This is a genomic window from Stenotrophomonas sp. S39 (genome assembly GCF_016624665.1).
Taxonomy (GTDB): Bacteria; Pseudomonadota; Gammaproteobacteria; order Xanthomonadales; family Xanthomonadaceae; genus Stenotrophomonas.
Genome location: NZ_JACVTT010000006.1, coordinates 1 through 56585, shown reverse-complemented (window position 1 = coordinate 56585; position 56585 = coordinate 1). Strand labels below are relative to the sequence as shown.

At 66.9% G+C, this 56585-nt stretch carries 54 protein-coding genes and 1 tRNA gene (1 of these 55 running past the window's edge); 24 read left to right on the top strand and 31 right to left on the bottom strand.

Translation table 11 applies throughout. The features are described 5' to 3' along the window. Together IAE41_RS03645 and coaE are read left to right on the top strand one after the other, a co-directional pair. A protein-coding gene (locus tag IAE41_RS03645) for an A24 family peptidase (protein WP_200732131.1) crosses the window boundary here: on the top strand, window positions 1-535 show its 3' portion. 329 nt of this gene lie to the left of the window's left edge; 535 of the gene's 864 nt are visible here — the last part of the coding sequence; the start codon falls outside the window, past its left edge; its stop codon occupies window positions 533-535. 10 nt (window positions 536-545) lie between these two features. Next, on the top strand, window positions 546-1157 hold the full coding sequence (gene coaE, locus IAE41_RS03640) for a dephospho-CoA kinase (protein WP_200732130.1): 612 nt from the start codon (window positions 546-548) through the stop codon (window positions 1155-1157). Between the two features lie 401 nt (window positions 1158-1558). On the opposite strand, the gene IAE41_RS22700 is transcribed toward coaE, so the two are convergent. Continuing rightward, the gene (locus IAE41_RS22700) at window positions 1559-6070 is read right to left on the bottom strand and encodes an RHS repeat protein (protein ID WP_200732129.1); all 4512 of its coding nucleotides are present in this window, start codon (window positions 6068-6070) and stop codon (window positions 1559-1561) included. A gap of 358 nt (window positions 6071-6428) precedes the next feature. Here IAE41_RS22700 and IAE41_RS03630 point away from each other — a divergent pair, with 358 nt between their 5' ends. Beyond that, window positions 6429-7481, top strand: a complete 1053-nt coding sequence (locus IAE41_RS03630; RefSeq protein ID WP_325166975.1) for an AI-2E family transporter — start codon at window positions 6429-6431, stop codon at window positions 7479-7481. 180 nt (window positions 7482-7661) lie between these two features. Here the strand turns inward: IAE41_RS03630 and IAE41_RS03625 are convergent, their stop codons facing one another. From IAE41_RS03625 to IAE41_RS03580, 10 genes are all read right to left on the bottom strand, one after another. After that, complete coding sequence (locus tag IAE41_RS03625) at window positions 7662-8078, bottom strand: hypothetical protein (protein ID WP_200732127.1); 417 nt, start codon at window positions 8076-8078, stop codon at window positions 7662-7664. 306 nt (window positions 8079-8384) lie between these two features. Further along, window positions 8385-9710 carry a HAMP domain-containing sensor histidine kinase gene (locus IAE41_RS03620; protein WP_200732126.1) on the bottom strand — a complete coding sequence of 442 codons (1326 nt, stop codon included), beginning with the start codon at window positions 9708-9710 and terminating at the stop codon, window positions 8385-8387. Between the two features lie 4 nt (window positions 9711-9714). After that, the gene (locus IAE41_RS03615; RefSeq protein WP_005410804.1) at window positions 9715-10392 is read right to left on the bottom strand and encodes a response regulator transcription factor; all 678 of its coding nucleotides are present in this window, start codon (window positions 10390-10392) and stop codon (window positions 9715-9717) included. An 8-nt stretch (window positions 10393-10400) separates the two neighbouring features. Beyond that, window positions 10401-10874 (bottom strand): hypothetical protein, encoded by a 474-nt coding sequence (locus IAE41_RS03610; RefSeq protein WP_200732125.1) that lies wholly within the window; start codon window positions 10872-10874, stop codon window positions 10401-10403. An 89-nt stretch (window positions 10875-10963) separates the two neighbouring features. Next, window positions 10964-11440, bottom strand: coding sequence for a hypothetical protein (locus IAE41_RS03605; RefSeq protein ID WP_200732124.1), 477 nt, complete (start codon window positions 11438-11440; stop codon window positions 10964-10966). Window positions 11441-11697: 257 nt separating this feature from the next. Further along, the gene (gene rimK, locus IAE41_RS03600) at window positions 11698-12576 is read right to left on the bottom strand and encodes a 30S ribosomal protein S6--L-glutamate ligase (protein ID WP_079222961.1); all 879 of its coding nucleotides are present in this window, start codon (window positions 12574-12576) and stop codon (window positions 11698-11700) included. Between the two features lie 82 nt (window positions 12577-12658). Next, on the bottom strand, window positions 12659-13807 hold the full coding sequence (locus tag IAE41_RS03595; protein ID WP_200732123.1) for a hypothetical protein: 1149 nt from the start codon (window positions 13805-13807) through the stop codon (window positions 12659-12661). Window positions 13808-13933: 126 nt separating this feature from the next. Further along, window positions 13934-14344, bottom strand: coding sequence for a hypothetical protein (locus tag IAE41_RS03590; RefSeq protein WP_200732122.1), 411 nt, complete (start codon window positions 14342-14344; stop codon window positions 13934-13936). Between the two features lie 537 nt (window positions 14345-14881). After that, window positions 14882-14955, bottom strand: a tRNA-Gly gene (locus tag IAE41_RS03585). Window positions 14956-15111: 156 nt separating this feature from the next. Continuing rightward, window positions 15112-16944: an autotransporter domain-containing protein gene (locus IAE41_RS03580; protein ID WP_200732121.1), complete on the bottom strand. Its 1833-nt coding sequence runs from the start codon at window positions 16942-16944 to the stop codon at window positions 15112-15114. 207 nt (window positions 16945-17151) lie between these two features. On the opposite strand from IAE41_RS03580, the gene thiS reads away from it, so the two are divergent. The 4 genes from thiS (at window position 17152) to IAE41_RS03560 (ending at window position 20889) form a co-directional block, all read left to right on the top strand. Then, window positions 17152-17352, top strand: a complete 201-nt coding sequence (gene thiS / locus IAE41_RS03575; RefSeq protein WP_108747263.1) for a sulfur carrier protein ThiS — start codon at window positions 17152-17154, stop codon at window positions 17350-17352. A gap of 133 nt (window positions 17353-17485) precedes the next feature. Beyond that, window positions 17486-18280, top strand: coding sequence for a thiazole synthase (locus IAE41_RS03570; protein ID WP_200732120.1), 795 nt, complete (start codon window positions 17486-17488; stop codon window positions 18278-18280). After that, window positions 18280-19014, top strand: a complete 735-nt coding sequence (gene trmB / locus IAE41_RS03565; protein WP_200732119.1) for a tRNA (guanosine(46)-N7)-methyltransferase TrmB — start codon at window positions 18280-18282, stop codon at window positions 19012-19014. The genes IAE41_RS03570 and trmB overlap by 1 nt, the downstream gene beginning before the upstream one ends. Window positions 19015-19041: 27 nt before the next feature. After that, a complete protein-coding gene (locus tag IAE41_RS03560) occupies window positions 19042-20889 on the top strand; it encodes an SLC13 family permease (protein ID WP_079222967.1) in 1848 nt (615 codons plus the stop codon). A gap of 291 nt (window positions 20890-21180) precedes the next feature. On the opposite strand, the gene IAE41_RS03555 is transcribed toward IAE41_RS03560, so the two are convergent. Together IAE41_RS03555 and rsgA are read right to left on the bottom strand one after the other, a co-directional pair. Continuing rightward, window positions 21181-22434, bottom strand: coding sequence for a flavohemoglobin expression-modulating QEGLA motif protein (locus IAE41_RS03555; RefSeq protein ID WP_079223250.1), 1254 nt, complete (start codon window positions 22432-22434; stop codon window positions 21181-21183). A gap of 90 nt (window positions 22435-22524) precedes the next feature. Continuing rightward, window positions 22525-23625, bottom strand: coding sequence for a ribosome small subunit-dependent GTPase A (gene rsgA, locus IAE41_RS03550; protein ID WP_234458277.1), 1101 nt, complete (start codon window positions 23623-23625; stop codon window positions 22525-22527). Between the two features lie 123 nt (window positions 23626-23748). Here rsgA and IAE41_RS03545 point away from each other — a divergent pair, with 123 nt between their 5' ends. The 3 genes from IAE41_RS03545 to IAE41_RS03535 are packed head-to-tail and all read left to right on the top strand — an operon-like array spanning window position 23749 to window position 26366. Continuing rightward, a complete protein-coding gene (locus tag IAE41_RS03545; protein ID WP_108760359.1) occupies window positions 23749-25023 on the top strand; it encodes a pyridoxal phosphate-dependent aminotransferase in 1275 nt (424 codons plus the stop codon). Window positions 25024-25025: 2 nt separating this feature from the next. After that, window positions 25026-25643, top strand: a complete 618-nt coding sequence (locus IAE41_RS03540) for an SGNH/GDSL hydrolase family protein (protein ID WP_200732118.1) — start codon at window positions 25026-25028, stop codon at window positions 25641-25643. A gap of 3 nt (window positions 25644-25646) precedes the next feature. Then, complete coding sequence (locus IAE41_RS03535; RefSeq protein ID WP_200732117.1) at window positions 25647-26366, top strand: class I SAM-dependent methyltransferase; 720 nt, start codon at window positions 25647-25649, stop codon at window positions 26364-26366. A gap of 128 nt (window positions 26367-26494) precedes the next feature. On the opposite strand, the gene IAE41_RS03530 is transcribed toward IAE41_RS03535, so the two are convergent. Continuing rightward, complete coding sequence (locus IAE41_RS03530; RefSeq protein WP_200732116.1) at window positions 26495-27274, bottom strand: polysaccharide deacetylase family protein; 780 nt, start codon at window positions 27272-27274, stop codon at window positions 26495-26497. A 60-nt stretch (window positions 27275-27334) separates the two neighbouring features. Here IAE41_RS03530 and grxD point away from each other — a divergent pair, with 60 nt between their 5' ends. After that, window positions 27335-28261 carry a Grx4 family monothiol glutaredoxin gene (grxD, locus tag IAE41_RS03525; protein WP_079223271.1) on the top strand — a complete coding sequence of 309 codons (927 nt, stop codon included), beginning with the start codon at window positions 27335-27337 and terminating at the stop codon, window positions 28259-28261. A gap of 71 nt (window positions 28262-28332) precedes the next feature. On the opposite strand, the gene IAE41_RS03520 is transcribed toward grxD, so the two are convergent. Continuing rightward, complete coding sequence (locus tag IAE41_RS03520) at window positions 28333-28872, bottom strand: DUF924 family protein (RefSeq protein ID WP_200732115.1); 540 nt, start codon at window positions 28870-28872, stop codon at window positions 28333-28335. A 43-nt stretch (window positions 28873-28915) separates the two neighbouring features. Beyond that, entirely contained in the window at window positions 28916-29692 is a 777-nt protein-coding gene (locus tag IAE41_RS03515; RefSeq protein WP_079223275.1) for an AMP nucleosidase, read from the bottom strand. 151 nt (window positions 29693-29843) lie between these two features. Between IAE41_RS03515 and IAE41_RS03510 the strand changes: the two genes are divergently transcribed. The 5 genes from IAE41_RS03510 (at window position 29844) to IAE41_RS03490 (ending at window position 34606) form a co-directional block, all read left to right on the top strand. After that, a complete protein-coding gene (locus tag IAE41_RS03510) occupies window positions 29844-31250 on the top strand; it encodes an amidohydrolase (RefSeq protein WP_200732114.1) in 1407 nt (468 codons plus the stop codon). Beyond that, window positions 31250-32512: an amidohydrolase family protein gene (locus IAE41_RS03505; RefSeq protein WP_200732113.1), complete on the top strand. Its 1263-nt coding sequence runs from the start codon at window positions 31250-31252 to the stop codon at window positions 32510-32512. The genes IAE41_RS03510 and IAE41_RS03505 overlap by 1 nt, the downstream gene beginning before the upstream one ends. A 19-nt stretch (window positions 32513-32531) precedes the next feature. Next, window positions 32532-33164, top strand: coding sequence for a DsbA family protein (locus IAE41_RS03500; protein ID WP_200732112.1), 633 nt, complete (start codon window positions 32532-32534; stop codon window positions 33162-33164). A gap of 92 nt (window positions 33165-33256) precedes the next feature. Next, complete coding sequence (locus IAE41_RS03495) at window positions 33257-34198, top strand: DegV family protein (protein WP_200732111.1); 942 nt, start codon at window positions 33257-33259, stop codon at window positions 34196-34198. A 69-nt stretch (window positions 34199-34267) separates the two neighbouring features. Then, the gene (locus IAE41_RS03490; protein WP_079223285.1) at window positions 34268-34606 is read left to right on the top strand and encodes a hypothetical protein; all 339 of its coding nucleotides are present in this window, start codon (window positions 34268-34270) and stop codon (window positions 34604-34606) included. A gap of 39 nt (window positions 34607-34645) precedes the next feature. Here the strand turns inward: IAE41_RS03490 and IAE41_RS03485 are convergent, their stop codons facing one another. From IAE41_RS03485 to IAE41_RS03470, 4 genes are all read right to left on the bottom strand, one after another. Further along, entirely contained in the window at window positions 34646-36061 is a 1416-nt protein-coding gene (locus tag IAE41_RS03485; protein ID WP_200732110.1) for an efflux transporter outer membrane subunit, read from the bottom strand. After that, a complete protein-coding gene (locus IAE41_RS03480; RefSeq protein ID WP_200732109.1) occupies window positions 36058-37095 on the bottom strand; it encodes an HlyD family secretion protein in 1038 nt (345 codons plus the stop codon). The genes IAE41_RS03485 and IAE41_RS03480 overlap by 4 nt, the downstream gene beginning before the upstream one ends. Before the next feature lie 22 nt (window positions 37096-37117). After that, window positions 37118-38632, bottom strand: a complete 1515-nt coding sequence (locus IAE41_RS03475; RefSeq protein WP_200732108.1) for an MFS transporter — start codon at window positions 38630-38632, stop codon at window positions 37118-37120. A 199-nt stretch (window positions 38633-38831) separates the two neighbouring features. Beyond that, on the bottom strand, window positions 38832-39740 hold the full coding sequence (locus IAE41_RS03470) for a LysR family transcriptional regulator (RefSeq protein WP_079223289.1): 909 nt from the start codon (window positions 39738-39740) through the stop codon (window positions 38832-38834). A 141-nt stretch (window positions 39741-39881) separates the two neighbouring features. Here IAE41_RS03470 and IAE41_RS03465 point away from each other — a divergent pair, with 141 nt between their 5' ends. Both IAE41_RS03465 and IAE41_RS03460 read left to right on the top strand, forming a co-directional pair. Continuing rightward, complete coding sequence (locus tag IAE41_RS03465; protein WP_200732107.1) at window positions 39882-40322, top strand: universal stress protein; 441 nt, start codon at window positions 39882-39884, stop codon at window positions 40320-40322. A gap of 69 nt (window positions 40323-40391) precedes the next feature. Continuing rightward, window positions 40392-40739: a hypothetical protein gene (locus IAE41_RS03460; protein WP_200732106.1), complete on the top strand. Its 348-nt coding sequence runs from the start codon at window positions 40392-40394 to the stop codon at window positions 40737-40739. A gap of 61 nt (window positions 40740-40800) precedes the next feature. Here IAE41_RS03460 and IAE41_RS03455 read toward each other — a convergent pair whose 3' ends face one another. After that, window positions 40801-42255 (bottom strand): GGDEF domain-containing protein, encoded by a 1455-nt coding sequence (locus tag IAE41_RS03455; RefSeq protein ID WP_200732105.1) that lies wholly within the window; start codon window positions 42253-42255, stop codon window positions 40801-40803. Between the two features lie 183 nt (window positions 42256-42438). On the opposite strand from IAE41_RS03455, the gene IAE41_RS03450 reads away from it, so the two are divergent. Continuing rightward, window positions 42439-43299, top strand: coding sequence for a PA4780 family RIO1-like protein kinase (locus tag IAE41_RS03450; RefSeq protein ID WP_200732104.1), 861 nt, complete (start codon window positions 42439-42441; stop codon window positions 43297-43299). Between the two features lie 120 nt (window positions 43300-43419). On the opposite strand, the gene fghA is transcribed toward IAE41_RS03450, so the two are convergent. From fghA to IAE41_RS03415, 6 genes are all read right to left on the bottom strand, one after another. Beyond that, entirely contained in the window at window positions 43420-44250 is an 831-nt protein-coding gene (gene fghA, locus IAE41_RS03445; RefSeq protein ID WP_200732103.1) for an S-formylglutathione hydrolase, read from the bottom strand. A gap of 21 nt (window positions 44251-44271) precedes the next feature. After that, the gene (locus IAE41_RS03440; protein ID WP_200732102.1) at window positions 44272-44616 is read right to left on the bottom strand and encodes a YqcC family protein; all 345 of its coding nucleotides are present in this window, start codon (window positions 44614-44616) and stop codon (window positions 44272-44274) included. An 8-nt stretch (window positions 44617-44624) separates the two neighbouring features. Beyond that, window positions 44625-45734: an S-(hydroxymethyl)glutathione dehydrogenase/class III alcohol dehydrogenase gene (locus tag IAE41_RS03435; RefSeq protein ID WP_079223296.1), complete on the bottom strand. Its 1110-nt coding sequence runs from the start codon at window positions 45732-45734 to the stop codon at window positions 44625-44627. A 58-nt stretch (window positions 45735-45792) separates the two neighbouring features. Continuing rightward, on the bottom strand, window positions 45793-46068 hold the full coding sequence (locus IAE41_RS03430; RefSeq protein WP_079223297.1) for a metal/formaldehyde-sensitive transcriptional repressor: 276 nt from the start codon (window positions 46066-46068) through the stop codon (window positions 45793-45795). Between the two features lie 203 nt (window positions 46069-46271). Continuing rightward, window positions 46272-46841 carry a hypothetical protein gene (locus IAE41_RS03425; RefSeq protein ID WP_200732101.1) on the bottom strand — a complete coding sequence of 190 codons (570 nt, stop codon included), beginning with the start codon at window positions 46839-46841 and terminating at the stop codon, window positions 46272-46274. Between the two features lie 458 nt (window positions 46842-47299). After that, window positions 47300-48208, bottom strand: coding sequence for a LysR family transcriptional regulator (locus tag IAE41_RS03415; RefSeq protein ID WP_200732100.1), 909 nt, complete (start codon window positions 48206-48208; stop codon window positions 47300-47302). A 128-nt stretch (window positions 48209-48336) separates the two neighbouring features. Here IAE41_RS03415 and IAE41_RS03410 point away from each other — a divergent pair, with 128 nt between their 5' ends. Beyond that, a complete protein-coding gene (locus IAE41_RS03410) occupies window positions 48337-49440 on the top strand; it encodes an alkene reductase (RefSeq protein WP_200732149.1) in 1104 nt (367 codons plus the stop codon). Window positions 49441-49489: 49 nt separating this feature from the next. Here IAE41_RS03410 and IAE41_RS03405 read toward each other — a convergent pair whose 3' ends face one another. Next, complete coding sequence (locus tag IAE41_RS03405; RefSeq protein ID WP_200732099.1) at window positions 49490-50167, bottom strand: SMI1/KNR4 family protein; 678 nt, start codon at window positions 50165-50167, stop codon at window positions 49490-49492. 115 nt (window positions 50168-50282) lie between these two features. On the opposite strand from IAE41_RS03405, the gene IAE41_RS03400 reads away from it, so the two are divergent. Then, window positions 50283-50699: a VOC family protein gene (locus tag IAE41_RS03400; protein WP_200732098.1), complete on the top strand. Its 417-nt coding sequence runs from the start codon at window positions 50283-50285 to the stop codon at window positions 50697-50699. Window positions 50700-50747: 48 nt separating this feature from the next. Here IAE41_RS03400 and IAE41_RS03395 read toward each other — a convergent pair whose 3' ends face one another. Beyond that, the gene (locus IAE41_RS03395; protein ID WP_200732097.1) at window positions 50748-51632 is read right to left on the bottom strand and encodes a LysR family transcriptional regulator; all 885 of its coding nucleotides are present in this window, start codon (window positions 51630-51632) and stop codon (window positions 50748-50750) included. A gap of 104 nt (window positions 51633-51736) precedes the next feature. Between IAE41_RS03395 and IAE41_RS03390 the strand changes: the two genes are divergently transcribed. Continuing rightward, window positions 51737-52789: an NAD(P)-dependent alcohol dehydrogenase gene (locus tag IAE41_RS03390; RefSeq protein ID WP_108769985.1), complete on the top strand. Its 1053-nt coding sequence runs from the start codon at window positions 51737-51739 to the stop codon at window positions 52787-52789. 87 nt (window positions 52790-52876) lie between these two features. Here the strand turns inward: IAE41_RS03390 and IAE41_RS03385 are convergent, their stop codons facing one another. Both IAE41_RS03385 and IAE41_RS03380 read right to left on the bottom strand, forming a co-directional pair. Further along, the gene (locus IAE41_RS03385; protein ID WP_200732096.1) at window positions 52877-53293 is read right to left on the bottom strand and encodes a hypothetical protein; all 417 of its coding nucleotides are present in this window, start codon (window positions 53291-53293) and stop codon (window positions 52877-52879) included. A 48-nt stretch (window positions 53294-53341) separates the two neighbouring features. Next, window positions 53342-54706: a glutamate--cysteine ligase gene (locus tag IAE41_RS03380; RefSeq protein WP_200732095.1), complete on the bottom strand. Its 1365-nt coding sequence runs from the start codon at window positions 54704-54706 to the stop codon at window positions 53342-53344. 151 nt (window positions 54707-54857) lie between these two features. Here IAE41_RS03380 and IAE41_RS03375 point away from each other — a divergent pair, with 151 nt between their 5' ends. Together IAE41_RS03375 and IAE41_RS03370 are read left to right on the top strand one after the other, a co-directional pair. After that, complete coding sequence (locus IAE41_RS03375; RefSeq protein ID WP_200732094.1) at window positions 54858-55562, top strand: VIT family protein; 705 nt, start codon at window positions 54858-54860, stop codon at window positions 55560-55562. Next, window positions 55559-56383, top strand: a complete 825-nt coding sequence (locus IAE41_RS03370) for a helix-turn-helix transcriptional regulator (protein WP_200732093.1) — start codon at window positions 55559-55561, stop codon at window positions 56381-56383. The genes IAE41_RS03375 and IAE41_RS03370 overlap by 4 nt, the downstream gene beginning before the upstream one ends. Window positions 56384-56585 lie beyond the last annotated feature (202 nt).

Genomic DNA, 56585 nt, shown 5'->3' with positions numbered 1-56585 from the left:
GCTGACCGCAGTGTTGGTGCTGGCCTGCGTCTGGCAGTTCGGCTTCGGCTGGCAGGGCTTCGGCGCCATCGTGCTGAGCTGCTTCCTGATCGCCCTGTCGGGCATCGACCTGCGCACGCAGTACCTGCCGGACCAGATAACCCTGCCATTGATGTGGCTGGGCCTGGTCGGGAGCATGGACAACCTGTACATGCCAGCCAAGCCCGCCCTGATCGGTGCCGCTGCCGGCTTCCTCGTGCTGTGGGTCGTGGCCAAGGCTTACAAGCTGGTGACCAACCGCGACGGCATGGGCGGTGGCGATGCCAAGCTGCTCGCGGCACTGGGCGCCTGGTGCGGGCTGAAGGGCATCCTGCCCATCATCCTGCTGTCGTCCGTGCTGGGCGCCATCATCGGCTCGATCTGGCTGTACACCCGCGGCCGCGACAAGGCCACGCCGATCCCCTTCGGCCCCTATCTGGCGTTGGCTGGCTGGGTGTACTTCATGTGGGGCGAGCCGGTAGTGAACCAGTATCTGGTCATGAGCGGGCTGCGCTGACGCTGCCGTCATGAGCCGCTACGTGGTCGGCCTGACCGGCGGCATCGCCGCCGGCAAGAGCGAGGTGACCCGGCGCTTCGAGGCGCTGGGGATCGTGGTTGCCGACGCGGATCTGGCCGCGCGTGCGGTGGTCGCTGCCGGCAGCCCCGCGCTGGCCATGATCGCCGAGCGCTTCGGCGCCACCATGCTGCTGCCCGATGGCAGCCTGGACCGGGCCCGCCTGCGGGCCCATGTGTTCGCCGACCCCGCCGAACGGGTGGCCCTTGAGGCAATCACCCACCCGGCAATTCGCCGCCTGATGCAGCAGCAGTGCGAACAGGCAGCCAGCCCCTATGCGCTGGCCGCCATTCCCTTGCTGACCGAGGTTGGCGGCCGCCAGGCCTACCCTTGGCTGGACCGCATCCTGCTGGTTGATGCGCCCGAGGCCGTGCAGCACGCGCGGTTGATGCAGCGCGACGGCATCGATGCTGCACTGGCGGACCGGATGATTGCCGCCCAGGCCAGCCGCGCACAGCGCCAGGCTCTGGCCGATGACGTGGTGGTCAATGATGGCCACCCGGAAGACCTGCAGGCACAGGTGGAAGCCCTGCATACGCGGTATCTCGAACTGGCATCGCAGTAACGGGCTGTACCGCCTGCTCCAAGAAGAACGGCTGGGATCAGCCCTCATTTCCTGGATTTCTTCTTTTTGACTCCACGCTGGTGCCCGTCAAGCAACCCACGACGCATTGCGATATGCGCCAGGATTGCAGCTGCAGCGAAACACGAGAATGAATGTTCTAAACGGGCGCCGCATCGTTCATAACCCCCAGAAACCATCCCAGATAATGCGCCACCAAGATCTAGCCGTTCTGACCGCATCTGCTGGCCTCCTTGCAAGAGCTACGATAAGCCATACAGTGCTTACGCCGATAATGACCAAGCCAATCAACGTTATCAGAACCGGATTTATGTACCTATATAACCACCAACCAAGAAAAACGAGAATCATAAGGGCAGCATATCGAAGGAGCAATCCAATCTTCATAGCCCAATAGTCCCAATTTCCTGCAAAAATTCGCCAGGCTTCTGGACCGCTCCCCTCACTCGCTCCTCCATCACGTCAATCCAGTAAGCTTCACCTGGATCATCCGTCTCAGTTCCCCAGGGCAGCAAACCAGAGTACGTTTTCAATACGTCCGCCCTGGAATATCTACTAGTGTCCTCACAGGCGGCCTCCGCCCATTGCTGCTCAGCGCGAGCCCACGCCTTTTGACCACTCGCTACGTTCCAGACTCCAAGCCCAACACTTGCGGATCCAGGCGCGGAAGTGACTATCGCCATTTCCATCCCAAGACCTCCCGCGATCCGAAGTGTACCGGATGCGTACAAGCGCCCAGCATTAATAGCGTTTCCGATTGCGACGACTGTCTTGTGCACGTTCCTAAGCCCCGAGGGGTCAATGACACTGAGTGAGTCTCCGCCAACATAGCCATAGGTACTAATGCCACCTCGCAGTCCTATCGGATCGCTTTGAGAGTACCGCCCCACCGCCGGGTCATACTCCCGCTGGTAGTTGTAGAACATCCCGCTTGCATCCGTCGCCTGCTGCCCCGGGAAACGTAGCGCCAGTTCGAACGGCACACCATCCCCATCGGGATCATTGGCCGGCGCCTGATCGCCGAACACCTCGCTCTTGCTACTCCACTCCCAGATCGCAACATCCCGCACTGGGTCGATTACCACGCGCGGCGTGCCCAGATGATCCGGCTGAATGTAGGCGAGCTCGGGCACATCATTGCTTGGCAAACTGATCAACGCGACAGGATAGTTATCCAGCCAGATCGCCTGCTGCTGTCGCTGGCCCGTGGCCGAGTATTCGCCCAGCCACTGACCTGCCTCGTCATACAAGGTAATTTGTGCCTCACCACCGGACGGACTACGCATTACGCGTTCACCGCGGTGGTTGTAGACATAGCCCTCCAGCACACCACTCCCCCGCCTCACAGAGCTTATGCGGTTTGCGTCATTGTAGGTAAAGCGCTTTTCACCGATACTGGTCGTATTACCAGCCAAATCGTATTCGCGCGCCTCTCCACCCACCGCAATCAGATGGTGACTGTCGGCAGGATAGGTGTAATCCATGGTGCCGGCCGACGTGGTCAGTGAAGTTCGATTGCCTGTAGCGTCATAGCCGTAGGTCTCGATTGGAGTTCCGGTCGCACCGTCCTGGGTCTGAGTCAGGCGACCAAGCGCGTCGTACGCATATCGAGCCAGCGCCACCGAACCGGTGCCGTTCTTCAGCGATGTGATCGAGCCAACCGGATCGTAGCCGAAGCTCAGCGACAATCCGCCAGGCGCAGGGTCATGCACCGCCAGCTGGCGATAGTTCAGATCCAGAGGGCGCTGCAACTGGCGACCGTTACCGTAATTCCAACCAGTCACCGCACCGAAGGGCGCGTACGTCACGCCACTCACTACGATCTCGCGCGCTTGACCCGGCAAAGTCAGGCCAATCTCCTGGATGCGCCCCAGCGTGTCACGCGTGTAATCCGCCACGCTGCCGTCAGGATACGTCAGTGAGACGAGGCGACCCGCCTTGTTATAGCTATAGCGCACCGTACTGGAAACGCCCTGAATACTCTGCGTCTTACGGACGACCTGCCCGAATCGATCGTAACAGTACGCCGTATGCCCGCCGTCGTGCAGCACCTCCGACAGCCGTCCCTTCGCGAAACTCTCATCGATTGCACACTCTGAAGGTGCCACATCGTAGCGGTACCCCACATCCATATTCGGATCAGGGTAAGCCACCCCAACCAGCCGATTGGCTGCGTCGTAACTGTAGGTGGCAGTAATTCCACGAGCGTCCGTACGAGTCTTGTAATTGCCCGCACCATCGACCGTGAAGCCGGCAGGACCAGCATCTGGACTTACCTGCGCGATCAGATCGCCACGCCCGTTGTGGGCATAGGTGGTTCCCAATCCCTTCGGATCGGTGACCTGAGTCAACTGATCCAGAGCGTCATAGGCAAACAATGAAGATGCCGTTTCGCCACTACCATTCCCCATCCCGAACCGCACCAGACGTCCAAGACCATCGTAGTTGAAGGTCGTCATTCCGCCGTTCGCGTCAACTTCCGATGCGACCTGCTGATCGGCGTTGTAGATGAACCTCTTCTCGTTCATTTCCGAATCGATCAACGCCGTATTGCGCCCCAGCGGATCGAATACGCTCGACGTCGAATATGTAACTGCACCCTGAGCATCAAACCTCTGCTCCTGCACTCGATTTCCTGCCGAGTCCAATGTATATCTGATAACACCACCGTCACCCCCGGTAACGCTGACCAGTCGATCCGAGTCGTCATAGCCGAACTTGAGGCGAGCGCCATCGGGCTCGATCAACTCCTCCAGCAACCCATTTGGTCGATGAACCATCGTTGTCTTGCGGGTACTACCAGGGTCTTCCGCAAGGGCAGAAACCGAAATCAGCCAGCCTCGATCACTGTACTCATAGGCGGTGAGGCCGCCATCTGCGCCACGTACCAACAACGGGCGTCCGTCGGCACTGTACTTGATGAATTCGGAGACGAGGCCGACAGGATTGGTAATCCGCGCAACGTCACCGGATCGGAAGTTACACGCTCCACCAGCATCACAACCCGCATCGTCTGTTGTGTAGTGTTCAATTCGGGTGACGTCCAGAACGTCGTCCCGAGGGCCATCGATTGCCCGCAGCAGCCCAACATAGGGGCACCCTAGCTCGGGCTTGACCAGGTCGGACTCTTCACAGTAGGTGTAGGACGTCGCGCGACCAATGCCGTCGGCGCCACTCACTTCATGGCCTGCCAACTGCCATCTGCTGTTGTACCTCCAAGCCTCCTTTCTCACCAACTGATGGCTTCCGTCCAAGGTCGTCACCGACAGACGGAATGGCCTGTCGGGCGCCCATACCGTCTTGATCGTCCGTTTTTCTGCAGCCGGCCCTGTCGCGTTCTCCTCTCGGGCGACTTCATTCCCTGCTTCGTCATATTGGTATGTCTCGACAATTCCATTCCGAGTGCGCGACGCCACCAACGCCAGATCGTTGTAAGCGTAGGTGGAGATGTCACTCGCGCACCCGGCACACGCATCTTCATTCCTTGCAGTAAGCAGCTTGCCACGCCGCACGATGTAGTCCGTCGTGCTGAGCGAGCCCAGGCTTCCCGTCACAACGGCGCGCCCGTGATACTTCGCGTTGCTCGACGGCGAGAACTGAGCAGACTGGGTGTCACGCCCATCCGCGAGGGCAGTTTTGTATGCCACGCCACCAGCGTCGTACCAGGTCGTGGAGCGCCGCACCCCGCGCTCATCGATTTCACCCGTCAGGAGTCCACTTCGGTTCACCGCAAGTGAATACTCCGGCTCATCGTAGAGATATTTGAAATCCGTCCCATCCGGGTACACGACCCGCTTCAGGTACCCGTTGCCAAGATACTCGAATTGGATGAAGCCACCCCCTGGGAGAGTCAACCTTTCCAAGAGCCTCTCGGCGTCATACACAAACCCCAACGAGCGCCCTTGGTCATCGAAGGCGAATGCAATCCGGCCCTCATCGTCATATTCGAGATGGACAGACTTCCCATCAGCGTCTCGAATTTTCTCCAAGCGACCGCCGACACCGAAGAACTCTGCAGTACCATCGGCGGCTTGATATTCCCAGGATTCTTCGCCATACCGGAACAGGCGACCACCATCAGGAAGGTCAGCGTTCCAGCCTCCCGCAAGATCGCTGAACCTGATAACCCGGCCACTCGGACGAGTGATATAGACCGTCGTCTCAGAGCGCGGCGCCCGAGCCGCCGCCGCGCCAATCGATACCAGCGAACGCGTCGAATGAGTCAGCACCGCCGAGAAGTTCGTAGAACGACCTCGACCAAGCATGTTTCCAGCAGTACTGAACCCGTAAATGCCGCGCGAATTGTAGGTCCAAGCGAGGCGAAGAAGAGGGGCCGCACCCTGATACTCGACCCGGGATTCGTACTTGTTGCCGTTCCCCGAGTGAATCGGATCACCAAAGCATTGATGTTCACAATCCGGCGGACCCAGATTTGACGAAACATCGGGCTCATCAGCAACAACGTGGCAAACCTCAGCCTCCGTAACCAGCGAGGGCTCGCGCCACTCTCCGTCTGCACACATCCAGTGTCGACTGGAAGACGACGAGTACGGATGGGGACCACTCTGACCCGATCCATCACACTCGACCAGGTAGTAGCGGGCTGCCGCGATGGAATTCTTATAAGGAAAGGTAGGGACGCTCTCCGTAAAGTGCCAATCAACATATTCCCAATTACGGACTGTACCCGCGGCACAGGGGCGACCTACCGGGTTTCGCGTCCAGGCAGCGATGAACGATTCCTCAGGATCCTTGAACATGCCGCTGTGCCAATCCTGGCCACTGTACAAATTCTCTACTGTCCAACGATAGAGTGGCGCATAGCTATCCTGACCGCGGGCAGTGAAACTGACCATCGCGCCCAGTACCAGACCCAAAAACATGAGAAAGCGCACTCGAATTCCTTTTCGAATTTAATGAAATCAAGAATCAACCTGCGAAACAGCACCGTCACCAGCTGCGCAGCAAGAACCGCGGCAGGCGCCCAGCGCCCAGGGCACGGATCCCGCACGGCGGCACGTCCAGCCTTGCGCGCTTCGGAGACTATGCTGATCGCGCACGGTCAACAATCGGTAAAACCCCAAAAGGCGCCCACGCTCACATAATCAGTCGCAGCAGGTTTCGTGCTGACAATCGCCTTCCCGGCAAAGGCGATGCATACGCGACAACTGTAACCGGACAGACACACACCGTCTTCTCACGCCTCCCGCTATGGTCCTGCGCCTGTCATTGCGCCTGCCTGTGAGATCACCCGTGCCCACCGCCTCTCTCCGTTCCTATACCGCCCGCGTGGTGGTGACGCTGGCGCTGGTCGCCCTCGGCCTGCTGCTGTGGCAACTGTCGCAACTGGTGCTGCTGATCTTCGGCGCCGTGGTCGTGGCCGCGCTGCTGCGGACGATCGTCGGCGCGGTGCTTCGTTACACGCCGCTGTCGGAAGGGTGGGCACTGGGCCTGACCGTGCTGCTGCTGATGGCGCTGTTTGCGCTGGCGATGTGGCTGTTCGGGTCGCAGCTGAGTGCGCAGATGGCCACCCTGCGGCAGACGCTGCCGGCCGCATGGGAGAACTTCCAGACGTGGCTGGCGGACAGCCCTATCGGGCCCACGGTCCATGAGCTGACCCAGAACGCACAATCGAGCGTATCCACGATGGCGGCCCGCGCCGGGTCACTGGCGATGTCGGCCACCGGCGGCGTGGCGGACCTGTTCCTGGTGCTGATCGGCGGCATCTATCTGGCCGCACAACCGGCGCTGTACCGCACGGGCCTGCTGAAGCTGCTGCCGACGCGGCAGCGTCCGGCCGTGGACGATGCACTCCACGCCAGCGGCAATGCACTGAAGGCCTGGCTGGGCGGCCAGCTCCTGGCCATGGCGGTCGTCGGCCTGCTGACCGGGCTGGGCCTGTGGGCACTGGGCGTGCCGGTCGCCTTCGGGCTGGGCATCATCACTGCGCTGCTGGATTTCGTACCGATCGTCGGCCCCATCCTCGCGGCGGTTCCGGCCATCCTGCTGGCCTTCACCGTCAGCCCGGAGATTGCCCTGGCCACGGTGGCACTGTTCGTGGTGGTGCAGCAGATGGAGGGACATCTGCTGCAGCCGCTTATCCAGCAGCGTGCGGTTGACCTTCCCCCTGCCCTGCTGCTGTTCTCCCTGTTCGGCATCGGCTCGCTGCTGGGCCCGGCCGGCGTGCTGCTGGCGGCGCCGCTGACCGTTGTGCTGTATGTGCTGGTCAAGCGGCTCTATGTCGTCGAAGCCCTCGGCACAGCAACGCCGATTCCAGGCGAGCCCACGGCCACGAAGGCCCGGTAGATCCACGCCATGCGTGGATGGCCCAGTAGATCCACGCCATGCGTGGATGGCCCAGTAGATCCACGCCATGCGTGGATGAGAGCATCGGCAGTGCGGACCAGCGGTCCGCACCCACCGTCCACCGGGCTCGATTTCCGGGCGGCGGCACCGCCGCCACGGCAGCCGGGCATGGACCCGGCCCTACTGCAGCGTCGCAGCGCCCCGCATGCGCTCGGCCTGCAGCTGCTGCTGCACGTGGCGGGTCAGCTCACGCGCGGCCACCATCAGGCCTTCCATCGTCTCTGCTGGCACAGCCTGCAGCGGGCCGCCACGCGTCCGCGCGATGTGCGCGGCGTGCATGAGCCGGGTCAGCGTGCTGATACCGGACACGGTACGCCTCAGGCCCGCCATCGTGCCGGTCTGCGGCTCGCTGAGCCCGGCGCGCTGGGCGGCCTGGCTGGTTGCAGCGTCGGCTTCCATCCTTTCCTGCAGGATGGGCATCAGGTCACCAGGTTCCTTGAGGACGGCTTCGACGCGTTCGGCGATCTCCGCGGACAGAAGGTCGATCGAATCACCGACCAGCTGGTGCAGGTTCGGGTAACGAGTGCGATGGGACATTGCCGGGCTCCGTGCAGGTGGTAGGCCATCTGGCCAGCTGCGCGGGGCGATGTCAGCAGGCAAATGCGTCAAAGCGCTCTGCGGCAAGGGAATGGATGGACGTCCACTGACAGAAGTAGGGCCCAAGCACGCCGGTTACGACAGTAAATCCACGCCATGCGTGGATGAGGACACCTGCAGTGCGGACCAACGGTCCGCACCCACCACTCACCGCACCCACCACTTGTCGGATTCATCCGCCGTGCGGACCGTTGGTCCGCACCCACCGCCAGCAGGGTTCAGTAGATCCACGCCGTGCGTGGATGATCAGAGCGGCTTCGGCGAGAACGTCAGGGTCGCGATCACGCCGCGGTCGCCACCGGGGCGCACGCTCACCTGCCAGCCGTACAGGTCGCACAGGCGGCTGACGATCGACAGGCCGATGCCGCCGCCCTGCGAGTGGCCGGCATGGGTACCGCGATAGCCACGCTGGAACAGCTTGGCCGCATCTTCTTCACTCAGACCAGGGCCACTGTCGGTCACCGAGACCGCATTGCTGCTGACGTGCACGCGCACGCTGCCATCCTGCGAATACTTCACGGCGTTGCCGATAAGATTGCCCAGCGCCACCGACAACGCGGCTTCGGGAGCATCGATCACCAGGTCGCGCTCGCCTTCCATCACCAGCTCCAGCGGCTTGCCGCCGAGCTGGGCGCGGTGGGCATCCAGCAGCTGATCGGCCACGCGCGCCACATTGCTGGTGCCCTGCCCGCGCTCGTTGCGCGACAGCAGCAGCAAGGCGCCGATCAGGTCGCTGCACTGCTGTTCGGCACGCTGGATGCGCTGCAGCCGCTGCAGCACCTTCTCATCCAGGCCGGGGCGGGTCAGCAGCAGCTCGGTCGCGCCACGGATGACCGCCAGCGGCGTACGCAGCTCGTGGCTGACGTCGGCATTGAATTCGCGATCGCGCTGCACGACCTCGGTGAGGCGCGAGGAATAGTCATCCAGCGCCTGCGCCAGCTGGCCCACCTCGTCATCCGGGAAGCGCGGCGCCAGCGGCTCGGGATCGCTGGTGCCACCGCGGTAGGCACGCAGCCGTGCGGCCAGGTCGGACACCGGCTTCATCACCTTCGATGCTGACCACCAGCCCAGCACCAGCGACAGCAGGCTGAACACCAGCACCGACAGGATCAGCGCGCGGTTGAGCTGCTGCCCGCCGCGCACGCTGTCGGTCATGTCATAGGCGAGGAAGAACCAGGCGTCAGGGGTCTTGCGCACGGCCAGCTTGTACGAATACTGCTCGCCATGCTCGTCACCGGTGACCGTGTGGATGCCATCGGGGAAGGCCGCCCACTGCGCGCGTTCTTCCCTGACCCGTTCGAACTTGTCCTTCGGGTAGGCATACGCCTTGATCTGCTGCACCGGAAGGTCGGGGCTGCGCAGGGGGTCTTCGTAGTAACGCCGCGCGTACTCGTTGATGTTGCGGTTCATCACGTCTTCGACCAGCTGGGTTTCCACGCGCATGCGGGCCCAGTTGGTGGCGAACGCGAACAGTGTCGTCAGGCAGAAGCCCAACAACACGAACGAGACGATGATGCGACTGCGCAGGCGCCGCCGATAAGGCGTGCGCCGACGCCCCCCCCTGGTTGCCACCGGATCAGGCTTCCGGGGTGGCGATGCGGTATCCGATGCCATGGCGGGTCTGGATCAGCGGCACTTCAAACGGCTTGTCGACCACCGCGCGCAGGCCGTGGATGTGCACACGCAGGGAATCCGAATCGGGCAGCTCCTCGCCCCAGACGCGGGTTTCCAGTTCCTGCCGGGTCACCACCGCCGGGGCGGCCTCCATCAGCGCCTGCAGGATCTTCAACGCGGTCGGGTTGAGCTGCAGCAGCTTGCCCTGGCGGCGCACTTCCAGCGTGTCCAGGTTGTATTCCAGATCGCCGGTTTCCAGCACGCGGGTCTGCACGCCCTTGCCGCGGCGCGACAGGGCGTTGAGGCGGACTTCCACTTCCTGCAGCGCAAACGGCTTGATGAGGTAGTCATCGGCGCCGGAATCGAAACCGGCCAGCTTGTTGTCCAGCGAATCACGCGCGGTCAGCATCAGCACCGGGGTCTGCTTGCGGGCTTCATTGCGAAGCTTGCGGCAGACTTCGATGCCGTCCATGCCCGGCAGGTTGAGATCCAGCACGATCGCGTCGAACTCGTGCACCACGGCAAGGTGCAGGCCGGTGACGCCGTCAGCCGCGAAGTCCACCGTGTGCCCGCGGTCTTCCAGGTAATCACCCAGATTGGCCGCAATGTCGCTGTTGTCTTCGATTACCAGAATTCTCACTGTCACCTCTAATTGACGAATTTGCCGGTGCGCTGGGCCTGGCTCATATCACGCTGTGCCCTTTCCTTCTGCCGGACTCGCTCGGCGACGGTGGAGCACTGCGTTGTAGCCCGGTTCGAACCCGTCGCCTTTTCACGTTGGCATATTAGACGACTATCCTCACGCGCCTGTGTCAAAACCGTGTTCACGAGCTGCTGGTCGTTGAAGACGTCGGTTCGCACCTGTTCAGGCATCGAATCGCGGTTCGGGTGCTGCTCTACGGCAGCGCGCATGCGCACCAGCGCCTCACGCACGCGACTGCGGTCGGCCAGCTTCAGCTCGCTGTAGGTTTCGCCATCGCTGAGTTCGATTTCAATGCGCTCGATCTGCTGCTGCAGCGGCTTGCCGGGGATGAAGACTTCGCCGGCCCCTTTGGAGGCGGAGGCGGCGATGGACAGGCTCAGCCCCGAGAACAGCACCACCGACATCAGGAGGGACTTCATGACAAACGAATCCTTGTTTGAATGGATCACTGACTGTATTCGCACCGCCTTCACGCCAGCAAGTGCCAAGCGCAGGGGCGGCGGACGGCCTAGCGGTTGCCGGGAGGCGAAAGGTCGGTGAAGGTGCGCTGGTCGTTGAGCAGCGCCTTGCCCTTCTCCTCGATCCGCCGGCGCTCGGCCACGGTCAGGCAGCGGCTCTTCGGCATGTTGCTGCCGGTGGTACGGGTGTGCTGGCAGACCTGCCGGCTGTCGGCGTGGGCGCGGGTGAGGATGGTGTTGATCCGCTCCTGGTCGTTGAAGACCTCGTTCTGCACCGTCGCGGGCAGCTCCTGCACCGTCTGGCGGTCACCCATCCGCTGGGTGATGCGGGCCAGCGACTGCCGCACCTGCGCACGGTCATCCGTTGAAATTTCGGCGTACTCGCCGTTGTCCAGCGCCTTTTCGACCTGGCGCACCTGGTCGGCTACCGGCGCCTGCCGGTCCATCTGCACGACGGGCTTTTCCGACCCGGCCTGTGCAGCTGCGGACAGCCCCAGCAACATTGCAAACACGGTGATGCGGTACATCGCCAGCCTCCCGATCCATCCCGGAACGAAGGCCCAACTCTACGAGCCGCCCTGCGCCACCACAAGGGACCTTTGGCAGGAACCGGACGGGCATAAAAAAGACCCAGGCGGTCTACCCGCCTGGGCCTGAAGTCGTATCCCGATTACCGATCCTGCTGAGAGGCAGAGCTGCGGTTCGCTGAAGCCTACGCCGGCCCCGATTAAAGCCTTGTTAAACCCGGCCGGCAATCTTCAGGAAAATTACAAGCCTCTGATAATCAAGGCTTTTTAATCTTCTCGACATGGGCAATGATGCGTGAGGCCACGTCCACCTGGCAGGCCGCTTCGATGCCTTCCAGGCCCGGTGTGGAGTTCACCTCCAGCACCAGCGGGCCGCGTTCGGAGCGGATCAGGTCGACCCCGCAGACCGACAGGCCCAAGGCCTTGGCCGAGCGCACCGCCACCTGCTGTTCAGCCCGGCTGGCCTTGGCCGCCACCGCCGTGCCACCGGCATGCAGGTTGGAACGGAAGTCGCCCTCCGGAGCCTGCCGCTGCATCGAGGCCACCACCTGGTCGCCGACGACGAAGCAGCGCAGGTCCGCGCCCTTCGCCTCGCCGATGAATTCCTGCATGAGGAAGTTGGCATACAGGCCGCGCAGGGCTTCGACGATGCCGCGCGAGGCGCTGGCCTTCTCGGTGAGGATGACGCCGCGGCCCTGCGTGCCCTCGTTGAGTTTCACCACATGCGGCGGCGGGCCGAGCATGGAGAGCAGGTCGACCGTATCGTCCGGGTTGTCGCCGAACACCGTGACCGGCATGTCGATGCCCTTGGCCGCCAGCAGCTGGTGCGCGCGCAGCTTGTCGCGCGAGCGCAGGATCGCGTCGGACGGATTGGGCGTCCGCGCGCCCATCAGCTCGAACTGGCGCAGCACCGCGGTGCCGTAGCGCGTGATCGAGGCGCCGATGCGCGGGATGACCATGTCCACGCCGGTCATCGGCCGGCCCTTGTAGTGCATGGAAAAGCCATCGGCGGCAATGCGCATGTAGCAGCGCAGCGGGTCGAGGATGCGGACGGTATGGCCGCGCGCGCGCGCAGCCTCGACCAGCCGGCGGGTGGAGTACAGCGAGCTGTTGCGGGACAGGATGGCGAGCTTCATCGCGGCGGCAGTGGACGGCAGGCGCGCAGCATAGCGCGAGCGTGTGGCGGCAGGATGATGCTCCGCGACGTGCTGCCGCAGATCAGGGAAGGCGCAGCGTGAAGCGTCCGTCGCGGACCCGCAGGGCCAGCCCGGTTTGCCGCCACTCCACGGGCAGTTCCAGTGCCGTGTGCGGCGTGGGGACCAGTTTGATGGCACCGGCCACCCAGTGATCTTCTTGGGCCTGGCCGTGGAGCGTGCCGTCATCGCTCACCTCGATCACGTTGATCCAGACCATGCTCGTGGCCTTGCCACGACCGCCCACGGCAAGGCCGGCGATGGCCTGCCAACGCCCCCGCCAGTAAATGAGCCACACGCTCTGACGGGGACGCAGATCCGCATCCATCACACTGCCCGCTACCACCACGCATCGTCCCGATGGGCTGGCAATCACCGTCTCCAGACCGCACACATGGCGGCCCGTGGCCTCACCGTCGAAGTGAAGCGAGTACGGACAGAGTCGCGTGAACAGGGCCGGATGCGCGGTCAGGCGCAGATCCTCGGGAAGCATGGGGATGGCCTGCAGGACCCGGCCGTCGGGCAGGACGTGGCGAAGCGCCTTCGGCACGCCTGCAGCCAGTGCCGCGTGCCCCTCCGCCAGCCATAGCCCTCGACAGGGATGCAGCTGGATCAGACGGCAAGGCAGGCTGCGCAGCCACAATGCCGCCGCCACATCGCCATCGGATTGCCGACGGGCACCCAGTTCCTGCGCGAGCACGCTTGGAGCGACGGCCAGCAGATGCACCACCTTGTGCTGCTCGTCGTAGACGATCACCCCCTCGCCCCGGTGGACAGAGCCGGTGGCCAGACGCAGCGCGCTGCCCGGCAGCGACGTCCATCCACAGCTGGCCTCGTTGCTGCCGAGGATGGCTACCCCTTCGACGATGGCGCCATCGCGCAGCATCTGGACGCTGTAAACAGGCCCGCCCATGCCCACTTCAGCCGATTCCAGCAGCACATCATGAGTGGGGGGACGCTCGGCCAGGCGCCCCGGCAACTGCGAACGCAGCCGTGCGCCGCCGACGGCATCATCGACCAGTTCAAGGCGCTGCAGCACGACGCCCAACGCAATGCACACGGCAAGGCCGACCACCACGCCCAACGGTGACCACCAGGCGACACAGATGGCCACCCATGCCAGCAACGGCAACCATTGGGCAAAGCGACGGAGCGTGCTTCGATCAGCAGTCATCCGGACATCGCATCGGCATCCGTGCACCATTCAAGCGTTGCAATGGAAAGAGACAATGAAGTGCGCCTTGAGCGGCGAATAAAATCGCCTGACAGCACGTTGAAGCAGGCGTAGCTCGGTAAGCGATCACCTCTTCATCAATCTCGCGTAATCCTCCAGCAATGAATCGGCCGCTGCGGTCAGGATCTCGTCGTTTGACGTGTCAGCAGCGAAATCAGAAAGGAGGCGAACATCTTTCTCGCTGCCTATCCGTCCGCGCGCCAAAACCTTCCTCACCTCGGCCAACTTCTTGTCAATGAAAAACTCGAAGCTGAACCCATAATTGGCGATCAAGTATTCCCTGACCACCCGCTGGGAGTCCGGCACGAGGTCGTTGAGATCCTCGGCAATATCGGCAGCCACCTCGTAGAGATGAGGACTGTGAGCAAATCCCCTGACAGTCTCCCTCCGCAGCTCGATAAGGCGGGGAATGTCGTCAGGGCCAGCGAGGATGGTGATCGCATCCTGGCACCACAACTCGAGTTTGGTCAGGCTCATGATCGATCGCCCCTTGCTGCTTCCGGGATAAGATTACCTGCTCGTGGGGCACCGTTGCGGCACTTATGGTCGACCCTCTGCTGCCCCCGACCACAGGAAGCCAGAGGTCTTCGCCGCAAGCGCAACCGTCTGCCGGACGCTTGACCTGCGGTATTCACGCGCCTGGTTCCGTTCTTCGGCCAATACTGGACGCCATCCCACAACGCCCTGACACAGTCAGTCGTCGCCCGATGCAGGGATATCCCCTACAGGCCCCAGCAGGGTGCGGAGTGTCTGGCAGCTCTCAATGAGATTGCTGGACCGCGCCTTTGCGCCCCGCAAATCATCCGAACGTATCGTGCGCGATCGCCGGAGGGCAAACCCGGCGCACGGACGATGAAGGGACAATCCAAGCGGGACCGAAGGTAAAGAGGACAAGGAAGCGGGCGTAAAGCCCATACGGGCGTGCAGGAAAAAGCAGCTCTGGCAAGGAGCGCACGCAGCCTTTTTGACTCGGCCCCTTCGCATTCATGCACTTAGGTGTGCAAATGGCCGAACTGGAGCGGGCGAAGGGAATCGAACCCTCGTCAGTAGCTTGGGAAGCTACAGCTCTACCATTGAGCTACGCCCGCATTGCAGGGTGAAAGTCTATGCGGACCGGCCGGTGTTGCGCAATGCTGGCGGCAACGGGGTCAGAGCCCTTTCCTGCGGAAAGGGATCCTACCCCGCCTTGGATCAATAACGTCAGAGCCCTTTCCGGGTGGAAAGGGATCCGACCCCGCCCTGGATCAGAAGCTGCCGCTGAAGTTGGCGAACAGCGTGGCGTCCTGCGCACGCTTCTGCAGGGTGGTGGCGCTCAGGCCGATGTTGCTCTGCAGGCCGAACAGCTCCATGCGCGCGCCGAAGATGGCGGTTGCATAGTTCTTGTCGAAGTCCATGCCCGGCACGCGGTACATGCCCACGTCCGGCAGGCTCTGCACCCATGCGCTGGCCTGCTTGGTGTCCTCGAACTCGTGGTCGTAGGTCACCTGCACGTACGGCTTGACGCTGCCGCCATCGAAGCGGGCCTGCCAGCCGATGCGGCCGACGGTGGAATCGACGTCCTGCTTGCCATAGCCCAGCGCGGTGGCCAGGGTGTTGGCATCGGCGGTTTCGGTGTAGCCGTCGATCTTCACCTTCTGCCAGATCACCGAGGCGATCGGACCGTGGCGGAAGCCGCCTTCGGTGCCGAACTCGTAACCGGCGTTCAGGGCGGCGGTCAGGTTGCTGCCGTCCGGCGAGCCGCCGTGTTCACGGGTGGCCGGGCCGAGCTGGACCTTGCGGTTCACGTCATACGACAGCCAGGTGTAGCTGACCTGGCCGTTGACCCAGATTCGGTCGCCGTACCAGCCCGCGAACAGGCCGGCGGTCGTGTCCTTCTGGGTGAAGTCGCCACGGCTGTTGCCGAAGTCGGCGTTCATGCGGCCGAAACCGCCGAAGCCGCCGACGACCATGCCGTCACGTGCCCAGTCGACACCGAACAGGCCGGCCGGGGCCACGCCGTCATACACGTCGGCGTGGTCGTAGCGCTGCATGTCGCCGCGCACGCCGCCCCACCAGGACATGCCATCGGCCGGACGGCCGGCCTGGTGCAGGCTGACCTGGTCGGCGCGCGAACGGCCGATGGTCTGCGCCGAGTGGGTCAGGATCTGCTGCAGGCGCGGGCCTTCCAGGATCGAGATGGCGTACTGGCCCAGCATCTGGTGCGCGGCCGTGGTCGGGTGTACGTCATCGGCGAACAGGTAGGTGCTGGCCGCATCCGGGCGCACATAGGCCAGCGGGCTGCAGGTCAGCGACGAGGCCACCAGGCAGGCGCGGCCGGTGACGTTGCTGAAGCCGTACATGCCCGGGTTGGCGATGATCTCGTGCAGCAGGGTGTAGGTATCGAGCGGGATGAACTCGATGCCGGCCTGCTTCAGGCCACCGTACAGCGCGTTGTTGTAGGCGTTGGACAGGGCGGTGCCCTGTGCGCGCGCCGCGGCGCCACGATCGATGAAGCCCGGGGTGGAACCAATATCAGGCAGGTTGGGCACCAGCACGTACTGCGCACCGGCCTGCTTCAGGCTGGACACGATGCCGATCTGGGTGGTGACCGCCGCGCCGATGACGGCCGGTGCCTGGGCCGGGGCGGTGATCGAGAACAGGTCGTTGGCGCCGCCCCACACGGTGTACAGGGCGTTCGGGTCGGCCTTGCCGCCGTTGGCGGCCAGATAGTTGGACATCTGCGTCTTCAGCGAGGGCACGGCGACGTTGCCGAGCGCCGGCTGGGTCAGGTCGACGCCCACGCGGGCGCCACCGACGGCGTAGTTGTCACCGGTCTGGCCATTGCCGTTGGGGCTGGCGTTGGTGCCGTAGTAATCGGCCACGAACTGCGCCCATTCCCAGCCCGGGTTGGTGGTGGACTGGCCGGTGACCGGGCGCACATCGGCCGGCAGCAGCGGGCGGAAGTAGCCGCTGTCGGTCAGGCTGTCGCCGAAGAACACGGTGCGGGTGAACGGGGATTCGCCTGCCATGGCCGGCAGCGCGGCGAGCGCGATCGCGGCCGCCATCAGGGAGCGGATCGGGCGTTTGCTGAGCAGCATGTAGAACTCCTGGGGGGAAATGTTGGGGATCCGGCGCACACGTACGCCGGCGCACGGTGAATGGTTTCACCGTGTCGCCGATTGCTCACGCTGCGCCGCCGCATGAATTGTCGCCTGAGACTGCGCTGGCGGGCTGTGCCGGTGATGGCGTGCGACGCACGGAGGCGACGGTTCCGATCATGGCGGGCCATAAGCGACAATGCGCGCATGAACATCCAGCTCAATGGCGAACCCCGCACCCTGCCCGCTTCGGCGACCCTCCTGGACCTGCTCGCCACCGAGCAGCTGCTGCAGCGCCGGGTGGCGGTGGAAGTGAATGGCGAGATCGTCAGCCGCAGCCGCCATGGCGAGCACGTGCTGGCCGAAGGTGACGTGGTGGAGATCGTGCACGCGCTCGGCGGTGGCTGAGGAAAACCCACGCTCCGCGCTCGCCGGGCTTGGCCCGGCGCTACCCTGCGCATCTCTTCCGGTAGCACCGGGCCATGCCCGGCGGCGTCGAAGTGACGACCCCATCTTCAGGCGGATAAGCGATAATCGCGTCATGAACCTCCCTGTCTCCCCCGATTCGCTGGTGATCGCCGGCAAGACCTATGGCTCGCGGCTGCTGACCGGCACCGGCAAGTTCAAGGACCTGGAAGAAACCCGCCTGGCCACCGAGGCCGCTGGCGCCCAGATCGTCACCGTGGCCATCCGCCGCACGAACATCGGCCAGAACCCTGGCGAACCGAACCTGCTGGACGTGCTGCCGCCGGACCGCTACACCATCCTGCCCAACACCGCCGGCTGCTACACCGCCGAAGACGCCGTGCGCACCTGCCGCCTGGCCCGCGAGCTGCTGGACGGCCACAACCTGACCAAGCTGGAAGTGCTGGGCGACCAGAAGTCGCTGTACCCGGACGTGGTGCAGACCCTCAAGGCTGCCGAGCAGCTGGTCAAGGACGGCTTCGACGTGATGGTCTACACCTCCGATGACCCGATCCTGGCCAAGCGCCTGGAAGAGATCGGCTGCGCTGCGGTGATGCCGCTGGCCGCGCCGATCGGCTCGGGCCTGGGCATCCAGAACAAGTACAACCTGCTGCAGATCATCGAAGACGCCAAGGTGCCGATCATCGTCGACGCCGGCGTGGGCACCGCCTCCGATGCCGCCATCGCGATGGAGCTGGGCTGCGACGGCGTGCTGATGAACACCGCCATCGCCGGTGCGCGCCACCCGGTGCTGATGGCCAGCGCCATGCGCAAGGCCGTGGAAGCCGGCCGCGAGGCCTTCCTGGCCGGGCGCATTCCGCGCAAGCGCTACGCCAGCGCCTCCTCCCCGGTGGATGGGCTGATCGGCTGATGACCAATCCTTTTGACAGCGCCGGCTCCAAGGCCCCGCCCAAGCCCTTCACCGTGAGCGAGGGCCGCCGCGAGGTGCGCAGCTTCGTGCTGCGCCAGGGCCGCTTCACGCCTGCCCAGCAGCGCGCGTTCGACGAACGCTGGCCGCGCTTCGGCATCGACTACAACGGCCAGCCGCGCGACCTGGATGCCACCTTCGGCCGTCCGGCGCACAAGGTGCTGGAAATCGGCTTCGGCAACGGCGCTGCCCTGCGTTTCGCCGCGCAGCACGATCCGTCGCGCGATTACATCGGCATCGAGGTGCACGCCCCGGGCGTGGGCCGCCTGCTGAATGCGCTGGCCGATGACAACGCCGACCACGTGCGCCTGTACCACCACGATGCGGTGGAAGTGCTGCAGAACGAGATCGCCGATGGTGCGCTGGATGAAGTGCGCATCTACTTCCCGGACCCGTGGCACAAGAAGCGCCACAACAAGCGCCGCCTGCTGCAGCCGGCCTTCGCCGAACTGATCGTGCGCAAGCTGCGCCCGGGTGGCCGCCTGCACTGCGCCACCGACTGGGAAGACTACGCCGAGCAGATGTGGGACGTGCTCGACGCCACCGCTGGCCTGGTCAACCGTGCCGGCCCGCGTGGCAGCGTGCCGCGCCCGGACTGGCGCCCGCAGACGCACTTCGAGACCCGCGGCCAGAAGCTCGGCCACGGCGTCTGGGACCTGCTGTACGACCGCACCTGACCCACGCCCGAGGACGCTGCGCCCCACATGGATACCGCGCTGACGCTGACCAACGACATGAAGCTCGTGCTCGGGCTGGTCGGCTTCACGATGGCGATGTTCCTGTTCGAGCGCATCCGCGCCGACGTGGTCGCGCTGGTGGTGCTGGTGGTGCTGGGCGTCACCGGCCTGATCGCCCCGGAAGAAATCTTCGGTGGCTTCTCGGGTAACGCGGTGATGAGCATCATCGCCACCACCATCCTCGGTGCGGGCCTGGACCGCACCGGGGCGCTGAACCGGCTGGCCGCGTGGCTGCTGCGGCGCGGCCACGGCGTGGAGCAGCGGCTGCTGATGATGACCACGGCCATCGCCGGCCTGAACTCGTCCTTCATGCAGAACCCCTCGGTGATGGCGCTGTACCTGCCGGTCGCCTCGCGGCTGGTCGCGCGCACCGGGCTGACCCTGCAGCGGCTGCTGCTGCCGATCTCGGCAGCGATCGTGATGGGCGGCGCGCTGACCATGGTGGGCAACTCGCCGCTGATCCTGCTGAACGATCTGCTGGCCTCGGCCAACAACAACCTGCCCTCGGGCCTGGCGACCATCGAGCCGCTGCGCATGTTCGCGCCGCTGCCGATCGGCGTGGCCCTGCTGATCGCCTCGCTGCTGTATTTCCGCTACTACGGCGACCGCAAGCTGATCGAAGAGGAAAGCCTGGTCAATGACGGGGTGACCCCGGCACGCACCGAGAGCTATTTCGCCAAGACCTACGGCATCGAAGGCGATGTGTTCGAGCTGGTGGTCACCGCCGAAAGCCCGCTGGTGGGCATGACCCTGGGCGAGGCCGAGACCCTGCACGATGCGCCGCTGCTGCTGGCGCTGAAGACCGGCAACGACACCCGCCTTGCACCGCCGGCGGAGATGCGCATCTGGGTGGGCAGCGTGCTGGGCGCGATGGGCCCGCGCCAGGACGTGCACGATTTCGCGCAGAACCAGTTCCTGCGCATGTCCTCGCGGCTGAAGCACCTGGGCGACCTGTTCAACCCCAGCCGTGCCGGTATTTCCGAGGCGGTGGTGCCGCCGACCTCCAACGTGATCGGCAAGAGCGCGGCTGATCTGCGCCTGCGCAAGGAGCGCGGCATCAGCCTGCTGGCGATCAACCGCGACAAGCAGGTGATCCGCGAGGACGTGCGCGACGTGCAGCTGCGCGCCGGTGACATGCTGGTCTTCCACAGCATCTGGACCGACCTGGCGCAGGCCGCCAAGAGCCGCGACTTCGTGGTGGTGACCGATTACCCGACCGGCGAGCAGCGCCCGCACAAGTTCAAGATCGCGATGGCGATCTTCGCGCTGACCATCCTGATCGCGCTGACCAGCAAGCTGCCGGTGGCGCTGACCCTGATGACCGGCGTGGCCGGCATGCTGCTGACCGGCGTGCTGCGCATGGACGAGGCCTATGCCTCCATCAACTGGAAGACGGTATTCATGATGGCCGGGCTGATTCCGCTCGGCTGGGCAATGGATTCCAGCGGCGCGGCGGCCTGGGTGGCCGGCCATACGATCGACAAGCTGCCGACCGGCATCCCGATCTGGGTGCTGGAGCTTGCGCTGGCACTGCTGACCACGGTGTTCTCGCTGGTGATCAGCCACGTGGGCGCGACGATCGTGATGGTGCCCATCGCGGTGAACCTGGCGCTGGCGGCGGGTGGCAACCCGACCGCGTTCGCGCTGATCGTGGCGTTGTCAGCGTCCAACAACCTGATGACGGCCTCCAACCCGGTCATTTCGATGATCACCGGCCCGGCCAACTACACCCCGCGCGAGATGTGGCGGGTCGGCGGCCCGCTGTCGCTGATCTACACGCTGGTGGTGGTGGTGATGATCAACCTGATGTTCTGAGCCCTGCACCTGCGGAAGGTGCGGACCACCACGGGTGTGGTGGGTGCCGACCGTTGGTCGGCACGGGGTCGGATCCCGGTTCTGTTTTTGACTCTTGCGAATTCCTTCGGTGGGGATTTCCACCGCGCCCGCAGGAAACTGTCTGGAGGAGGCGGGTCACCCTGGCCAGGACCGTTGGCGCCATGGATGGCGCCATCGAGGACCATGGAGGGGATTTTGCGTGTCCTGGCCAGGGTGACCCGCCTCCTCCCCTCCGATATCAGGAAGGCGTGGAAACCACACCAACGCCTTTTACTCCGGCGCCAGCTGGTCCATCCGTATCCGGTTGGCGAACAACGAGAACGCCAGCATGCCCGCCAATCCGTTCGCCCGGCTCACCCAGTGCGGCAGCCAGCGCGGTGGCTTCAACACGCCACTCTCGAACAACGGTGCGAAGGCAATCGCATCGGTCAGGCTCATCTTGCCGGCAAACAACCAGCGGCAGACCTGCAGGCGATCCTCGGCCAGCATGTGCCGGAAGAAGGTATGCACCGACACCAGCCCGCGCAGGTACACCGTGTCCTTGGTGAAGGCCAGGCCACCGCTGGGCGGCACACCACGGAACACGCGCTGCGCCGAGGCGAAGCTTTCTTCCGGATTCTGCCCGGCCTCGCAGAAATAGCGGTACACCTCGATGAAATCCGCACCTTCGCGCGCCATCGCAATGGCTTCGGTGCGCAGGCTGATGCGCTTCAGCCGTTCGATGTCGATGCTGCCGGTGATCTGCTCGGCGAACGTGGCCAGGCCTTCCTGGGTGGCGGTCACCCGTGGCGAGGACAGGGCCAGGCTGGGCAGCACCGGTTGTTCGCGGCCGTTCAATGCAGTGAGCGAATGCACCAGCGCTTCGTGGTGGAACAGCTGCGCGCGGTCGTAGGCGCTGAAACGTGCGCTGGTACGCAGGCGTATGCGGGTCGGGCCAGCGGCCGCCTTGGACACCAGTTCCGGGTCCAGCTGCACCTGGATGATGCGCGATTCAAAGAAGCCGTCCAGGTCGTTCTGCAGCTGCAGCTGCAGGGCGATGGCCGACACCGGCACCTGTTCTTCCGGCGCCAGCAGTTCGCTGTCCAGTTCGCTGGCGATCTGGATGAAATGGCGGGCGGCCTCGCGCGTGCTAGGGCCGTTGCCGGGCAACGGCTGTTCCGGCGCACCGAACAGCTGCACCGAACAGCGGTCCACGGCGGCAGTGCCGAGGCTTTCCAACAACTGCGCGGCCAGGTCCCAGCTCTGCGCGGACTGCTGCACGTAGTGGCCCAGCGGATGGCTGGGATCACATTCGGCGGCGATGGCGGCCAACGCGCGGCGCTCCTCGCTGAAATCCAGTTTCGGGTACTCCACCTTCGGCAGCACCGGCTGGCCGCGGGCCACGCTGTCCAGGAACGGTGCCTGCACCGTTGCCGGCCAACTGGTCAGCCCCAGCAGGCGGATGCCGCCCACGGCCTCGACCAGTCGCGCGTCGAGCGCCGCATGGTGGGCCACGTCATGGTCCAGCGTCGCGGTCGTTTCCATGGGCGGACTATAACGCCCTGCCGTGTCCGGCGCAGGGCATGACTCCGCCGCGGAGCCACTGTAGAGCCGAGCCCATGCTCGGCTACTGTGCTATCGCCTGCGCGGCTTGCCCGCCGGGCGGAACTGCTGGCCCTTGCCCTTCTTGCCGCCGCGCTCCTGCGCGGTTTCGGCCTGGCGCACGGCCAGCTTCGCAGCGGCGGCAGCCACTTCTTCCTTCAGCTTGAAGTAGTTCTGCAGCCGGCTCTCTTCGATCTCACCGGCATCGATGGCCGCGCGCACGGCGCAGCCCGGCTCCTGCTGGTGCATGCAGTCGTTGAAACGGCACTGCGCCGCCAGTGCCTCGATGTCGGCGAAGCCGCCTTCGGACAGTGTTTCTTCGCCGGTCGGCTTCAGCTCGCGCATGCCCGGCGTATCGATCAGGCACGCGCCCATCGGCAGCGGCATCAGCGCGCGGTGCGTGGTGGTGTGGCGGCCGCGCGAATCGTTGGCGCGCACCGCATTGGTCTTCATCCGCTGCTCGCCCAGCAGGGTATTGGTCAGCGTGGATTTGCCGGCACCGGACGAACCGACCAGCACCACCGTGCGGCCCGGGCCCAGCCACGGCTCCAGCACGGACACGCTGTCGGCATCCAGGCCGTTGATCGCGTGCAGGGCGATGCCCTGCATCTCCAGCTCCTCCAGCACCGCCAGCGCGTCTTCGCTGTACTCGGTCTGGTCGGCCTTGGTCAGCACCACGACCGGTTCGGCACCGCCGCCGCCGACCAGCAGCAGGTAGCGCTCGATGCGGCGCGGGTTGAAGTCGGCATCCAGGCCACAGACGATGAACACCGTATCGATGTTGGCCGCGATCACCTGCTGGTGGTAATGCTCGCCAGCCGCGCCGCGCTTGATGGCGGTACGCCGTGGCAGCAGCGCAACGATGCGGATGCCGTCCAGCAGCACCCAATCACCCACCGCCGGCCGCTCGTGGCTGGGGAAGCGCGGGCGCTGCCATTCCGGCAGCGACTCGGCCTTGATCGAGGCGTCCGGGCCGTCGGCCACCACATAGTGGGTACGGTGCTGTTCGATCACGCGCGCCGGGCGGGCCTGCGGGTGCGCGGCCATTGCGGCCTGCCAGTCGGCCTGCTGCGGCGGGCCCGGCCAGGGCCAGCCGATGGTCTGCAGGGCGTTGAAATCGGGGGTCTGGGTCATCGCCGCCATTCTAACCGGCCCGATGCCCTGCCAGCCCAGCAACGGCAGGCCCTGGCGCCTTGCCATGCACTGCAGCAATTCCGGTAGGATGGAAACCCCATGCCTTTTGACGGCCCAGCCCCCATGTCCACCACGTCGCACAAGCCCCTGGCCACCCGCGAGCGCCTTTCCGAAGTGCGCTACGAAATCCGCGGAGAACTGGCCCGGCGAGCGCGGGAGCTGGAAGCGCAGGGCCGCAAGCTGATCAAGCTGAACATCGGCAACCCCGGCAACTTCGGCTTCCGCGCACCCGAGCACCTGCAGCACGCGATTGCCGATGACATGGGCCGCACCGACCCGTACACCCACCAGCAGGGCCTGCCGGTGGCCCGCGAAGCCATCGCCGCCGCCTATGCGCGCCGTGGTGCGCCCGATGCCCACCCGGACCGCGTGTTCGTCGGCAACGGCGTCAGCGAGCTGATCGACCTGTCGCTGCGCGCCCTGCTGAACCCGGGCGACGAAGTGCTGGTGCCCTCGCCGGACTACCCGCTGTGGTCGGCCGCGGCCATCCTCAACGACGGCCGCCCGGTGTACTACCGCTGCGCGCCGGAGAACGGCTTCCAGCCCGACCCGACCGAGATCGAGACGCTGGTGTCCTCGCGCACCCGCGCCATCGTGCTGATCAACCCGAACAACCCCAGCGGCGCCAGCTACCCGCGCGAGCTGCTGGAGCGCGTGGTCGAGATCGCACGCCGCCACAACCTGCTGCTGCTGGTCGATGAGATCTACGACCAGATCCTCTATGACGATGCGGTGTTCCAGCCGGTCGCCCCGCTGGCGGGCGACCATCCGTGCCTGACCTTCAGCGGCCTGAGCAAGGTGCACCGTGCCTGCGGCTGGCGCGTGGGCTGGGCCCACCTCAGTGGCGACGATGCGCGCCTGGGTGAGTTCCGGGCGGCACTGGACCTGCTCAGTGCACTGCGCCTGTGCGCCAACGTGCCGGGCCAGTACGCCATCGACGCTGCGGTAAACGGCCCGGACACCATTTCCGAACTGTGTGCCCCCGGCGGCCGCCTGTATGAAACCCGCCGCGCGGTGATCGAGGCCTGCAACGCCAGCGAGCACCTGTCGCTGGTCGCCCCGGCCGGCGCCCTCTACGCGTTCCCGGCCGTGGTCGGTGCTGCCGCCAAGGGCTTCGACGACCACAACTTCGCACTGGACCTGATGAACGACGAAGGCGTGCTGGTGGTACCGGGCTCGAGCTTCAACGTGCCCTACCGCCACCACTTCCGCGTGACCCTGCTGCCGGAAGCCTCGGTGATGCGCGATGTGTTCGCGCGCATCGACCGCGTGCTGGCCCGCCGCGCCGAGGACGCCACCAAGGTCGTGCCGCTGAAGCCGCGCCGCTCGGTGGCCTGAGCGTGGCGCTGTCCTTCCTGGCGCTGGGCGATTCGTACACCATCGGTGAGGCGGTCGCGGTCGAAGGCCGCTGGCCGCACCAGCTGGCCGCAGCGCTGCGCGCGCAGGGCGTGGACCTGGCCGATCCGCAGACCATCGCCACCACCGGCTGGACCACCGACGAGCTCGATGCCGGCATCGATGCGGCCGCACCGCAGGGCCCGTTTGGGTTCGTCAGCCTGCTGATCGGGGTCAACAACCAGTACCGCGGACGAGCGCTGGACGAATACCGCCACCAGTTCGAGGCGCTGCTGCAGCGTGCGATCGGCTTTGCCGGTGGCGATGCCGGCCGCGTGCTGGTGCTGTCCTTCCCCGACTGGGGCGCGACCCCGTTCGGCGCCGGCAGCGGTCGTGACCTGGCCCGTATCGAGATCGAGACCGACGAATTCAACGCCGCCGCCGAGGTGATCAGCACCCAGCGTGGCGTGGCCTTCGTCGACATCACCGACATCAGCCGCACGCACGGCACCGATCCGGCGATGATCGCCGGGGATGGCCTGCATCCGTCCGCGCGGATGTATGCGTTGTGGGCCGAACGCGCCCTGCCCGTGGCCACGCAGCTGCTGCAGCGCACGGACTGAGCGATGGATGGCCTGCCAGGGAACGGCACACCGCTGGACTGTTCGCCGCTGGAGCGCGGCCAGGCACGGGCCATTGCCGAGGCGTTCCGCCCGGTGCAGGCCTGGGGCAACCGCCGCGACTACTACTACACGCGCGGCAAGCTGGGCAGCGACCCGTTGTACGACGGCGTGCTGCAGCACCTTCCCGACGATGCCCTGCCGCTGCTCGACCTGGGCTGCGGGCTGGGCCTGTTCGCCCACGTGCTGCGCCAGCGCGGCCGCCGCCAGCCCTACCTGGGCGTGGACGTGGATGCCGGCAAGATCGCCCGCGCGCAGCGGGCCGGCGCCGGCCTGGACGATGTGCGTTTCGACTGCCTGGACGTGCAGGCGCCGCTGCCTGCGCAGGCCGGGCACGTGCTGCTGCTGGACGTGCTGCAGTATCTGGACGCGCAGCCGCAGCTGGCGCTGCTGAACGCCGCCAGCGCACGGGTGGCACCCGGGGGCAGCCTGCTGCTGCGCACGCCGCTGGCCACCGGCGACCGCCGCGACCGCACCACGCGCGTGGCCGATCGCCTGGCCTGGCTGGTGGGCTGGATGGGTACGCGGCCGCGGCACTACCCCGACCCCGCACGGCTGCGGGCGACGCTGGCCGAGGCGGGATTGCAGGTGGGCCAGGTGCGTCCCCTGCACGGGCGTACGCCGTTCAACAGCTGGCTGCTGGTGGCACAGCGATCAACCATGTAGAGCCGAGCCCACGCTCGGCTGCCTGTACAGCGCATCGCGCCGCCGCCCGAGCATAGGCTCGGGCGCTACAGACGATCCAACCGCTGACCTATCGCACCGCCGCCCGGGCCCGGCCCGGCGCTACCGCATTACAGGGACGGCAGCCGCGCCTTCAGGCCACGCTGGTCCAGCACCTGCAGCACGCGCTCGATGATGGCCAGGTTGTGGCCGTGTGCGGCACCTTCATGCAGCAGTACGATGGCACCGGGCCGCAGGTCGGGCAGCAGGCGTGCCAGTACGCCGTCGGGCGTGCAGCCCACGCCGTCATAGCCGCGCGCGCTCCAGCCCACGCGCACCAGGCCCAGCGCCGCCAGCACCGGCGCCACGAACGGGTTGGTCATGCCCACCACCGAGCGGTACCAGCGCGCCGGGCGGCCGCTGACCGCTTCCAGCGCCTGGTGGCAGCCTTCGATCTCGGCACGCATCGCCGCCGGGCCCAGCCGCCAGAACCGGGTCTGCGGGTGGGTGTGGCTGTGGTTGCCCAGGTCATGACCGCGGCGCAGGATCTCCCCCACCAGGGCCGGGTGCGCCAATGCGCGCTCGCCGACCAGGAAGAAAGTCGCCTTCGCCTGGTGCCGGTCCAGCAGGTCCAGCAGCGCCGGGGTCTCCGCGCTGGGGCCATCGTCGATCGTCAGCCAGACGCTGTCACCGGCGTCGGCCAGACGATCCAGCACCGGCGTGTAGAAACGGCTGTTGGGCAGGAACACCGGCACCATGAACAGCGCGTGGGTGGCCACCATCAACGGCAGCCCCCAGCGCCAGCCGGCCAGCACCCAGACCAGGATCACCGCCACCTGCGACGCCACCAGCCAGGGCAGCCAGCGCCACGGCCGGGTCGGGATGCGATGCAATGTTCCTGCGTTGGTCATGCCCCATGATGCCATGGGGCGTAGAATGGGTGATTCGAATTTACGGACCCTAGACTGCCCATGTCCCTCGATCCCGCCCTGCGTTCGCGCATCGAATCCCTCCTCAACGACAACCGCGTCGTGCTGTTCATGAAGGGCCAGCCGTCGATGCCGCAGTGCGGCTTCTCGGCCAAGGCCGTGGGCGCCCTGCAGGACCTGGGCGTCGACTTCGCCCACGTCAACGTGCTGGCCGACCAGGAAATCCGTGAAGGCATCAAGGCCTACGGCGACTGGCCGACCATCCCGCAGCTGTACATCGACGGCGAGCTGGTCGGTGGCAGCGACATCATCCTGCAGATGGCCGCCAGCGGCGAACTGAGCAGCGTGCTCGGCCTGGCCGCGCCGGACCGCACCCCGCCGCGCATCACCGTCACCCCGGCCGCCGTGGAAATGCTGAAGGGTGCGCTGGCCGATGCACCGGGCGCTTCGCTGCAGCTGACCATCGATGCGCGCTTCCAGCCGAACTTCCAGCTGGCCCCGCACGATGACAGCGCGATCGCTGCCGAATCCAACGGCCTGCGCGTGCAGTTCGACCTGTCCAGCGCACGCCGCGCCGACGGCATCACCATCGACTGGGTCGATGACATCCGCGGCAAGGGCCTGGCCATCGACAACCCGAACGCGCCCAAGCCCGTGCAGGAAATCAGCGTGCGTGACGCCGATGACCTGGTGCGCGCCGGCAACGTGACCCTGGTCGACGTGCGCCCGGCCGACGAGCGCGCCATCGCCGCGGTCGGCGTGCCGTTCAAGAGCTTTGACGGCAACGGCCGCGCCGAGCTGGAAGGCCTGCCCAAGGACACCCCGCTGGCCTTCCTGTGCCACCACGGCGGCCGCAGCGCGCAGGCCGCCGAGCAGTTCCGCACCCTGGGCTTCACCAAGGTGTTCAACGTCACCGGCGGCATTGACGCCTGGTCGGACGAGGTGGACAACGGCGTGCCGAAGTACTGATCGGCTGCGGTTGGAACCTACGAAAAACGCCGGCGAACGCCGGCGTTTTTTTATCCACGCATGGCGTGGACCTACCCTGCAAACCCGCCTTCGGCGAGGAAATCCAGTTCTTCCGGGCTGGGAATGCGGCCCAGCACGGCGTTGCGGTGCGGGAAGCGCCCGAAGCGGCGGATGACGTCACGGTGCACTTCGGCGTACTGCAGGTATTCCTTGTCACCCAGCACGTCGAACATGGCCACCGAACGATCCTGGTCGAACGGATCTTCGGAATGCTCGAACGGCAGGTAGATGAAGGCGCGCAGCTTGGGCACCAGCTGCAGGTCCAGGCCTTCCTCGATGGCACGCATGGCGTAATGCCGGGCCAGGCCATCGGTGGCGTAGGAATGGGCCGTGCCACGGAAGCAGTTGCGCGGGAACTGGTCCAGCAGCAGCATCAGCGCCAGCGCGCCTTCAGCACTGCCCAGCCAGTGTTCGCGCCCGCGCGAAGCCGCCGCATGGTGTTCCTCCAGGAACAGTTCGCGGAACCGCGCGTCGAACGCATCATCGCGGGCGAACCACTTCGCCGGGCCCGCCTCCTTCCAGAATTCCACCACTTGCGCGGCAACGTCCATCACCTGCTCTCCAGGGCCGGCGCGCCGCGCCAGGCCGTCATCATCATTCGTCAAAGCGCAGGTGGCGGACCGACTTGCCGTTGCGCCGGATAAGCTTAAGCGCCTCGATGCCGATCTGGATATGGTTTTCCACGAACTGGGAGCTGACCTTGGCATCGGAGGCCTCGGTCTTGACCCCGTCGGGGATCATCGGCTGGTCGGACACCAGCAGCAGGGCGCCGCTGGGGATGTGGTTAGCGAAGCCGGCGGCGAACACCGTGGCCGTTTCCATGTCGATGGCCATGCAGCGCATTGCCCGCAGCCGCTCCTTGAAGGCCTCGTCGTGCTCCCAGACCCGGCGGTTGGTGGTGTAGACCGTGCCGGTCCAGTAGTCGTGGCCCAGGTCGCGGATCATCGTGGACACCGCCCGCTGCAGGGCGAATGCCGGCAGCGCCGGGACTTCCGGCGGCAGGTAGTCGCCGGAGGTGCCCTCGCCACGGATGGCGGCGATCGGCAGCACCAGGTCGCCCAGCTGGTTCTTGCGCTTGAGCCCACCGCACTTGCCCAGGAACAGCACCGCCTTGGGCATCACCGCCGACAGCAGGTCCATGATGATCGCGGCATTGGGGCTGCCCATGCCGAAGTTGATCATGGTGATGTCGTCGAAGGTGGCACTGGCCATCGGCCGGTCCAGGCCGACGATGGGGGCCCCGGTCAGCTCGGCGAAGGTGTGCAGGTAGCCGCCGAAGTTGGTCAGCAGGATGTGCTGGCCGAACTGGTCCAGGGGCACGCCGGTATAGCGTGGCAGCCAGTTGTCGACGATTTCCTGCTTGCTCTTCATGGCGCATCCGGTACGGCGTGGGGGTGCCATTGTAGGCGCGTGCCCGCCGCCCTACACCTGGGGCCGCCTGCGGGGTGCCCAAGGTCACTTGGCAAGCGCCCCCGGCGCCGGATAGCGTCGGCGGATCCACGCGCCTGCCAGGGGAATCTGCATGCCATCCACGCTGTTGCGCGCCGGGCTGGGCCTGGCGCTGGCCTCACTGTGCACCGCCCCCGCGGTGGGCGCCTCGCGCTTCGTCGCCGACCCCTACCCCAGCACCTACCAGGCCCATCCCGATGGCCCGGTGCTGATCCAGAACGCCACCGTGCTGACCGGCACCGGCCAGCGCCTGGAGCACGCCGACGTGCTGCTGCGCGATGGGCGCATCGTCGCCGTCGGCCCGCAGCTGCAGGCCGATGCCGGCATCGCCCGCATCGATGCGCAGGGCAAGTGGGTCACCCCCGGCCTGATCGACGTGCATTCGCACCTGGGCGTGTACCCCAGCCCGGGGGTCAGCGCCCACAGTGACGGCAACGAGATGACCGCCCCGGTCACCGCCAACGTCTGGGCCGAGCATTCGGTGTGGCCGCAGGATCCGGGCTTCACCGCCGCACTGGCCGGCGGCGTGACCAGCATGCAGGTGCTGCCCGGTTCGGCCAACCTGGTCGGCGGCCGCGGCGTGGTGCTGAAGAACGTGCCGGCCACCACCTACCAGGCGATGAAATTTCCCGGTGCGCCCTGGGGCCTGAAGATGGCCTGCGGCGAGAACCCCAAGCGCGTCTATGGCGGCAAGGGCACCGCCCCGGCCACCCGCATGGGCAACGTGGCCGGCTACCGCGCCGCCTTCATCGACGCGGCCGACTACATCGCCAAGAACAGCCCCAAGCCGGCCAAGCGCAAGGGCTGGTTCGGCAGCGACAAGGGTGACAGCGCCGGTGATGCCGGCGGCAAGCGCGACCTCAAGCTGGACACGCTGGCCGGCGCCATCCAGGGCGACATCCGCGTGCACATCCACTGCTACCGCGCCGACGAGATGGCCACCATGCTCGACCTGGCCAAGGAATTCGGCTTCAAGGTGGCCGCCTTCCACCACGGCGTGGAAGCCTACAAGCTGGCCGACCGGCTGGCTGCCGACGGCGTCTGCGGCGCGCTCTGGGCCGACTGGTGGGGCTTCAAGATGGAAGCCTTCGACGGTATCGCCGAGAACATCGCGCTGGTGGACCGGCCGAAGAACAGCTGCGCCATCGTCCATTCCGACTCGCCCGAGGGCATCCAGCGCCTCAACCAGGAGGCAGCCAAGGTGATGGCGGCGGCGCGCCGCGCGCGCATGCCGGACATCGCCCCGGAACATGCCATCACCTGGATGACCGCCAACGCCGCCAAGGCGCTGGGCATCGAAGGCCAGACCGGCACCCTGGAGGCCGGCAAGATGGCCGACGTGGTGGTGTGGAACGGCAATCCCTTCAGTTCGTATGCGCTGGCCGAACAGGTGTTCGTCGATGGGCGGCGGTTGTATGACCGCACCGCGCCGGAAACGCTGCCGCGCTCGGATTTCCAGCTTGGCCAGGAGGTGCGCTGATGGGCGTGTTGAACAACAGCCGCCGAGCATGGCTCGGCGCTACCGTCATGGTGCTGGCAGGCATCGCTGGCACTGCATCGGCGCAGGACCTGCTGGTGCGCAACGCCACGGTGCACACCGCCAGCGCGCGCGGCAGCCTGCAGAACACCGATGTGCTGGTGCAGGGCGGCCTGGTCCGTGCCGTCGGCCCCGCCCTGGCCGCTCCGGCTGGCGTGGCCGTGGTCGAGGCCAACGGCCGCCCGCTCACCCCGGCGCTGTTCGGTGGCATCACCGAGATCGGCATCGAGGAGGTCTCCGGTGAATCGAGCACCGTGGACAGCACGCTGAAGCTGGGCGAGCAGCCGCTGCGACCGGAATTCGACGTCACCCTCGCCTACAACCCGGCGTCGGTGCTGATTCCGGTGGCGCGCCTGGACGGCATCGGCTTCACCGCGCTGGGGGCGGCCACCGGCGGCGGCTTCGTGGCCGGCCAGGGCGGGGTGATGCGCCTGGATGGCAGTGCCGACCCGATCGGACCGCGTGCGCTGTTCCTGCGCCTGGGCGCGGCCGCTTCGGAACTGACCGGACAGTCGCGTGCGGCGCAGTGGATGCTGCTGCAGCAGATGGTGGACGAAGCGCGCGGCCAGGTCGCCGCCGATTCGCCGCATGCCCTGCTGACGCCTGCGGGCCGCCGCACCCTGGCCCGCTACCTGGCCGGCCAGGGCCGCATCGTGGTGGAAGTGGACCGTGCCGCCGACATCCGCCAGCTGCTGCGCTGGGCCGCGCGCGAGAAGGTGAAGATCGCCATCGCCGGTGGCGCCGAGGCCTGGCAGATGGCGGCGGACCTGGCGGCTGCGCAGGTACCGGTGTTCGTCGATGCACTGGGCAACCTGCCCACCAGCTTCGACCAGATCGGCGCCACCCTGGAAAACGCTGCGCGCCTGCAGCGTGCGGGCGTGCCGGTCAGCTTCGCCCAGCGCGACGATGCTTCGCACAACGCGCGCAAGATGCGCCAGCTGGCCGGCAACGCGGTGGCCAATGGCCTGCCGTGGGCCGATGGCCTGGCCGGTCTGACCCGGGTGCCCGCCCAGGTGCTGGGCGTGGCCGACCAGATCGGCACCATCGAACCGGGCAAGCGCGCCGACCTGGTGCTGTGGGAAGGCGACCCGCTGGATGTAGCGCACTATGCCGAACAGGTCTGGCTGGGCGGACGCGCCATGCCGATGCGCTCGCGCCAGACCGAACTGCGTGACCGTTACCTGCAGCACAACGCGCACCCCTGACCGCCTGAGGAATCCGCCGATGCCGACCCTGCGCTGGTATTTCGATTTCGTCTCGCCCTATTCCTACCTGCACTGGCAGAAGGTCAAGCAGCTGCCGCAGTTCGCGGCCATCCAGCCGGTGCCGATCGCCTTCGGTGCGGTGCTGCACCACCTGGGCAACCTGGGCCCGGCCGAGATTCCGGCCAAGCGCCGTTTCATCTACCGGCAGCTGCTGTGGACCGCACAGGCCGAAGGCACGCCACTGCGCTTCCCGCCCGCCCATCCGTTCAACCCATTGGCCGCGCTGCGCCTGTGCCTGGCCGCCGGTGCCAGCCCCCGGGCGGTGGACGTGCTGTTCGACTGGATCTGGCGCGAGGGCAATGCCGGTGACAGTGCCGAGACGCTGCGCATTCCGGCGGCGCGGCTGGGCATCAGCGACGTGCAGGCGGCCTGCGCCGAGCCTGCGGTGAAGGAGCAGCTGCGCCGCAATACCGAAGCGGCCATCGACGGTGGCATTTTCGGCGTACCGACCCTGTCCATCGATGGGGAACTGTTCTGGGGCAACGATGCCCACCCGATGATGGCCGCCGTGCTGGCCGACCCCGGCCTGCTGCAGCGTCCGGACTGGCAGGCCGTGATAACGCTTCCAGTGGCGGCGCAGCGCAGTCGCTGAACAGGACGTGGCGTGATTCCCTCGCGCGCCCCGGATAAAATTGCGATAGCTTTCACATTCCGAACCTACAACCGCCCTGGAGGGGGAGCCGGATGCGCATCGGAATCGTCGTCGATTCGGCCTGCGACCTGCCGCAGGATTTCATTGCCGAGCACAACATCGTGCTGCTGCCGATCACCGTGCGGATCGGCGAAGCGGTGCTGGCCGACCACCGTGACGAGCAGGCCACCCTCAGCTTCCTGCACGCCCACGTGGCCGAACATGGCGCCGAAGCCGAAACCATCCCCTTCAGCGTCAACCAGATCCGCGATCTGTTCCTGCAGCAGCTGGTGATCGATTACGACCACGTGTTCTGCATGACCATCACCAAGACGCGCAGTCCGATCCACGACAACGCGCTGCAGGCCAGCTTCGCCATCCTCAACGACTACAAGCCGGTGCGCCAGGCCGCGGGCTACAACTCGCCATTCGCGCTGCGCGTGCTGGATACCCAGAACCTGTTCGCGGCCCAGGCGGTGACCGCGGTGGAAGCGGTGCGCCTGCGCGACAGTGGCGCCAGCGTGCAGCAGATCCGCGAACGGCTGGAAGAACTGTCCGGCAACGTGCACGGCTACATGGTCACCCGCGACCTGTACTACATGCGCGCCCGCGCCCGCCACAAGGGCGACCGCAGCGTCGGCCTGCTCAGCGCGGCGCTGGGCAGTGCGCTGGACATCAAGCCGGTGCTGCACGGCTACCGTGGCGAAACCGGTCCGGTGGCCAAGATCAAGGGCTTCGACAACGCCGTGCAGAAGCTGTTCGGCGTGGTCAGCCAGCGCGTACGCAGTGGGTTGATGACCCCGACCGTGTGCGTCAGCTACGGCGGCGAACTGGAGGAACTGCGGGCCCTGCCCGGCTATGCGCAGATGAAGGACGTCTGCGCCAGCCACGCGGTGGCCGTGTACGAATCGGTGATGAGCCTGACCGGCATGGTCAACGTCGGCAAGGGCGCGGTGACGGTGGGCTTCGCCGACGGGCCGCATCGCTTCGAATAAGCCGTTGTGGCGTACACAAGCATTGCACTGCGGCTGTGCCAGCCTTGCCGCACCTCAAGGAGACGAACCATGCCTGCGCAGTACCACATCAGCCTGCCCGACCCGTCCAAGGCCCGCGGCAACGACCCTGACCTGTCCTTCCATTCGCAGAGCGCCGGCGGTTTCGCCGAGGAGCTGCAGGACGCCCTGCGCAGCGGCACCCTGTTCGAACGCTGGAAGGCCAAGCAGCCCGACCCGGATGCGGTGGAACCGCAGTGGGGCGTGACCGACCCGGACGCCACCGTTACCGGTGAGCAGAAGGACCTGCGCATCAACCTGGTGGCCACCACCCGCATCGACAGCGACGTGTTCAAGCAGCGCCTGCGGCTGCTGGCCGGCCACCACTGGGAACTGCGCGACGTGCGTTGAGGCCCCCGCCTTCGCCGGGCCATGCCCGGCGTTTTCATGTCATTGCCAGCCACCGCCCAGCGCGCGGTACAGCTCCACCCGGGCGATGGCGGCCGTGGCCTGGCTGTTGGCCAGCGCCGCCTGGTTGTCCAGCGCGATGCGCTGGGTACTCAGCACATCCAGCATATCGACCACGCCCGCCTGGTACTGCCGGCGCGCGGCGCCCAGGGCGGTTTCGCTCTGCGCAACGGCCACCTGCAGCTGCGTGCTGCGCTGCTGCTCGGCCGCGTAACCGTCGATGGCATCGTCCACTTCATGCCAGGCCTGCAGCACCGTGCGCTGGAACTGCAGCGCCGACTGCTGCTGTTGCAGGCGGCTCAGCGCCAGGTTGGCCTTCAGGCGCCCGCCCTGGAAGATCGGCAGGCCGATCGACGGCCCGATGCTGAAACGGTGTGCATCCCAGCCGTCCAGGTCATCCAGCTGCTTTGCCTGGAAACCGGCATCGCCATTCAAGGTGATGCGCGGCAGGAAGCTGGCCTTGGCCACGCCGATGTTCGCGGTGGCCGCATGCAACGCTGCTTCGGCGCGGCGGATGTCCGGACGGCGTTCGGCCAGTTCACTGGGCAGCCCCACCGCCACCGCCGGCAGCACCGGCCAATCGGCACGCACGTCCTGCAGCTGCGCATCCAGTGCCTGCGGTGGGCTGGCCAGCAGGAAGGCCAGTGCATTGCGCAGCTGCGACTGGCGATGCCGCAGCGGGGCGATGCGCGCCTGCAGCGCGGCCACCTGCGCCGCGGCGCTCGAGACCTGCAGCGTGCTGGCCACGCCCTGGCGCTGCCGCGCCTCGGTCAGGCGCTGGATGTCGGCGGCAATGCCCAGGTTGTCCTCGGTGATCGCCAGCAGCTGCGCGGTCGCACGCAGCTGCAGGTAGGAGCGCGCGGTTTCGGCCAGCAGCGCGATGCGCACCGCATGCGCGTCCTCCTCGGCCATCTGCACGCGGGCGTCGGCCGCTTCCACCTGGCGGCGCACGCGGCCCCACAGGTCCAGCTCCCAGCTCAGGCCGATGCCGGCCTGGAACAGGCCGAAGTCCTCGCGGCCCGCATTGCCGGAGGGATCGCTCAGGCCGACCTCGCTGTTGCGTGCGCGCACACCGCTGGCGCTGGCCGCCACCGAGGGCAGCCGGTCGGCCGCGCTGATGCCACGCGCCGCGCGGCTCTGCTGCACCCGGTTGGCGGCCAGCTGCAGGTCCAGGTTGGACTGCAGCACCTGCTGCGCAAGCTGCCCAAGCAAAGGATCATCGAAGCCTGCCCACCACGCCGCATCGTCGTCGATGGTCGCAGTGGCCACGGCTTCACCCTGCCATTGTGCCGGCAGCTGGGCCTGCGGCCTTACGAAGTCCGGGCCCATCGTGCAGGCCGCCACGGCCAGGCACAGTGCCGCGCTGGCCAGCGTCTTCGCCACCTGATGCGCGCTCATGCGCCCTCCCCGCCCTGCAGGTCCACGCGCGCCTCCACCGACATGCCGGCGCGCAGCTGCTCCGCCAGCGGCTGGCCCGGCTCCAGCACGATCTTCACCGGGATGCGCTGCACCACCTTGGTGAAGTTGCCGGTGGCGTTCTCCGGCGCAACGGCGGCAAAGGTCACGCCGGTGGCCGGGGCGATGCTGTCGATGTGGCCATGCAGCCGCGTGCCGGGAAACACGTCCACCGTCAGCTCCACCGGCTGCCCGGCATGCATGCGGGTCATCTGCGTTTCCTGGAAGTTGGCGACCACGAAGGCGCGCTGCAGCGGCACGACGGCCGCCACTGCCGTGCCCGGCGTGAGGTAAGCACCCACGCGCACCGCACGGCGGCCAACCACGCCATCGATGGGCGCGCGCAGCTCGGTGTGGGAAAGGTCCAGCTCCGCGCGTGCCTGTGCCGCTTCGGCGCGCTGCACGGCGGCCTGCGCCGACTGCACGCCGGCAGCGAGGATGCCGGTGCGCTGGCGGGCGGTGCTCAGTGCGGCCTGGCCCTGCTGCACGTGCGCGCTGGCCACGGCCTGCTTCGACTGCGCCTGCTGCGCGTTCTGCACGGTGCCGGCACCATCGCGGGCCAGTTCGCGGTAGCGCTGCTGGTCGGCGCTGGCCAGGGTCAGCTCGGAGCGGCTGACATCGACGCTGGCCCGGGCCTGCTCGATCAGCGAGCCCTGCTGGGCCAGCGCAGCCTGCGCATTGGCCAGCTGCGCGCGCGCATTGGCCAGATCAGCGCGTGCCGCCTGCAACGCCACCTGGTAGTCGCGGTCGTCGATGCGGGCCAGCACGTCGCCGGCCTTCACCACCTGGTTGTCCTGCACCTCGACGCTACTGACGAAGCCAGCCACCTTCGGTGCGACCACGGTGAAATCAGCATTGACGTAGGCGTTGTCGGTGCGCTGGTAGCGGCCGTCGCGCAGCAGCAGCCAGCCGCCGATGGCCAGGGCCAGCACGCCCAGGGCGAGGCCGGTGTTGAGGGTTGTCTTGTTGACGGTCATGGGGGATTCCTTGCGAAGGGGGTCAGGCCACGGCACGTGGCGGATGGACGCGGGTGGCCCAGGCCAGCAGCGGCAGGCAGCCCAGGGCCACCAGCGCGACCAGCCAGTACAGGTCGGCCGAGGTCAGCGCCTGTACCTGGGCGTGCAGCCGCGCGGGCAGATCGGCGCTGGCCGGCAGCCACGGCTGGTTGCCCAGGTGGTCCACCAGCGCGGTGGAATGCAGGTGGCGCCGCGACTGCCCGACCGCATCGAGCACGCCGCCGGCGAACACCGCGGAAAAACCCTTGACGGTGTTGAACCAGGCCGAGGCGAACGGACCGTCCTGCGGTGCCAGGCCGGTGGTCGCCAGCAGCAGCAGCGGCAGCACCGCCATCGGCTGCGCCACCACCTGCAGCAGCTGCACCCACAGGAAGTTGTCGCGGTTCCACTGCACGTCCAGGTGCGCGCCGATGAAGCAGGCGGCGGCCAGCAGGGCCAGCCCCGTCGCCTGCACCCAGCGGCAATCCACCGCACGCTGGTTCATCAGGGTGGCCACCAGTGGCAGCGCGATGACCTGCGGCAGCGCGACCCACAACAGCATCGGTGCGGTCTGCAGCGGTCGGTAGCCGTGCACGCTGGCCAGGTAGCCGGACGGAATGGAGATGACCGCCAGCAGCACGAACAGCACGCCGATGCAGGTCACCAGCGAATAGCTGAGATTGCGATGGGCCAGCAACTGCAGCTTGAAGAACGGCAGCGGGTGGAACCATTCGTTGATGAAGAACAGCACCAGCAGGCCGCCGCCACCGCCCAGCAGCACCGTGATCAGCGGTGAATCGAACCAGTTCAGGCGCGCGCCCTGGGTCAGGCCCAGCACCAGCATCACCAGCGCGGGCAGCCCCAGGGCCAGGCCCACGCCGTTGAACTGGGCGAAGCGCTCCAGCCGCAGCGGATCCTGCGGCAGTCCCCAGCCGACCATGGCCATGCCGGCCACGCAGAACGGCACGATCTGCCAGAACGCGAACTGCCAGCCCGCGTGCTCGACCCACAGCGCGGCCAGCGGCGTGCCCATGCTTGGGCCGAAGGTGGCGGTCAGTGCATAGCCGGCCAAGCCGTACAGTTTGATGCCCGGTGGCAGGAAGCGCAGCGCCACGCTCATCAGCAGCGGCGGCAGCGCGCCACCGGCCAGGCCCTGCAACCCGCGCAGCAGCAGGAAGGTCGGCAGGTTCGGGGCCAGCGGGCACAGCACGCCCAGCAGCATGAAGGCGGCGATCATCACCAGGGCGAAGCGGCGCAGCGAAAAGGTCACTGCGCACCAGGGGGCGAAGGCCATGGCGCTGACCGACATCGCGCTGTACACGCTGATGATCCAGCTGCCGTCATCGACGCTGAAGCCCATCGCGCCGCGGATGTCGGCCAGCGCGACCTTGGTGATGTTCTCGTTGAAACCCGACACCAGCACCACCAGCAGCACGCCGCACAGGCCCACCACGATGCGACGGTCGAAGGCGGGGGCAGAGGGCCCGGCCGAAGCCCGGGGCAAGGCGACCGCGCTCATCGGTGCCGGCCGATCCGTGCGGCGCACGGCAGGTGAAGCGACATGGCGTGCGCTCGGTGACTGTGGGGAGCGCAGTCTAGGCAGGCCCACTGCTGCGGAAAATGGCGTGGGTGCGATGCCACCCGTGCGTGGGACGCACGTATCCGGGCGGATGCCGATTCTGGTAGGTGCCGACCGTTGGTCGGCACGCCTTCAGGCTCTACACGGCGTCAGCGTCGCACATCGCCTTGATCGCGCGGCGCAGCCAGCGGTGTGCCGGGTCGTTGTCCATGCGCGGGTGCCAGGCCTGCACCAGGGCAACCGTGCGCACCGATACCGGCAGCGGGAACATGCGCAGCGGCAGCCCCATGTAAGCGATGCGATCGAGCATGACGCTCGGCATCTGCGGCAGCACCAGGTCCGACGCGGCCGCTGCGAAGATCGCGCCATGGAAGGTGGGGATCACCATCGCCACCCGTCGGGCCAGGCCCATCTGCGCCAGCTCATCATCGATCGGACCATGGGCGATGCCCCGCCGCGAGACGGCGATGTGGTCGCAGGCGGCGAAACGCTCGGCGGTGATGTCCCCGTCGAACAACGGATGATCCTCGCGGGCCGCACCCAGCAGCGCCGTGGTGAACAGGTTCTGCACCTTGGTCTCCGGTGCATGCTTGCCGGCAGTGCTGATGAACAGGTCGATCCGGCCCTGCACCATCGCATCATCGTCGGTATCGCCTTCAGGCATGAAGCGCAGCGTGCAGCGTGGCGCCTGCTGGCGGAACACCTCGCGCAGGCGGCCGCCGTAGCTGCCGATGAACACATCGTTGGCGCGGATGCTGAAGGTGTGCTCCAGGGTCTGGATGTCCACTTCGCGGCCATCATGGAACACCCGGTGCGCCTGCTCGATCACATCACGCACCTGTTCGCGCAGCTCCAGCGCGCGCGGGGTCGGCGCCAGCCCGCGGCCGGCCCGCACCAGCACCGGATCGCCCAGCGCCTCGCGGATCCGCCCGAGGGTACGGCTCATGGCCGGGGCGCTGAGGTTCATCCGGCGTGCCGCACCGGCGACGCTGCCTTCGTCCAGCAGGACATCCAGCGCGAGCAGCAGGTTCAGGTCAGGCAAGGGCATGGCAGTCTCCAGCAGATGGAGTGACTCTACGACACCCTTGGCCAAAGTCGATTGCATCCCGTGCAGGTATTGCCTGCGCCGCACGGCATGGGTGCGCGGCGCGGCATGGGCGACCATCACCGCCTGCCAAGGAGCCTCCCCATGTTCACCACCCTGCTGGTCGCCCTCGATGGCGGCCCCCAGCACGACGCCCTGCTGGATCTGGTCACCCACGTTGCCGGGCCGCGCAGCCGCATCCACCTGCTCTGCGTGATCGACCCGGAGTTTGCCCTGCCCACCGATGCCGGCGACGCCGACCGCCGCGAATACCCCGCCGCGGTGCGCCAGCAGGCGAAGGCCGAGGGCCTGCTGCAGGACGCCATCGCACAGCTGCGCGAGCGCGGCATCGATGCCCGCCCGCTGCTGCCGGCGGGCGATCCGGGCGAAGTGATCAGCACCCAGGCGCGCGAATTGGGGGCCGACCTGATCGTGATCGGCCATCGCCACCTGTCGCGGCTGCAGCGGCTGCTCGACAGCTCGGTGGCGCAGTGGACGCTGGACCACGCGCCGTGCCCGGTGCTGGTGGAGACGCGCGGCGGCTGACATCGCCCACGTTGCCCGCACGGTGCCGGGCCGCTATTGTGGTCCAATCAACCGAGACAAGGAGCTGTCATGCGCAAGACCCTGATCTGTACCGGCCTGCTCCTGGCAATGTGTGCCGGCAGCGCCATCGCCAAGGAAGTGCCGCGCATCGACGCGAGCAGTGATGAAGCGGCCAGCAGCAGCTTCGCGGCCATGATCGATGCCCTGCCTCCTGCCGAACAGGCGGTGCTGGCCGTCGCGATGCTCAAGCTCAACATGCGCGGCGTGAAGAGCGCTTACGATCTCGTCGGCAAACCGGATCCGTCGATCGTGCCCATCAAGGATGATGTGAACGGCATGACCGCTGCGGAGATCATCGCGCTGGCGCGGGATGCAAACGACGTCAAGATTGCCGAGATCACTCTCACGGCCGACTGACACGCCACGCACAGACCCGGCGTCGTTGCCAGGCCTGTCTGACCGCCAGGCCGGCAACGCCTCAGCAGTCGATCACGCCTTCTTCGCCACTCTCATCGTCCAGCACCCGGGCGTGCAGGGTCACCTGGTTGCGGCCGGCACGCTTGGCGGCGTACAGCCCGGCATCGGCGTCGGCCAGCAGCTGGTCGGCGCTGGCCGTGGCCGGCGGGTGCAGGTAAGCCACGCCGATGCTGATGCTGACCGGGCCTTCGGGCAGGCTCAACGCTTCCACTGCCAGGCGCAGCCGCTCGGCCAGCGCCAGCACGCCCGACAGCGGACTGCCCGGCACGATCACCGCGAATTCCTCGCCGCCATAGCGCGCCACGCTGTCGGCCGCGCGCCCCGCGGTGGCCTGCAGCACGGCCGCCACGGCGCGCAGGCATCGGTCGCCCGCCGGGTGGCCGTGCTGGTCGTTGAACGCCTTGAAGTGGTCGATATCCACCAGCAGCAGGGCCAGCTCGGTGCCGCTGCGGCGGGCGCGGTTCCACTCGGCCTGCAGCACCGTGTCGAACTGGCGCCGGTTGGCAACGCCGGTCAGGCCATCCTGCCGCGCCAGCTGGTCCAGCCCGGCCTGGCGTTCCAGCAGATCGATCTGCAGCAGGGTGCTGCGCAGGCTGAAGCCCAGCGTGGCCACTACGAACCCAGCCAGCGCCAGCGGCCGCGCGTGGTCCACCACCAACGTGCCGACCACCAGCAGCAGCAAAGGCAGGATCATCGGCCCACCCGCCTGCACCAGCCGCGACAGCCGCGACAGCCGCGGGTGCAGCACCACGCCCCGGGCCGGCGCCTGACGCAGTGCAAGCAGGGCCAGCAGCAGGAACGGCATGTCGATCAGCAGATCGTTGTAGGCGCCGAAGGACTGCTCGGCGGTGTAATGGTTGATGTAGAACGCCACCAGCAGGTAGCCCAGCGCGTACAGGGCCAGCGCACGGAAGAACACCCGCCGCTCCGGCACATCGCCGGCCAGCCAGCGCACCACGGCGAAGGCGGCGATGCACAGGTTCTGGATGTCGAACATGTGCTGCATGTTGGCCAGCGCGCGCACGTCGACGTCGATGCGGTCGGCGAAGGACTGCGTGTGCACGAAGAACAGCACCCCCAGCAGGGCGGCCATCAGGCCGTCGATGAGGCTGATGGTCCAGCGCTCGCGCCGGGCCCGGGCGAGGATGAACACCAGCGGCACGCCATACAGCACATACAGCAGCAGGCTCACGCTGGGGGTGATGTTGGCCCGCCCGGCGCTGAGCGCATCGAGCATGTTGAAACCCATGCCGCCGGCCCAGAGCAGCAGGGCCAGCGCGGTGGCACGCCACCCCAGCGCCGCCCGGTCACGTTGCGCCCGCCACAGGCAGGCGGCTGCGGCCAGCAAGGGGGCCGCGGTCAGGAAGCCAAACGAACCGCCACCGGCCGTCCCAGGCCAGAACGCCACGACCAACCCGTGGCAAAACAGGTACAGCAGCGCCAGCACTACCGGCATGCACTACCCCCATCCGCAAGGCCGTATGCGCGCACCATACCGCAGCACACGCCTGCTGCGGCGTGATCCGCTTTGGAAAAGGCGGATCCGCCCGGCGACTCCCGCTGGGCAGCCGCGACCTGTAAATGCGAAAATCCCTCCCCATCCCAGCAAGCGCCTCCGCGCCGGCCGCCCCGAGACCCCGTGAAAACTCCTGAAGGACTGCGTGCGCTGATCGACGACGGCGTGATCGATGAAGTGCTTCGCCCGCTCAAGAGCGGCAAGGAAGCGGCCGTGTACGTGGTACGCAGCGGCGACGACGTGCGCTGCGCCAAGGTCTACAAGGACATGGCCCAGCGCAGCTTCCAGCAGCGCGTGCAGTACCAGGAAGGCCGCAAGGTGCGCGGCAGCCGCGAGGCGCGTGCGGTGGGCAAGGCCAGCAAGTACGGCCGCAAGCAGCAGGAAACGGCCTGGAAGAACACCGAGGTGGACGCGCTGTACCTGTTGCGCGATGCCGGCGTGCGTGTGCCCGAGCCGTACGGCTACTTCCACGGCGTGCTGGTGATGGAGCTGGTCACCGATGCCGACGGTTTCTCCGCCGCCCGCCTGGGCGAGGTGGTGCTGGAGCCAGAACAGGCCCGCCAGTTCCACCAGATCCTGGTCCGCCAGGTGGTGCGCATGCTGTGCTGCGGCCTGATCCATGGCGACCTGTCGCCGTACAACGTGCTGGTCGGTCCCGATGGCCCGGTGGTGATCGATTTCCCCCAGGTGGTCAGTGCCGGCGGCAACAACGCCGCGCGCAGCATGCTGCTGCGGGACGTCAACAACCTCACCGCCTACCTGGGCCGTTTCGCCCCCGAACTGCTGGACACTTGGTATGGCGAGGAAATGTGGGCGCTGTTCGAGGCGGGCAACCTGCTGCCGGACAGCGAGCTGACCGGCACCTTCGTGCACGATGAATCCACCATCGACCTGGACAGCGTGCGCCACGCCATCAACGATGCGCGCGAGGAAGCCCTGATCCGCCAGCAGGGCCGTGAAGCAGCGGAAGAAGACGACCTGTAGCGTCGAGCTTGCTCGACTGCTGCTTCCGTAGAGCCGAGCCAACGCTCGGCTGCTCTGCTGCCCAGTCGAGCAAGCTCGACTCTACCGAAGGCCAGCCGAGCGTGGGCTCGGCTCTACAGGTCAGGCGTGCAGCGCGCGGGCGTGGTGGGCGATGTGCTCGCCGATGAAGCTGGCGATGAAGTAATAGCTGTGGTCATAGCCCGGCTGCAGGCGCAGGGTCAGCGGGTGGCCGACGGCATCGCAGGCCTGCTGCAGGCGTTCGGGCTGCAGCTGGTTCTGCAGGAACTCATCCGCATCGCCCTGGTCGACCAGCAGCGGCAGGCGCTCGCTGGCATCGGCCACCAGCGCGGTGGCATCCCACTGCGCCCAGTCGGCCGGGTTGTCGCCCAGGTAGGCGGTGAAGGCCTTCTGGCCCCACGGCACCTGGCTGGGCGCGACGATCGGCGAGAACGCCGACACGCTGCGGTAGCGGCCCGGGTTGCGCAGCGCCAGCACCAGCGCACCATGCCCACCCATCGAATGGCCGCTGATCGCGCGCGCATCGCTGGCCGGGAAGTTCGCTTCGATCAGCGCCGGCAGCCCCTGCACCACATAGTCGTGCATGCGGTAGTGCTTCGCCCAAGGCTGTTCGGTGGCGTTGAGGTAGAAACCGGCGCCCTTGCCCAGGTCATAGCCATCGGCATCGGCCACGTCATCGCCGCGCGGGCTGGTATCCGGCGCCACCAGGATCACGCCGTGCTCGGCGGCGTAGCGTTGCGCACCCGCCTTGGTGATGACGTTCTGTTCGGTGCAGGTCAGGCCGCTCAGCCAGTACAGCACCGGCAGCGTCTGCGTGGCCGCCTGCGGCGGCAGGTACACGGCGAACTGCATGTCGCAGCCCAGGGTGGCCGAGTGGTGGCGGTAGACGTCCTGCCAGCCGCCGAAACAGGCGCGGTGTTCGATGCGTTCCATGGTGGTCTCCTGCGCGGCGCGTCAGCGCGCGCCTGTGTTGATCGTTGCGTCCAGCCGGGTCAGCAGCTGCAGCAGTGGTTCGACGCCGGGCTGGCCGTCCAGGTTGCGCAAGGCCGCCACCGCCACGTCGCTGCGCGGCGGCCATCGGCCATCGGCGCGCGCCTCGTGCAGGCGCGGCAGGAACACCTGCGCCAGCCAGTGCTCGAACGGCATCTCATCGATGCCGAACGGCGAATCCACTGCACGCGGCGCGCCGACCTCGCCCTCGACCCAGCCCAGCGCGCGCAGCGCCTGCTCGATCGGGGCGACCAGGGCCGCGCGCGGGTCTTCCGCACGCGGCCGGCGCAGGGCATCCAGCCAGCCCATGCCCAGGCTCAGTAATGGACGACCGAGCGGATCGACTTGCCTTCATGCATCAGGTCGAAGGCTTCGTTGATCTTGTCCAGGTCCATGGTGTGGGTCACGAACGGGGCCAGCTCGATATCGCCCTTCATCGCGTCTTCCACCATGCCCGGCAGCTGGCTGCGACCCTTGACGCCGCCGAAGGCGGTGCCCATCCACTTGCGGCCGGTGACCAGCTGGAACGGACGGGTGGAGATCTCCTGGCCGGCACCGGCCACGCCGATCACCACGCTCTGGCCCCAGCCACGGTGCGCGCATTCCAGCGCCGCACGCATCACGCTGGTGTTGCCGATGCACTCGAAGCTGTGGTCCACGCCCCAGGTGGTCATTTCAACGATGACCTGCTGGATCGGCTTGTCGAAGTCCTTCGGGTTGATGCAGTCGGTGGCGCCGAATTCACGGGCCAGCTCGAACTTGGACGGGTTGGTGTCCACCGCGATGATGCGGCCGGCCTTTGCCTGGCGCGCACCCTGGATGACTGCCAGGCCGATGCCGCCCAGGCCGAACACGGCCACGCTGTCGCCTTCCTGCACCTTGGCGGTGTTGTGCACCGCGCCGATGCCGGTGGTGACGCCGCAGCCGAGCAGGCAGACGTGTTCCGGGTTCGCGTCCGGGTTGATCTTGGCCAGCGAGACTTCGGCCACCACGGTGTACTCGCTGAAGGTCGAGCAGCCCATGTAGTGGTAGATCGGCTCGCCGTTGTAGCTGAAGCGGCTGGTGCCGTCGGGCATCACGCCCTTGCCCTGGGTGGCGCGCACCGACACGCACAGGTTGGTCTTTCCGCTCTTGCAGAACAGGCATTCGCCGCACTCGGCGGTGTACAGCGGAATCACGTGGTCGCCCGGCTTGACGCTGGTCACGCCCTCGCCCACTTCCACCACGATGCCGGCGCCTTCATGGCCCAGCACCACCGGGAACAGGCCTTCCGGGTCATCGCCGGACAGGGTGAACGCATCGGTGTGGCAGACACCGGTGTGGGTGATCTTGACCAGCACTTCGCCAGCCTTCGGCGGGGCGACGTCGATCTCGACGATCTGCAGCGGCTGGCCGGGACCAAAGGCGACGGCGGCACGGGATTTCATGGCGGACTCTCCAAAGACAGGCAGTAACAGGATGGGCGGCGCTATGTTGCGCCGTTGTTTATTTCAGGTACGAGCGGATCAGCCCGCTCATCTCGCGCACGCGTTCGGCGCGTTGTTCATCGGAGGTGGCCGGCTGGCCGAATTCCTCGCGCAGGTGGGCTTCCATCACCTCGGACATCAGCCCGTTGACCGCGCCACGGATGGCCGCGATCTGCTGCAGCACCGGCCCGCAGTCGGCGCCCGCCTCCAGCGCGCGGTCCAGCGCATCGCACTGGCCGCGGATGCGGCGCACGCGGGCCAGGACCTTCTTCTTCTCTTCGGGGGAATGCGGCATGGCGGCCACCTGCGGAACTATACTGGGGGATAGTATACACACCCAGCCGATCCTGCACACGGCAGGACCTTTCGCAGCCAAGAACATTAGCGAATCATAAATAGATTCAGATGTTACTCTGCCCGCCAGGAACGAGAAGCCCGCAGAGCTCGATCGCATGGCGGTTACCGGCTCGCGCATCTACCACGCCGGCGGCCACTGCATTACGGCGCCTTCTGGACCTTTGTGGCGTCGTTATCGAAGGTCAGCACGCGGGTGCTGATCTCGCCCTCGGTGGCGTCCTTGCGGCTCAGCTCAAGCCGCCCCTGGCTGCCCTGTGCGATCAGGCTGGCCGCAAAACTGCCCTCGTTGGACAAAGCAGTGATCAACGCCGTTCCGTCGGCAGCAACCCTCATGCCGGCACGGTCGCGCACCTTGTAGCCCACGCCCACCGGCGCATCCAGCGCCATCACCGCACTGCCATCTGCCATGGTGCCAATGCCACCGCGCTCATCCCCCTTTGCGTCATAGATCGTCATGCCGGTCGCGCGCGAGTTGCGGCCGATGTTACTGGCGTCCTCGGCAATCTGCACCCGCGTGCGCCCCTCGCTGTCGAGCACTGTCAACTTGTAGGTCCGAAGCTCCTTCGCCACGCCCGCATCGGGCGTCGCCATGCTGGTGCCGACCAACGCCAGCGACGCACCCAGTACGAACATCGACACCGCTAGCAAATGCCCACGACGTGCCCGGCGCTCCAGGCGATCCAGCCGCACCTCGAATTCATGTCTTTCCATGCTGTCCTCCTTGTCGGTTGCACGCACCCGGCCCGTGGCTCATCGCTGTTCCAGCGTGGCCCTGCGCGCTGTGGCTGGCTGCACAGCACCCGGGGGTTGATCGGATTCTGGAAGACGCCCCTGCGCCCATCAACATGGCGAAAGTCCCCATGCCCTCCGTCCGGGCGCCGTGCCTACCAGTGCCCGCATCAGGTCTCCAGCCTTTCCAGCCGATCAGGGAAACAGCTTCTATCGGCTGGCCTCTCGATGCCACCGGCCCATCTCGTCGGGTCGTTTGCTGATCGAACGCAGCGCCCGCCGTGGCGAGACGACATTGCACCGGCCATCGACAGCTTGGCGGCCTACTTCGTCACCGCCCCATGGGCGCAACGTGATTGCGCTCCTGACTGAGGTACTTCAAGCGCTACAGGACGGCGAATATACGTCCGCCCGGATCGTGAACTAGTGATGCCGTGTGCTCAATCGAACCGACCTTCTTCCGCCAGCCGGGTCAGCTCATCCACCACGTAGCGCACCTTCCGCCGCAGGTGGCGGGTGGGTGGCCACAGCGCGTGGATCTCGATGTGCCGCTGCATGCAGTCGTCCAGCACCGACTGCAGCGCGCCGGACTGCAGGTGCCGCCGCACCAGCGAGACCGGCATCTGGCAGATGCCGAGCCCGGCAATGGCACCGTCGATCACCGCGTCGCCATCGTTGAGCTGGTGGGTGGCCGAGGGAATGAAGGTGCCGCCCTCCCCGTCCGGGCCGATCCGCCATGCCATCGGCTGGCCATGGCGGTAGCCGACGATGCTGCGGTGCTGGCGCAGCTCGTCCACGTTGCGCGGCACACCGTGCGCCCGCAGGTAGGACGGCGCCGCACAGGTGACCAGGCGCTGGCTGCCCAGCCGGCGCGCCACCAGGTGCTCGGCCTGCTGCAGTCCACCGAAGCGGATCAGCAGGTCGATGCCTTCCTCGATCGGGTCGACGAAGTGGTCGGTGAAGGTCACCGTCAGCTGCAGGTCCGGGTACTGCTGGCACAGCTTGAGCAGCACCGGCATCACCACCAGGCGGCCGAACGACGAGGGCATGTCGATGCGCAGGCGCCCGCTGGGCAGGTGCGCGGCCGACCCCAGGCAGGCCTCGGCGGCGGAGATCTCATCCAGCGCGGCCGCGCACGAGGCGTAGTAGGCCTCGCCGTCGGTGGTCAGCGAAATGCGCCGCGTGGTGCGGTGGAACAGGCGGACGCCCAGCCGCGCCTCCAGCCGCGCGATGGCCTTGCCCACCGCCGAGCGCGAGATGCCCAGCGCCTCGGCCGCTTCGGTGAAGGTGCTGGCACGGGCCGTGGTGACGAAGGTCACCAGTCCGTTCAGGGATTCCACGGGCAGCATCTGCAGCCTCCATTGGGGACATGATGTCCCGCCAAATGGGAAATCGAAGCTCTTTATGTGCCTCGATGTCAACTCCATCCTGTGTGCATGGCGCCGCGGGCGCCCTCCCCCACACCGAGATGACCGAGATGACCGACCTGCTGTTCCGCCCCTTCGACCTGGCGGGAACCCCGCTGCACAACCGCATCGCAATGGCGCCGATGACCCGCGCGCGCAACCCCGGCGCCGTGGCCAACGCGCTGACCGCCGAGTATTACCAGCAGCGCGCCAGTGCCGGCCTGATCATCAGTGAAGGCACGCCGGTGTCGCCGCAGGGCCAGGGCTACGTCGATGTGCCCGGCATCTGGTCGGACGCACAGGTGGCGGGCTGGAAGCTGGTGACCGACGCCGTGCACGCGGCGCAGGGCACCATTTTCGCCCAGCTGTGGCACGTCGGCCGCATGTCGCACAGCTCGCTGCAGCCCGACGGCGGCCAGCCGGTCAGCGCCGGTACGCGTGCGGTGGGCAGCGATCCGAGGTACTTCGCGTTCGTGTACCTGGACGATGGCAGCCGCGGCCGCGTCGACCCGACCCCGCCGCGCGCCCTGCGCACCGAGGAAGTGCCGGGCATCGTCAGCGACTTCGTGCGCGGCGCGGAGAATGCCATCGCCGCCGGCTTCGATGGCATCGAACTGCATGCTGCCAATGGCTACCTGTTCGAGCAGTTCCTCAACCCGCTCACCAACGATCGGCAGGATCTGTACGGCGGGTCGCTGCGCAACCGCGCACGGCTGATCCTGGACACCGTGGATGCGATGGCCGCGCGCATCGGCGCGCACCGCGTCGGCGTGCGCCTGGCGCCGAACAGCCAGGTCTTCGACATGCCGGCCTATGCCGAGAACGAGGCCAGCTACCTGTACCTGGCCGAAGAACTGGGCAAGCGCGGGCTGGCCTACGTGCATCTGAATGACAACTACCTGCACGGCGAGCGCGCCATCGGCGAGGCATTCCTGAAGGCCTTCAAGCAGGCCTATGGCGGCACCGTGCTGCTGGCCGGCGGCATGACCCGTGAGTACGCGCTGCGCCTGGTCGATGAAGGCACGATCGACATCGCCGCCTTCGGCCAGCCGTTCATCGCCAACCCGGATCTGGTCGAGCGCCTGCAGCAGGACATCGCACTGGCCGCCCCCGATCGCGATACCTACTACGGCGGCGGCCGCGAAGGGTATCTGGATTACCCGGTCGCGGGCTGACCGGGCATGGGGTCAGAGCCGCGCCAGGCGCGGATCTGACCCCATGCCTTCAAGCGTCCTCGCGCACGTAGGCGAACGACTCGTCCAGCCGCGGGAAGCCGATCACCTGCTGTACCAGCGCCTGCACGTCGTCATCGGTGATATCGCCTTCAGCAATTTCGCCCTCGCGCGCGAACAGCGCCGCCACTGCCGCGTACTGGTCGGCGCGCAGAACCGGCTGGTGGTTCTGCAACCAGCGCTGCAGGTTCACAGCCAGCTCGCCATGCGACAGCAGCGAGTACGGCCGCTCATATTCGGCCACCGCTTCAACCATCTTGCGGAACACGAAGTCCTGGTAGTTGGCGGCCAGAACATCGGCACGATCATCGTCATGCCACACCAGCACGACCGGCGGCTCGTCAAAGCCGGGGGCATTGGTCCAGAAGCAGTAGCTGTCACCTGCCCCGGTGCGTGCGAACGGCAGCAGCTGCAGGTCCGCGCGCAGGGGATTGTAGTGTTCCTCGGCCGTGAGCTCCTGCCACGCCTCCAGCAGCTCGTCGTGCTCCAGCGGCTCGTATTCCTGCGCATACAGCAGCACCGGCGGGTCGTCCTGCAGCGTGGGGAACACCGTTTCGGACCACTGCGGATGGCTGCCACCCCAGCTCAACCGACCTGCGTCATGCAGCTGCTGGAACAGCGGCGGGAATGCCTGGCCGGTCGCCTGTTCGATGTCGGTCAATCTGCTCATGGATGTCCTTTTCATGGGGAGCCACCTACCTTGCCTGAATTCACCCGGCAGATGAACCCGCAGCGTGCTCCAGCAGGTCTAGACTGCGTGCAACCGGCCTCCGCAGACCCCTGCCATGGACTCCCCCGCCCGCACCTTCATCGTCAACATCGATGTGCCCGACCTGGCCGCTGCCGAAGCGTTCTACGTTGCAGCGTTCGGCCTGCATGCCGGCCGCCGCCTGGGGGCGGGCGCGCTGGAACTGCTCGGCGGCCCCACCCCGCTGTACCTGCTGCAGAGCGACGACGGCAGCGTGGCTACCGATGAGGGCGACGTGCGCGATTTCGAGCGGCATTGGACGCCGTTGCACCTGGACTGGGTGGTGGAAGACATCAACGTCGCGCTGTCACGCGCGGTGGCTGCAGGCGCGGTGATCGAACTGCCGGTGAGCGAGCGGCGCTGGGGACGGCTGGCGGTGCTGGCCGATCCGTTCGGGCATGGGTTCTGCCTGATCCAGTTCGTCGGGTTGGGGTACGACGCGCTGGTGGAGTGAGCGGCCCCGGCCATCCACGGTGGGTGCCGACCGTTGGGCGGCACGGCATCACTCCCGCAGCATATCCACGAACGCTCGCAGCGCCGACGCCATCTGCCGCTGCTTCGGGTAATACAGCACGAAGCCGGGAAACGGTTCGCTCCAGTCCTGCAGCACCGCCACCATCGTCCCGGCCTCGAGGTGCGGGCGCGCGGCATCTTCCAGCACGTAGGCCAGGCCGAACCCATCGAGCACCGCGCGGATGATGGTGGTCTGCTCGCTCAGCGTCAGCCGCCCGCGCACATCGATTTCCAGCGACTGCCCATCACGGTCGAACTGCCACTTGTACAGGTGCCCGCTGGCGAAGCGGAAGCGGATGCATTCGTGCTGCAGCAGGTCGCGCGGATGCTGCGGCGCCGGGTGCTGGCGCAGGTACTCAGGCGAGGCCACGATCATGCCGTGCAGCGCCCGCCCCAACGGCACCGCCACCATGTCCTCGGGCACGAACTCGTGCAGGCGCACGCCGGCATCAAAACCTTCGGCCACGATGTCCACCAGCCCGTCGTTCTCGGTCAACTCCAGGCGCACGTCCGGGTGCGCGCGCAGGAAGCGGGTCAGCCGCGGGCCAAGCTGGTTCGGCACCGCCGAGCGGGCCGCGTTGATGCGCAGCAGGCCGGTCGGGCTGTCCCTGAACTGGTTCATTTCTTCCAGCGCGTCATGCACCTGGCCCAGCGCCGGCTGCAGCCTGTCCAGCAGGCGCTGCCCGGCCTCGGTCAGGGCCACGCTGCGGGTGGTGCGGTGGAACAGGCCCACGCCCAGCCGCTCTTCCAGCGCGCGGATCGCATAGCTCACCGCCGAGGTCGACAGGGTCAGCTCGCCGCCGGCCTTGCGGAAGCTGCGGTGGCGGGCCACGGCGGCGAAGGCGGCCAGGTGGGAGAGATTGTCAGAGGCCATTGTGCAGTCTGCCTTGATGAATCATGCCGATATCCGGGCTTTGTAGGCCGGTACGAGGGGCGTATTGTAAAGCGCCTTTCGACAAACCCCGCCAAGGATTCCCCATGTCCCTCGCCCATGGTTATGCGGTGCGCACCAACACCGCCCCGCTCGAGCCCTTCACCTTCGAACGTCGCGCCGTCGGCGCCAACGACATCCGCATCGAAGTGCTGTACAGCGGCATCTGCCATTCCGACCTGCACCAGGCCCGCGACGATTGGGGCGGCGCCGAGTACCCGATGGTGCCGGGCCACGAGATCATCGGCCGCGTGGTCGAAGTCGGCCCGTCCGTCACCACCCTGAAGGTCGGCGATTTCGCCGGCGTTGGCTGCATGGTCGATTCCTGCCGCCATTGCGATGCCTGCGACCACGACCTGGAGCAGTACTGCGAAAAGGGCCCGACCTATACCTACAACAGCCACGACCGCAACACCGGCGAGCTGACCATGGGCGGCTATTCCGACCACATCGTGGTCGAGCAGCGCTTCGTGGTGAAGGTGTCCGAGAAGCTGGACCTGAAGGCGGCCGCACCGCTGCTGTGCGCCGGCATCACCACCTACTCGCCGCTGCGCCACTGGAAGGTCGGCCCGGGCCAGAAGGTGGGCGTGATCGGCCTGGGTGGCCTCGGCCACATGGGCGTGAAGTTCGCCAAGGCGATGGGCGCCACCGTGGTGATGATCACCACCACCCCGGAAAAGGGTGCCGACGCCAAGCGCCTGGGCGCCGACGAAGTACTGGTCTCGCGCGACGCCGAGCAGATGAAGGCGCACGCCAACAGCTTCGACTTCCTGCTCAACACGGTGCCGGTCAGCCATGACACCAACCCGTACATGAGCCTGCTCAAGCGCGATGCCACCATGTGCCTGGTCGGCGTCATCACCGAACTGGACCCGCCGCTGATGGGTGGCACGGTCATCTTCGGCCGCAAGCACGTCACCGGCTCGGCCATCGGCGGCATGGCCGAAACCCAGGAAATGATGGACTTCTGTGCCGAGCACGGCATCGTCAGCGATGTTGAGGTGATCAACATCAAGGACGTGAACCAGGCCTGGGAGCGCATGGCGAAGAACGATGTGCGCTATCGCTTCGTGATCGACATGGCGACGATCAAGGCCTGATCGCCACAGTCATGGAACGAAAAAACCCCGGCAATGCCGGGGTTTTTTCATGGCGCACAACCGGCTGACACGGTCAGGCCAGTCAAATCAACCGCCACTGCCGGCACAATGCGGAATGTATTTCATGAAGACGTCAGCGGGCTGTTGCTCTGCCTGCTCCGCCAGCGCCTGCAGAAAGTCCGCACAGGACCCTATGGCGGGCAGATCCCTGTAGTCCGATCCAGCCCAGAACACGAACCCGATGTTCATCTCGAACGCACGCTTCACCAGCCGGGCGATACGCGAGCCTTCCACATCCGAGTTGGATCTGATGCGCAGGTAGACGTCGTTGATCAGATCACTGGCATCCCCGGCAACTGCGGCGCAACTGACTACCTGTTCCGCCCCAGGGAAGTAGAGGTCGGCAACCCCAGCCAGGAAGTCACTGTTCCGCGCTGACGCCATTTCATCCCGCCCTGTTCCCTCTGCGGCAGGATTCTGCTCGAACAAGATGAACTGGCTCATGGCAAGGGCCGGTAGCGCCGGGCCATGCCCGGCGGCCACGCAACGCGATCAATAAGCAAACTCGCGGAACACCGGGTCCACGTCGCCATGCCAGCGGCCATGGAACAGCGCCAGCTTGCGCTCGGCCGGGGTCAGGCCCGACTCGACGATTTCCTGCAGCACGTCCAGGAACTTGCTTTCGTCCTGGCCATCGGCATTGCGCGCGGCGCGGCGCTTGAGGCCTTCCACGGAAATCTTCACCGCTTCGCGGGCCAGGTCGCGCACGGTGCCGTTGCGGAACGGCAGGCCCATGGCATGCTTCGGCACGCCGTCGCGCAGCGCGTGGCGCTCGGCCAGGCTGAAATCACGCACCAGGTCCCAGGCGGCATCCAGCGCGGTGTCGTCGTACAGCAGGCCCACCCAGAACGCCGGCAGCGCACACAGGCGGCTCCACGGGCCACCGTCGGCGCCGCGCATTTCCAGGTACTTCTTCAGGCGCACTTCCGGGAAGGCGGTGGTCATGTGGTCCGACCAGTCACGCAGCGTCGGCAGCGCACCCGGCAGCACCGGCAGCTTGCCCTGCATGAAATGGCGGAAGCTCTGCCCGCTGGCGTCGTGGTAGATGCCATCGCGGTAGGAGAAGTACATCGGCACGTCGAGCAGGTAGTCGACATAACGCTCGTAACCGAAGCCATCCTCGAACACGAAGTCGAGCATGCCGGTGCGGTCGGCGTCGGTGTCGGTCCAGATGTGCGAGCGGTAGCTCAGGTAGCCGTTCGGCTTGCCTTCGGTGAACGGCGAATCGGCGAACAGCGCGGTGGCGATCGGCTGCAGCGCCAGCGACACGCGGAACTTCTTCACCATGTCCGCTTCGGTGGCGTAATCCAGGTTCACCTGCACGGTGGACGTGCGGGTCATCATGTCCAGGCCCAGCGAACCGACCTTGGGCATGTACGAACGCATGATCTTGTAGCGGCCCTTGGGCATCCACGGCATTTCATCGCGGCGCCACTTCGGCTGGAAGCCCATGCCGAGGAAGCCCAGCTGCAGTTCGCCGGCCACCTGTGCCACTTCATTCAAGTGGGTGCCGGTTTCCACGCAGGTCTGGTGGATGGTTTCCAGCGCCGCGCCGGACAGTTCCAGCTGGCCGGCCGGCTCCAGCGTCACCGAGGCGTTGTCACGCAGCAGGGCGATGGTGTTGCCGTTCTCCTGCACCGGCTCCCAGCCGAAGCGGGTCAGGCCGTTGAGCAGGGCTTCGATGCCACGCTCGCCTTCGAAGGTCGGCGGGCGCAGGTCGTCCAGGCGGAACCCGAACTTCTCGTGTTCGGTACCGATGCGCCACTGCGCACGGGGCTTTTCGCCGGAGGCAAGCACCTCGACCAGCTCCGAGCGGTCGGTAATGGGCGTATCGGCGACGTGGCTGGGGCTCGACAAGGGGAGGACTCGCTGGACAGTGGCAGGGGATGTGGGGCTGGGGGCCTTCCATCGCAAGGGCGCACTATAGCGTGGTGGCCCTTCGCAGCATGCGACGGTGACGGGTTTCAGCATCCTACCGACGACCTCTTGACCCCCGTACACTCAGGCCATGAGCCGCCATTCACGACACCCGGAACTGCACCGCGCCGATCGCGTGGGCTGGCTGCGCGCCGCCGTACTGGGAGCCAATGACGGCATCGTCTCGGTGGCCGGCCTGGTGGTCGGCGTGGCCGCCAGCGGTGCCTCAACCAGCACGATCCTGGCCACCGGCGTGGCCGGCACCGTTGCCGGTGCCATGTCGATGGCCGCCGGCGAATACGTGTTGGTGCAGACCCAGGCCGACACCGAAGCGGCCGACCTGGCAGTGGAAATGCGCGAACTGCACGAAGACCCGCACAGCGAACTGGACGAGCTGACCGCGATCTACCGCCATCGGGGCCTGGAGCCGACACTGGCCCGGCAGGTGGCCGAACAGCTGACCGCGCACGACGCACTGGGCGCGCACGCGCGCGACGAACTCGGCATTACCGACACCCTGCGCGCGCGCCCGCTGCAGGCCGCCCTCGCCTCGGCCGGTGCCTTCACCTGCGGCGCGGCGCTGCCGGTGCTGACCGCCCTGTTCTCCAGCGCCGCGCAGGTCACCGTGGCCACCACCGCCAGCACCCTGCTCGGCCTGTGCCTGACCGGCGCGATGGCCGCCCGTGCCGGTGGTGCGCCGCCGGTGCGCGGTGCCGTGCGGGTGATGTTCTGGGGCGCACTGGCGATGGCCGCCGCCGCCGGCATTGGCAGACTGCTGGGAGCCCACCTGTCATGACCGCGATGCTGCCACCGGCCGTCGCCCTGCTGGCGGAGATGGCCAGCCTGGCCGGCTGCGACCGCGCCGAAGGCTATGCCTGCATCACCGCGCGCCGCGAACACGGCGCCAGCTCGGTGGACATTCCACAACCGCAGTTCGTCATCCTGCTGGAAGGCAGCAAGCAGGTACGCACGGCGCACCAGTCGCTGACCGCACACGCCGGCGACATGCTGTTGTTCACCCAGCGCTGCCGGATCGATGTGGTCAACACGCCCGATGCGGGCACCGGCCGTTACCTCAGTGCCATCGTGCCGTTGTGTGCGGAAGTGCTGGGCGCGGCGCGCACGTTGTGGAGCGAAGCGTTGCCGGCCGCTGGCGATGCGATCGCGCAGCCACGCCTGGACGACCACGGCGCGGTGCTGCGGCGCTGGCGCCAGGCGCTGCAGGATGGGCATTACAGCGACGCACGGCTGGCCTTGGCCGAGCTGGTACTGGCGTGGTGCCGGCAGGGCCACGGCAACCTGCTGCTGCCGCAGGCACCGAGCCTGGGCGAACAGATCCGCGACCGCATCGCGGCCGAGCCAGCGCGGGACTGGCAGTCGCGCGACGTTGAAGACCAGTTCGCGCTGAGCGGCGCGACCCTGCGCCGTCGCCTGGCGGCCGAGCGCACCAGCCTGCGGCAGTTGCTGACCGAAGCGCGGCTGGCACATGGCATGACGCTGCTGTACACGACGGACCTGCCACTGAAGACGGTGGCCGCACGCGCGGGGTATCGATCGGCGGCGAGTTTCAGCAAGCGCTTCGCCGAGCGGTACGGGTTGGCTCCGACAGACATCTAGGGTGGGGTTGTCTGGCAGGGCTTGCAGCCCTGCACCTGCTACAGGCCAAAGCAACGTCAACGTCAAAAGCCGGAGCGGCATTCCGTGGGATGGCGGGGCGGTGTGGGTGGTCAGGACACGCCGTAAACCCATCCATGGCGCCAACGGTCCTGCCCACCCACACCGCCCCACCTCTGACAGTTTCCGCGCGCTGTTGGTGGGT

Coding starts and splice junctions, on each gene's coding strand:
- coaE (WP_200732130.1), top strand. CDS start 546: ATGAGCCGCTACGTGGTCGGCCTGACCGGCGGCATCGCCGCCGGCAAG.
- IAE41_RS03625 (WP_200732127.1), bottom strand. CDS start 8,078: ATGTCCCATCGCACTCGTTACCCGAACCTGCACCAGCTGGTCGGTGAT.
- IAE41_RS03610 (WP_200732125.1), bottom strand. CDS start 10,874: ATGAAGTCCCTCCTGATGTCGGTGGTGCTGTTCTCGGGGCTGAGCCTG.
- IAE41_RS03605 (WP_200732124.1), bottom strand. CDS start 11,440: ATGTACCGCATCACCGTGTTTGCAATGTTGCTGGGGCTGTCCGCAGCT.
- rimK (WP_079222961.1), bottom strand. CDS start 12,576: ATGAAGCTCGCCATCCTGTCCCGCAACAGCTCGCTGTACTCCACCCGC.
- IAE41_RS03595 (WP_200732123.1), bottom strand. CDS start 13,807: ATGACTGCTGATCGAAGCACGCTCCGTCGCTTTGCCCAATGGTTGCCG.
- IAE41_RS03590 (WP_200732122.1), bottom strand. CDS start 14,344: ATGAGCCTGACCAAACTCGAGTTGTGGTGCCAGGATGCGATCACCATC.
- IAE41_RS03580 (WP_200732121.1), bottom strand. CDS start 16,944: ATGCTGCTCAGCAAACGCCCGATCCGCTCCCTGATGGCGGCCGCGATC.
- thiS (WP_108747263.1), top strand. CDS start 17,152: ATGAACATCCAGCTCAATGGCGAACCCCGCACCCTGCCCGCTTCGGCG.
- IAE41_RS03570 (WP_200732120.1), top strand. CDS start 17,486: ATGAACCTCCCTGTCTCCCCCGATTCGCTGGTGATCGCCGGCAAGACC.
- trmB (WP_200732119.1), top strand. CDS start 18,280: ATGACCAATCCTTTTGACAGCGCCGGCTCCAAGGCCCCGCCCAAGCCC.
- IAE41_RS03560 (WP_079222967.1), top strand. CDS start 19,042: ATGGATACCGCGCTGACGCTGACCAACGACATGAAGCTCGTGCTCGGG.
- IAE41_RS03555 (WP_079223250.1), bottom strand. CDS start 22,434: ATGGAAACGACCGCGACGCTGGACCATGACGTGGCCCACCATGCGGCG.
- rsgA (WP_234458277.1), bottom strand. CDS start 23,625: ATGACCCAGACCCCCGATTTCAACGCCCTGCAGACCATCGGCTGGCCC.
- IAE41_RS03545 (WP_108760359.1), top strand. CDS start 23,749: ATGTCCACCACGTCGCACAAGCCCCTGGCCACCCGCGAGCGCCTTTCC.
- IAE41_RS03535 (WP_200732117.1), top strand. CDS start 25,647: ATGGATGGCCTGCCAGGGAACGGCACACCGCTGGACTGTTCGCCGCTG.
- IAE41_RS03530 (WP_200732116.1), bottom strand. CDS start 27,274: ATGACCAACGCAGGAACATTGCATCGCATCCCGACCCGGCCGTGGCGC.
- grxD (WP_079223271.1), top strand. CDS start 27,335: ATGTCCCTCGATCCCGCCCTGCGTTCGCGCATCGAATCCCTCCTCAAC.
- IAE41_RS03520 (WP_200732115.1), bottom strand. CDS start 28,872: ATGGACGTTGCCGCGCAAGTGGTGGAATTCTGGAAGGAGGCGGGCCCG.
- IAE41_RS03515 (WP_079223275.1), bottom strand. CDS start 29,692: ATGAAGAGCAAGCAGGAAATCGTCGACAACTGGCTGCCACGCTATACC.
- IAE41_RS03510 (WP_200732114.1), top strand. CDS start 29,844: ATGCCATCCACGCTGTTGCGCGCCGGGCTGGGCCTGGCGCTGGCCTCA.
- IAE41_RS03505 (WP_200732113.1), top strand. CDS start 31,250: ATGGGCGTGTTGAACAACAGCCGCCGAGCATGGCTCGGCGCTACCGTC.
- IAE41_RS03500 (WP_200732112.1), top strand. CDS start 32,532: ATGCCGACCCTGCGCTGGTATTTCGATTTCGTCTCGCCCTATTCCTAC.
- IAE41_RS03495 (WP_200732111.1), top strand. CDS start 33,257: ATGCGCATCGGAATCGTCGTCGATTCGGCCTGCGACCTGCCGCAGGAT.
- IAE41_RS03490 (WP_079223285.1), top strand. CDS start 34,268: ATGCCTGCGCAGTACCACATCAGCCTGCCCGACCCGTCCAAGGCCCGC.
- IAE41_RS03485 (WP_200732110.1), bottom strand. CDS start 36,061: ATGAGCGCGCATCAGGTGGCGAAGACGCTGGCCAGCGCGGCACTGTGC.
- IAE41_RS03480 (WP_200732109.1), bottom strand. CDS start 37,095: ATGACCGTCAACAAGACAACCCTCAACACCGGCCTCGCCCTGGGCGTG.
- IAE41_RS03475 (WP_200732108.1), bottom strand. CDS start 38,632: ATGAGCGCGGTCGCCTTGCCCCGGGCTTCGGCCGGGCCCTCTGCCCCC.
- IAE41_RS03470 (WP_079223289.1), bottom strand. CDS start 39,740: ATGCCCTTGCCTGACCTGAACCTGCTGCTCGCGCTGGATGTCCTGCTG.
- IAE41_RS03465 (WP_200732107.1), top strand. CDS start 39,882: ATGTTCACCACCCTGCTGGTCGCCCTCGATGGCGGCCCCCAGCACGAC.
- IAE41_RS03460 (WP_200732106.1), top strand. CDS start 40,392: ATGCGCAAGACCCTGATCTGTACCGGCCTGCTCCTGGCAATGTGTGCC.
- IAE41_RS03455 (WP_200732105.1), bottom strand. CDS start 42,255: ATGCCGGTAGTGCTGGCGCTGCTGTACCTGTTTTGCCACGGGTTGGTC.
- fghA (WP_200732103.1), bottom strand. CDS start 44,250: ATGGAACGCATCGAACACCGCGCCTGTTTCGGCGGCTGGCAGGACGTC.
- IAE41_RS03440 (WP_200732102.1), bottom strand. CDS start 44,616: ATGGGCTGGCTGGATGCCCTGCGCCGGCCGCGTGCGGAAGACCCGCGC.
- IAE41_RS03435 (WP_079223296.1), bottom strand. CDS start 45,734: ATGAAATCCCGTGCCGCCGTCGCCTTTGGTCCCGGCCAGCCGCTGCAG.
- IAE41_RS03430 (WP_079223297.1), bottom strand. CDS start 46,068: ATGCCGCATTCCCCCGAAGAGAAGAAGAAGGTCCTGGCCCGCGTGCGC.
- IAE41_RS03425 (WP_200732101.1), bottom strand. CDS start 46,841: ATGGAAAGACATGAATTCGAGGTGCGGCTGGATCGCCTGGAGCGCCGG.
- IAE41_RS03415 (WP_200732100.1), bottom strand. CDS start 48,208: ATGCTGCCCGTGGAATCCCTGAACGGACTGGTGACCTTCGTCACCACG.
- IAE41_RS03410 (WP_200732149.1), top strand. CDS start 48,337: ATGACCGACCTGCTGTTCCGCCCCTTCGACCTGGCGGGAACCCCGCTG.
- IAE41_RS03405 (WP_200732099.1), bottom strand. CDS start 50,167: ATGAGCAGATTGACCGACATCGAACAGGCGACCGGCCAGGCATTCCCG.
- IAE41_RS03400 (WP_200732098.1), top strand. CDS start 50,283: ATGGACTCCCCCGCCCGCACCTTCATCGTCAACATCGATGTGCCCGAC.
- IAE41_RS03395 (WP_200732097.1), bottom strand. CDS start 51,632: ATGGCCTCTGACAATCTCTCCCACCTGGCCGCCTTCGCCGCCGTGGCC.
- IAE41_RS03390 (WP_108769985.1), top strand. CDS start 51,737: ATGTCCCTCGCCCATGGTTATGCGGTGCGCACCAACACCGCCCCGCTC.
- IAE41_RS03385 (WP_200732096.1), bottom strand. CDS start 53,293: ATGAGCCAGTTCATCTTGTTCGAGCAGAATCCTGCCGCAGAGGGAACA.
- IAE41_RS03375 (WP_200732094.1), top strand. CDS start 54,858: ATGAGCCGCCATTCACGACACCCGGAACTGCACCGCGCCGATCGCGTG.
- IAE41_RS03370 (WP_200732093.1), top strand. CDS start 55,559: ATGACCGCGATGCTGCCACCGGCCGTCGCCCTGCTGGCGGAGATGGCC.